The 57,671-nt window shown below is 42.9% G+C and carries 39 protein-coding genes (1 of these 39 running past the window's edge); 8 read left to right on the forward strand and 31 right to left on the reverse strand.

The window, feature by feature from the left end:
* Positions 1 to 215: 215 nt before the first annotated feature.
* The 10 genes from ligA to rfbC all read right to left on the reverse strand — a co-directional run bounded on the left by ligA (position 216) and on the right by rfbC (position 13,026).
* On the reverse strand, positions 216 to 2,231 hold the full coding sequence (gene ligA, locus MKY24_RS23935) for an NAD-dependent DNA ligase LigA (RefSeq protein ID WP_279835315.1): 2,016 nt from the start codon (positions 2,229 to 2,231) through the stop codon (positions 216 to 218).
* A gap of 89 nt (positions 2,232 to 2,320) precedes the next feature.
* Complete coding sequence (pcrA, locus tag MKY24_RS23940; protein WP_023990577.1) at positions 2,321 to 4,645, reverse strand: DNA helicase PcrA; 2,325 nt, start codon at positions 4,643 to 4,645, stop codon at positions 2,321 to 2,323.
* Positions 4,646 to 4,686: 41 nt separating this feature from the next.
* Complete coding sequence (locus MKY24_RS23945; protein ID WP_049828463.1) at positions 4,687 to 5,397, reverse strand: heptaprenylglyceryl phosphate synthase; 711 nt, start codon at positions 5,395 to 5,397, stop codon at positions 4,687 to 4,689.
* Positions 5,398 to 5,523: 126 nt separating this feature from the next.
* Positions 5,524 to 6,396: a phosphatidylinositol-specific phospholipase C/glycerophosphodiester phosphodiesterase family protein gene (locus tag MKY24_RS23950; protein ID WP_339201008.1), complete on the reverse strand. Its 873-nt coding sequence runs from the start codon at positions 6,394 to 6,396 to the stop codon at positions 5,524 to 5,526.
* 106 nt (positions 6,397 to 6,502) lie between these two features.
* Positions 6,503 to 7,903 carry an undecaprenyl-phosphate glucose phosphotransferase gene (locus tag MKY24_RS23955; protein ID WP_339201010.1) on the reverse strand — a complete coding sequence of 467 codons (1,401 nt, stop codon included), beginning with the start codon at positions 7,901 to 7,903 and terminating at the stop codon, positions 6,503 to 6,505.
* Positions 7,900 to 8,808 carry a glycosyltransferase family 2 protein gene (locus tag MKY24_RS23960; RefSeq protein WP_023990581.1) on the reverse strand — a complete coding sequence of 303 codons (909 nt, stop codon included), beginning with the start codon at positions 8,806 to 8,808 and terminating at the stop codon, positions 7,900 to 7,902. Before MKY24_RS23960 ends, MKY24_RS23955 begins: the two co-directional genes overlap by 4 nt.
* A 648-nt stretch (positions 8,809 to 9,456) precedes the next feature.
* The gene (locus MKY24_RS23965) at positions 9,457 to 10,395 is read right to left on the reverse strand and encodes a glycosyltransferase family 2 protein (RefSeq protein WP_071558176.1); all 939 of its coding nucleotides are present in this window, start codon (positions 10,393 to 10,395) and stop codon (positions 9,457 to 9,459) included.
* A 164-nt stretch (positions 10,396 to 10,559) separates the two neighbouring features.
* Positions 10,560 to 11,432 (reverse strand): dTDP-4-dehydrorhamnose reductase, encoded by an 873-nt coding sequence (gene rfbD / locus MKY24_RS23970; RefSeq protein WP_028542094.1) that lies wholly within the window; start codon positions 11,430 to 11,432, stop codon positions 10,560 to 10,562.
* Between the two features lies 1 nt (position 11,433).
* Positions 11,434 to 12,453 carry a dTDP-glucose 4,6-dehydratase gene (gene rfbB / locus MKY24_RS23975; protein WP_028542095.1) on the reverse strand — a complete coding sequence of 340 codons (1,020 nt, stop codon included), beginning with the start codon at positions 12,451 to 12,453 and terminating at the stop codon, positions 11,434 to 11,436.
* A gap of 27 nt (positions 12,454 to 12,480) precedes the next feature.
* The gene (gene rfbC / locus MKY24_RS23980; RefSeq protein WP_339201011.1) at positions 12,481 to 13,026 is read right to left on the reverse strand and encodes a dTDP-4-dehydrorhamnose 3,5-epimerase; all 546 of its coding nucleotides are present in this window, start codon (positions 13,024 to 13,026) and stop codon (positions 12,481 to 12,483) included.
* 83 nt (positions 13,027 to 13,109) lie between these two features.
* On the opposite strand from rfbC, the gene MKY24_RS23985 reads away from it, so the two are divergent.
* Positions 13,110 to 14,984: a hypothetical protein gene (locus tag MKY24_RS23985; protein WP_028542097.1), complete on the forward strand. Its 1,875-nt coding sequence runs from the start codon at positions 13,110 to 13,112 to the stop codon at positions 14,982 to 14,984.
* 177 nt (positions 14,985 to 15,161) lie between these two features.
* On the opposite strand, the gene MKY24_RS23990 is transcribed toward MKY24_RS23985, so the two are convergent.
* From MKY24_RS23990 to MKY24_RS24020, 7 genes are all read right to left on the reverse strand, one after another.
* A complete protein-coding gene (locus tag MKY24_RS23990) occupies positions 15,162 to 15,890 on the reverse strand; it encodes a sugar phosphate nucleotidyltransferase (protein ID WP_028542099.1) in 729 nt (242 codons plus the stop codon).
* 13 nt (positions 15,891 to 15,903) lie between these two features.
* Positions 15,904 to 17,040, reverse strand: coding sequence for a hypothetical protein (locus tag MKY24_RS23995; RefSeq protein ID WP_339201012.1), 1,137 nt, complete (start codon positions 17,038 to 17,040; stop codon positions 15,904 to 15,906).
* Positions 17,041 to 17,110: 70 nt separating this feature from the next.
* On the reverse strand, positions 17,111 to 20,947 hold the full coding sequence (locus MKY24_RS24000; protein WP_233903914.1) for a glycosyltransferase: 3,837 nt from the start codon (positions 20,945 to 20,947) through the stop codon (positions 17,111 to 17,113).
* A 42-nt stretch (positions 20,948 to 20,989) separates the two neighbouring features.
* A complete protein-coding gene (locus MKY24_RS24005) occupies positions 20,990 to 21,403 on the reverse strand; it encodes an adenylyltransferase/cytidyltransferase family protein (protein ID WP_013312205.1) in 414 nt (137 codons plus the stop codon).
* Positions 21,400 to 22,926: an asparagine synthase (glutamine-hydrolyzing) gene (asnB, locus tag MKY24_RS24010; RefSeq protein WP_279835335.1), complete on the reverse strand. Its 1,527-nt coding sequence runs from the start codon at positions 22,924 to 22,926 to the stop codon at positions 21,400 to 21,402. Before asnB ends, MKY24_RS24005 begins: the two co-directional genes overlap by 4 nt.
* 25 nt (positions 22,927 to 22,951) lie before the next feature.
* Positions 22,952 to 24,259 (reverse strand): ABC transporter ATP-binding protein, encoded by a 1,308-nt coding sequence (locus tag MKY24_RS24015; RefSeq protein WP_028542103.1) that lies wholly within the window; start codon positions 24,257 to 24,259, stop codon positions 22,952 to 22,954.
* Positions 24,260 to 24,269: 10 nt separating this feature from the next.
* Positions 24,270 to 25,058 (reverse strand): ABC transporter permease, encoded by a 789-nt coding sequence (locus MKY24_RS24020; protein WP_028542104.1) that lies wholly within the window; start codon positions 25,056 to 25,058, stop codon positions 24,270 to 24,272.
* Between the two features lie 150 nt (positions 25,059 to 25,208).
* Between MKY24_RS24020 and MKY24_RS24025 the strand changes: the two genes are divergently transcribed.
* Complete coding sequence (locus tag MKY24_RS24025; RefSeq protein WP_053326210.1) at positions 25,209 to 27,665, forward strand: O-antigen ligase family protein; 2,457 nt, start codon at positions 25,209 to 25,211, stop codon at positions 27,663 to 27,665.
* A gap of 83 nt (positions 27,666 to 27,748) precedes the next feature.
* Here MKY24_RS24025 and galU read toward each other — a convergent pair whose 3' ends face one another.
* Complete coding sequence (galU, locus tag MKY24_RS24030; protein WP_028542106.1) at positions 27,749 to 28,630, reverse strand: UTP--glucose-1-phosphate uridylyltransferase GalU; 882 nt, start codon at positions 28,628 to 28,630, stop codon at positions 27,749 to 27,751.
* A gap of 187 nt (positions 28,631 to 28,817) precedes the next feature.
* Between galU and MKY24_RS24035 the strand changes: the two genes are divergently transcribed.
* Both MKY24_RS24035 and MKY24_RS24040 read left to right on the forward strand, forming a co-directional pair.
* Complete coding sequence (locus MKY24_RS24035) at positions 28,818 to 29,849, forward strand: glycosyltransferase family 2 protein (RefSeq protein ID WP_076294076.1); 1,032 nt, start codon at positions 28,818 to 28,820, stop codon at positions 29,847 to 29,849.
* A gap of 14 nt (positions 29,850 to 29,863) precedes the next feature.
* Positions 29,864 to 30,301 carry a GtrA family protein gene (locus MKY24_RS24040; protein ID WP_256253398.1) on the forward strand — a complete coding sequence of 146 codons (438 nt, stop codon included), beginning with the start codon at positions 29,864 to 29,866 and terminating at the stop codon, positions 30,299 to 30,301.
* 136 nt (positions 30,302 to 30,437) lie between these two features.
* On the opposite strand, the gene MKY24_RS24045 is transcribed toward MKY24_RS24040, so the two are convergent.
* The 3 genes from MKY24_RS24045 to MKY24_RS24055 all read right to left on the reverse strand — a co-directional run bounded on the left by MKY24_RS24045 (position 30,438) and on the right by MKY24_RS24055 (position 36,917).
* A complete protein-coding gene (locus MKY24_RS24045) occupies positions 30,438 to 32,948 on the reverse strand; it encodes a DUF3656 domain-containing protein (RefSeq protein ID WP_339201013.1) in 2,511 nt (836 codons plus the stop codon).
* A gap of 762 nt (positions 32,949 to 33,710) precedes the next feature.
* Complete coding sequence (locus tag MKY24_RS24050; RefSeq protein ID WP_322155220.1) at positions 33,711 to 35,624, reverse strand: stalk domain-containing protein; 1,914 nt, start codon at positions 35,622 to 35,624, stop codon at positions 33,711 to 33,713.
* A 48-nt stretch (positions 35,625 to 35,672) separates the two neighbouring features.
* On the reverse strand, positions 35,673 to 36,917 hold the full coding sequence (locus MKY24_RS24055; protein WP_023990600.1) for a trypsin-like peptidase domain-containing protein: 1,245 nt from the start codon (positions 36,915 to 36,917) through the stop codon (positions 35,673 to 35,675).
* A gap of 359 nt (positions 36,918 to 37,276) precedes the next feature.
* Between MKY24_RS24055 and MKY24_RS24060 the strand changes: the two genes are divergently transcribed.
* Positions 37,277 to 38,902, forward strand: coding sequence for a nitrite/sulfite reductase (locus MKY24_RS24060; protein WP_339201014.1), 1,626 nt, complete (start codon positions 37,277 to 37,279; stop codon positions 38,900 to 38,902).
* A 111-nt stretch (positions 38,903 to 39,013) separates the two neighbouring features.
* On the opposite strand, the gene MKY24_RS24065 is transcribed toward MKY24_RS24060, so the two are convergent.
* From MKY24_RS24065 to uvrB, 3 genes are all read right to left on the reverse strand, one after another.
* Positions 39,014 to 40,225, reverse strand: a complete 1,212-nt coding sequence (locus MKY24_RS24065) for a hypothetical protein (protein ID WP_339201015.1) — start codon at positions 40,223 to 40,225, stop codon at positions 39,014 to 39,016.
* Positions 40,226 to 40,637: 412 nt separating this feature from the next.
* Positions 40,638 to 43,499, reverse strand: a complete 2,862-nt coding sequence (gene uvrA, locus MKY24_RS24070) for an excinuclease ABC subunit UvrA (RefSeq protein WP_023990603.1) — start codon at positions 43,497 to 43,499, stop codon at positions 40,638 to 40,640.
* A 172-nt stretch (positions 43,500 to 43,671) separates the two neighbouring features.
* A complete protein-coding gene (gene uvrB, locus MKY24_RS24075; protein WP_023990604.1) occupies positions 43,672 to 45,663 on the reverse strand; it encodes an excinuclease ABC subunit UvrB in 1,992 nt (663 codons plus the stop codon).
* A gap of 208 nt (positions 45,664 to 45,871) precedes the next feature.
* On the opposite strand from uvrB, the gene MKY24_RS24080 reads away from it, so the two are divergent.
* A complete protein-coding gene (locus tag MKY24_RS24080; RefSeq protein ID WP_023990605.1) occupies positions 45,872 to 46,699 on the forward strand; it encodes a flagellar motor protein in 828 nt (275 codons plus the stop codon).
* Positions 46,683 to 47,498, forward strand: coding sequence for a flagellar motor protein MotB (locus tag MKY24_RS24085; protein ID WP_013312222.1), 816 nt, complete (start codon positions 46,683 to 46,685; stop codon positions 47,496 to 47,498). Before MKY24_RS24080 ends, MKY24_RS24085 begins: the two co-directional genes overlap by 17 nt.
* A gap of 236 nt (positions 47,499 to 47,734) precedes the next feature.
* Here the strand turns inward: MKY24_RS24085 and MKY24_RS24090 are convergent, their stop codons facing one another.
* Together MKY24_RS24090 and MKY24_RS24095 are read right to left on the reverse strand one after the other, a co-directional pair.
* Entirely contained in the window at positions 47,735 to 47,962 is a 228-nt protein-coding gene (locus MKY24_RS24090; protein WP_023990607.1) for an aspartyl-phosphate phosphatase Spo0E family protein, read from the reverse strand.
* 204 nt (positions 47,963 to 48,166) lie between these two features.
* Positions 48,167 to 49,576: a DNA-binding protein gene (locus MKY24_RS24095; RefSeq protein ID WP_028542115.1), complete on the reverse strand. Its 1,410-nt coding sequence runs from the start codon at positions 49,574 to 49,576 to the stop codon at positions 48,167 to 48,169.
* A 254-nt stretch (positions 49,577 to 49,830) separates the two neighbouring features.
* Here MKY24_RS24095 and MKY24_RS24100 point away from each other — a divergent pair, with 254 nt between their 5' ends.
* Positions 49,831 to 50,211 (forward strand): helix-turn-helix transcriptional regulator, encoded by a 381-nt coding sequence (locus MKY24_RS24100; RefSeq protein ID WP_028542116.1) that lies wholly within the window; start codon positions 49,831 to 49,833, stop codon positions 50,209 to 50,211.
* 86 nt (positions 50,212 to 50,297) lie between these two features.
* On the opposite strand, the gene MKY24_RS24105 is transcribed toward MKY24_RS24100, so the two are convergent.
* From MKY24_RS24105 to MKY24_RS24125, 5 genes are all read right to left on the reverse strand, one after another.
* Positions 50,298 to 51,695, reverse strand: coding sequence for a hypothetical protein (locus MKY24_RS24105; protein WP_028542117.1), 1,398 nt, complete (start codon positions 51,693 to 51,695; stop codon positions 50,298 to 50,300).
* Between the two features lie 187 nt (positions 51,696 to 51,882).
* A complete protein-coding gene (locus MKY24_RS24110) occupies positions 51,883 to 55,938 on the reverse strand; it encodes a glycosyl hydrolase (RefSeq protein ID WP_339201017.1) in 4,056 nt (1,351 codons plus the stop codon).
* Positions 55,939 to 56,239: 301 nt separating this feature from the next.
* A complete protein-coding gene (locus tag MKY24_RS24115) occupies positions 56,240 to 56,623 on the reverse strand; it encodes a hypothetical protein (RefSeq protein ID WP_023990615.1) in 384 nt (127 codons plus the stop codon).
* A gap of 273 nt (positions 56,624 to 56,896) precedes the next feature.
* Positions 56,897 to 57,454, reverse strand: coding sequence for an rRNA adenine N-6-methyltransferase family protein (locus MKY24_RS24120; protein WP_023990616.1), 558 nt, complete (start codon positions 57,452 to 57,454; stop codon positions 56,897 to 56,899).
* Positions 57,455 to 57,631: 177 nt separating this feature from the next.
* Positions 57,632 to 57,671 carry the end of a PDZ domain-containing protein gene (locus MKY24_RS24125; protein WP_023990617.1) on the reverse strand. 1,277 nt of this gene lie beyond the right edge of the window, so 40 of the gene's 1,317 nt are visible here — the last part of the coding sequence; the start codon falls outside the window, past its right edge; it ends in the stop codon at positions 57,632 to 57,634.

Consider the following 57,671-nt stretch of genomic DNA (forward strand, 5'->3'; position numbering starts at 1 on the left):
ATGTGAGTTGCTTTCTTGTCAAATCTTTTTTTGATTATCTTTTCAGCAACCTCGCTTCAAGAAATGTTATTCTCAAAGCAACGTCTAATAATATATCATGCCTAAAGTTATTTAGCAAGCATTTATTTATATCTATTTTATTTCCTACGATACAACAGATAATAAGGCAGCCACCCCGCCCCAGAGCGGAATGACTGCACTCATTGCAAAACTATTTATTCTTGTTCCAGCAGTCTGATAAATTCATCCTCATCTTCTATGGTGTCAATTCCGAGCTGTTGGGCCTTAGCCAGCTTACTCCCAGCCTTTTCACCAGCTATGACTAGATCCGTCTTTTTCGATACAGACCCCGCAACTTTGGCTCCAAGCGCCTCCAGCTTGGATACAGCTTCTTCACGCGTAAGCTGATGCAAGGTACCTGTAAGCACGACCGTTTTGCTACTGAAAAAGCTGTCTGTCTTCTTCTCCTGTGGAGCTTCAGGGGCTTGAGCTTTCACCCCTAGAGACAGCATCTTTTCAATTCCCGCCTGAGTAAATGGATCGGCAAAGAAAGCCACAATGCTTTCGGCTACAATCCCGCCTACATCCGGTAGTTCTATCAGTTCTTCCACCGTAGCGGACATCGTCTTGTGCAAATCACGGTAATGTTCAGCCAACATACGTGTTGTCGCTTTACCGGTATTCGGTATACCCAGAGCATAAAGGAAAGAAGCCAAATCTCTCTCTTTACTCTTTTCTAGTGCCGCCAAGAGGTTACTGGCCTTTTTCTCACCAAACCGCTCCAGCTTCACAAGATCATCATATTGGAGTGTATACAGATCCGCAGGCTCGCGCACTTCCAGTTCGTCATGTAGCTGTATGGCCGTTTTGTCACTGAATGTCTCAATATCCATAGCATCACGTGAAGCAAAATGGGAAATACGAGCCACAATTTGTGGTTTACACCCCAGCTTATTGTCGCAAAACAAATGGGCACCTCGCTGCTGCAACGGAAACCCGCAGGCTGGACAATGATCTGGTACGACAATTTCCTCACCGTCGTTCTCAGACGTTACCTTTCCTAATATCTCCGGAATGACATCGTTTGAGCGACGGATAAACACACGTGCCCCCAAAGCAAACTTCAGGTTTTTGCGCTCAATGTCACCAGCATTGTTCAGTGTACAATTTTGTACAGTGACTCCCGCCAGCTCTACCGGCTCTACCCTTGCAAGTGGGGTGATTTTACCGGTTCGTCCTACATTCCACTCAACCGAGTTAAGCACCGTTGTCGTTTCCTCAGCTTCGAACTTATATGCCACCGCCCAGCGTGGGAATTTATCGGTATACCCGAGAGCCTCACGTGTGCGCATATCTGTAATTTTCAATACTGCCCCATCAATGAGATAATCCAATCCGGCACGAGATTCTTCAATCTCAATCAGTTGCTCCATTACATCTTCAAAATTATCAAAGTAAGTCAGGTAAGGGTTTACCTTAAAATGATTTTCACGCAGGAAAGTCATCATTTCCTGGTGGCTGTCAAATTGGATACGGTCTGCATATCCCACATTGTAGAAAAATGCATTCAATCGTCGTTCAGCTGTCACTTTGGGATTCAAGTTACGCAAAGCGCCAGCTGCGGCGTTGCGTGCATTTTTAAGAGGGTCCACGGCAGTCTCATTATATTTGGACAGTACAGAGAGATTCATTATCCCTTCTCCCTGTACTTCAATTGTTCCATTTCGAAAAGGAATTGTAAGTGGTACGGATTTAATGGTCTTCACCTGTGCCAGTATTCCCTCACCCACAACGCCATTACCGCGGGTGGAAGCCTGTACCAGCTGTCCATCTGTATACGTCAGGTTCAGCGTCAGCCCATCGAATTTAAGTTCTATCGCATAGCCTGGAGATGGCAAAGGTTGCTCCGGGTTCTTGGTATTGTAATCATTGACCAGTTTAACAACACGCGCGTTCCATGCACGCAGCTGTTCCATATTCTGAGCTTTATCAAGGCTCCATAATGGGGCAAGGTGGCGATGCGGTGTGAAACCTTTGAGTAACTCCCCACCCACACGCTGTGTCGGCGAATCCGGCAGCACAAGACCGCTAGTCTGTTCAAGCGCTACCAGCTCGTCATAAAGCACATCATATTCTTTGTCGCTGATCTTGGGTTCATCCAGTGTGTAGTAATGATAGTTATATGTGTTCAGTTCAGCAACAAGCTGCTCCATCCTGTGCATTGGGTTCATGCAGGCGTATCCCTCCGGGAACTTCATCAGGGCAGAGGCCTAAGCCAAGCTGCCACTCATGAGGTTCGAGATTTAATGATGTTTGAGATTTATTCTACTTTTGTAATTGGTGCAAAGCCAGCCAGCAGTCGTTTAACCCCTACTGGAGCCGGGAAAGCAATTTGAAGCTCCATATCATTACCCGTCCCTTTTACAGCGACAATGGTTCCAATCCCCCATTTGCCATGCTGTACCTTGTCTCCGGCAGCAAAAATGGAGGGGCCTCCTGCCGAAGCAGCCGGAGTTGCTTTCGCAGATGAAGATGTCGTTACTGTTACGCGGGGTGACGCGGAAGCGGACGAACCACTGCGGCTCATCGTATCAAACGAGCGTTCTCCACCAAAGTTGCTGCCACTACCTTTATTCAGTCCGCGCCCACCATAAGATCCGCCTACATTGCCTGAACGGCGGTAGCGGTCACGTTTAATGATCGTATCCTCTTTTAACTCGTCCGGAATCTCTTCGAGAAAGCGGGAAGGCGGGTTAGCTGTGGTGCGGCCAAACAGAGTGCGCATCTGTGCGCATGTAAGGAACAGTTGCTCCTCTGCACGGGTAATCCCGACATACGCCAATCTGCGCTCTTCCTCCAGCTCTTCGTTATCCAGAAAAGCACGACTATGAGGGAATACTCCCTCCTCCATACCGACAATAAATACGATAGGAAACTCCAGTCCTTTGGCGCTATGCATGGTCATCAATACAACCGCATCGCTTTGCTCTTCTTCATCGTCATTCATGGAATCAATATCGGCAATCAGAGCAAGGTCGGTCAGGAAGGAGACGAGTGACTTGTCTTCCGCTCCTTTTTCAAATTCCATGGTTACCGACAGGAACTCATCAATATTCTCCAAACGCGAGCGTGACTCAAGTGTATTCTCGTTTTGCAGTTCCAATCGATATTGGGTGGTTTCCAACATTTTTTCTGTTAACTCGGTAACCGACAGGTAGTCTACCATCCGACTTAAACCTTCGATCATATCGTAAAACTCTACCAACGCATTGCGCGTACGTCCTGCAAAGCCCAAATCGTCTACAACTTGAAGGACACGGAAAATCGAAACTCCACGTTCCGCTGCAGCTGCCTGCAATTTACCGACGGTCGTGTCTCCGATGCTTCGTTTTGGCACATTAATGATTCGGATCAAGCTGATGTCGTCGTCAGGATTGGAGAGTAGGCGAAGATACGCCAGCAAATCCTTAATTTCTTTACGATCATAGAACTTGATACCGCCCACGATCTGGTAAGGAATATCCGATTTAATCAAAATTTCCTCGACAACCCGAGACTGAGCATTCGTACGGTACAAAATGGCATGATGGCTATAGGTTTTGCCCGCATTAATATTCTTATGAATTTCTGAGGCGATAAAGTAGCCCTCATCATGCTCGGAGTCAGCACGGTAAACTTTAATCTTGGCTCCGCCTTCTTTGTCAGTCCATAGTTTTTTCGGCTTGCGGCCTGTATTTTGACCAATAACTTCGTTGGCAGCATTGAGAATATTTGAGGTGGACCGGTAGTTCTGCTCCAGCAAAATGGTGCGCGCTTCCGGGTAGTCCTCTTCAAAATTCAAAATGTTGCTAATATCCGCCCCCCGCCACCGATAGATGGATTGGTCACTGTCACCTACTACGCAAATCCGGTGATGCTTGTCGGCCAGCATTTTGCACAGCATGTACTGCGCACGGTTCGTATCCTGATATTCATCAACATGAATGTATTGAAATTTCTTCTGGTAGAAATCCAGTACCTCAGGTACTTCTTTAAATAGCTGAATCGTTGCCATGATCAAATCATCAAAATCAAGAGAGTTGTTGTTTTTGAGCCGTTGTTGGTACTTGGTATATACCTTCGCCACAATCCCCTCAAAATAGTCGCCAATCTTGCGCTCATACATTTCGGGAGTGACCAGTTCATTTTTAGCCGTACTCATCATAGACTGAACCGCTTTGGGTTCAAACTTTTTGGTGTCTATATTCAGATCCTTCATGCAGCTCCGAATGACAGACAATTGATCCGTAGAATCCAAAATGCTGAAATTCGAGGTGAATCCAATCCGCTCGATATCCCGACGTAAAATACGCACACACATCGAGTGGAAGGTGGATACCCACACATCTCTCCCCTGCGGGCCAATCAGCTTGGATACGCGATCCTGCATTTCACGCGCAGCCTTGTTCGTAAAGGTAATCGCCAAAATGCCCCATGGAGCCGTCTTGCGGGTCGCGATGAGGTAAGCTATTCGGTGCGTGAGCACCCGTGTTTTACCACTGCCTGCGCCAGCCATAATCAGCAGCGGACCATCTACCGCCTCCACAGCCTGACGCTGAGGCGGATTAAGGCGAGCTACCGCCTCATGTATATCTATTGATTGCATGCGTGCATGCTCCTTTCCCTGAGCTTCCATAAATTCACGTTCTATACTTCCAATTTCACAGCTATCGTCTCCAGCGCCTTCGCCAAGTCACGATAAATGATGTTACCTACTACAATGGTGTCACAAACCGCAGCCGCTTGTAACGCGGTAGATTTATCCACGATTCCTCCCCCGTATAGGACACGAGAGCGCTCCGTACTGCGATGTATTTTTTGCACCAGCTCCATATCCCCAAAAGCACCGCTATATTCCACATATACAATCGGCAGATGCATGAGCTTGTCAGCAATCTGTGCATATGAGGCGGCAGATGAAGCACCCAGCGAAGCATCTGCTCCGGTAAGCTTAGCGACCGTGGAATCACCGTTCAAAACAATATATCCTTCCGCCACAAGCAAATCCCACGGGATCACATAACCAAGCTGTTCAATCGCACGTTGGTGCTGCCCTAGAATCCAATTACTGTCAGTGGTATTCAGTACCATGGGAATCATATATAGATCAAACCCTGGCACTACAGCCTCCAGATCGGACACCTCAAGCACACACGGCACCTCATAACGCCGAACCCGTGACAGCAAATCCACCGTATTTTCATAGGTTACACCCGATGAACCTCCTACCATAATGGCGTCCGTACCAGACATACACACGGCGTCAAGTGCCTCATCATCCAGTTCCTTGTCAGGATCAAGCTTAAACACATGCTTCCATGATTGAATTGAATCTGCCAACACACATTCCTCCAGCATCCATTGCTTTTGTCATGATCCAGTCGAGCCGAATTCCAATATCCAAAAGCGTTCTATGCTAAGTCTATGACAGTGCTTAAAAGGTGTCAATGTTCGTATCAAATGGGAACACCCCGTTCAGACAGATCATGGTCGTAGCGCATACAACCAACTGCGTTTACTAAGTTCTTTTTCCGTTAAAATATCTGTATAGAAACCTCGAACACCCATCTGTTCATACTCAGCCGCATCCTTCAACTCATTAATGGTATTTACGTAGCACACTGCTCCTGCCTGGCGCAAACTTTCCACTAAAGCACCACTCACCCGATTCTCTGGTAAAGTTACTGCCGTTATATCATTTTGTTGTACAAATCGAAGGATCTGGTCATCTTTATCCTCTGTGGCGTAGAGCGTATAAATAACGGATGGATAGGGATAAATACTCCGCAACGTTTGCAGCATTTCTTCATTGTAAATTTGAGGAACAATACGGGACAAAAGCTCGGGGTTTTTCTCCTGTGCCTGACGGGTCAGTTGTGCAAACAACTGTTTGATTTGGGCAGGGTCCTGTTCTTTCGTATCGGTCACAATATAAGCATCCGGGTATGTTTCCAATAGTTCCAATACATCCTTCCAATCTACTGGAGTATAGGAACCGTGTATGGGTGTGTTTTTAAATTGATGATAGCTCCAAGGTTTTCCGCCCTGTTCTGTAGCAACTGCGTGTTCCTGTTGCATTTGCTCTGTAAAAGATTCTGTCCATTCATGGCGCGCCACTAAATGTCCGTCCGAAGTAAACATCAGGTCGACCTCGAATACGCGGCTGCCTTTTTTATAATTTTCCACAAACGCTTCACGCGCATTAGTATAGGCCAAACCATCAACGGCTCCCATGGCATGCGAAATCACACGGTGCGTGGTAAAGCCAGTATGTTCTTCTGTAGATTGCCCTTTGTAACCCAGTAAAAATGTGCCGGTTAATATTAAAAGAATGACCGCAGCAATTAGTCGTTTCATAGGGTGTCACATCCTTTTCGTACAGGTCAATACCCCACATACGCATACTCAAAACAACTGCCAGACGCAAAAACACCCTCCGGCTAAACCGAAGGGTGACTCTGGATTAATACGCGTTCTTGAAACCATTGCGAATCGTACGGAAAATAATTTTAATATCGAATAAGAGCGACCAGTTCTCAATATAGAAAATGTCATGCTTAATCCGTTCCTCAATAGATGTATCTCCACGCAACCCGTTGCTCTGTGCCCAGCCTGTGATTCCAGGACGAACATGATGCTTCACCATGTATTTTGGAATTTCCTCACGGAACTGATCCACATAATAGGGTCGTTCTGGGCGTGGACCAACGACACTCATATCACCCAGCAGAACGTTGAAAAATTGCGGCAACTCGTCGAGACTCGTTTTACGAATAAAAGTACCAAAACGTGTGCGTCTTGGGTCATTAGCAGTCGTCCAGCCCGTATCTTCAGTTCCAGGGGGCAGCACCTTCATCGAACGAAATTTGTATATTCGGAAGGTACGACGGTTCAAGCCTACCCGCTCCTGCTTAAAAATGATTGGCCCTCTGGATGTAATCATCACACCAATCGCCACCCCTAGCATGATCGGAGAGGTCAGGAGAATCGCGAATAAAGAGAATAAAATATCGAACAGACGCTTAAACAATCGATTCCCCGCCACATCCAGTGGAATATCCCGTACATTGATCATCGGCATACCTGCAAAGTTGTCAAAGTACGGGCGAGCCGGCAAATAATCGAAAAAGTCGGGGATTATAAGCGTGCGCACTCCAGCTTTTTCACACATGTTGATAATCTTGGGGTACTTATCATGAGCATCCAGCGGCAGCGCCAGAATGACCTCGTCAATCATCAGACGCGACAGCGTAGCCTCCAATTGATCTAAGCCTCCAAGAATCGGGCGAAAATGCGCCTCTTCCTCTTCACTCCAATGCCGCTTATCATCCAGAAAACCCACTACCTCGTATCCCAGATCAGGATACTGTCCAAGGTTATGATAAAATCGTTGGCCTAGAGTACCCGCCCCGAGAATAAGCATGAATTGCTTGTTGTATCCTTTTTGACGGAGAGCTTTAAGAACTTGCTTCAAAAAAAATCGGTAAAACAAAATAAGCAGAACGTTTCCAATCATATAGATTGCCAAATAGGACCGCGAAATGTCGATTTGCTTCACGAAGAACATCACACTCAACAGCACGAACAGGCCAACAATATGAATCTGGGTGACGCGGAATACGTCGTCTGCAAACCGTTTTTTGCGTTTGGGCGAATAGAGCGAGAATAACATCCCCAATACTACAGCAATCAGGCCGTAGATTAAGCTCCAGCCTCCATATACTTGAATAGGAAGCGGTTCTTTATAGGTGATCCATTCACTTTCAAATTTGAAAAACCAAGCGATCAGAAAGGACAACTGAATGACCGCGAAATCCGCCACAATATATAATTGGGTTAAAAAACGCTGATTTCTGCGTATCATGCTTTCACCTCAGTACGAGATTGTTCCCCGCCGTCTGGCTTGACCGGTGCGGACAACTTATTTTTTAGAAAGGCCATTCCAAATTTCACGGTAATTCCCGCATATACAGCCATATTGGTGATCCAACTGTATTGCTGTTTATAATGCTTACGATGAAATACCCACATTGCTCTATGAAACTCATAAATAATTTTCAAAGGACGACGGCGAGCGCTGCCCCCTTTGATATGAATAATATATGTGCGCGGGTAGTAGTAAATGCCCCACCCGGCTTGCTTAATCCGGTAACACCAGTCAATATCCTCACCATACATAAAAAAGGTTTCGTCCAACCCCCCGACCTGGTCAATCGTCTCCCTGCGCACCAGCATAAAAGCACCTACCAGTACATCTACAGGATACTCATCGTCCGGGCTTAGATGCCCAAGCTGATATTGATTGTACTTCGGGTTATCCGGGTAACGCTTCGACCAGCCGAAAGCGTAGTAAAAAGAAGCTGACGGCGTTGGAAATCCTCGCTTACAAGCCTTGTCTAATGATCCATCCGGCAAGATGACCTTGCAACCCGATGCCCCCATCTCCGGATACGTATCCATAAACTGAATCATTGTATCCAGCGTGTCCGGTTGCACCAACGTATCGGAGTTCAATAACAATACATAACGCCCGCTGGCTACTTCCATCCCCTGGTTGTTCGCCTTGGCAAAACCTGTATTATTCTTATTGGCTATCAACGTAATCTCCGGGTATGCAGCACGAATAGCCTCAACAGATCCGTCACTGGAGTGATTATCAATAACAATCACTTCATATCGGTACTGCGACTTTGACGCATACACCGATTGCAAACAATCCAGCGTCAATTGACACGTATTATAGTTGACGACCAGTATGCTTACATCCATATTTAAAACGCTCCTGACAAATTCAGTAATCTATTCTACTATCGCCTATTATAGCATACCGCGCAGACCACGGGGCGCAAAAAAGCACATAACTTGTAACCTTACATAGTTAGTAGAATTTCACAAAATTCGATTCCTATCTCTCCAAAGTGCAAATATAGACAAACGAAACCATTTCGATCTATATATTGTTCATTGGGAGTCGTTTATTAGATTTTTGTAAAATCCTCGGTTGAGGTCTAAAATTCATCGTGGTAAGATATACATGGAAAAAGGGCTGGTGCCAGCCAGCCCCTGCGCAACCAACGCTCCAAGAGCGGACGGTTTTGGAACAATCAGGCCGAAAATAGACCCTTCCTTGCGGGGGCGGTCTATTTTCGTTTGTTAAACTCTAACAGTGTGACGATTAACGCCCCGAACGTCAGCATTAAACTGAGCGCCTCAAACACTGTCACAGGCTTCACCCCCCTCCTCGGGAGAGTTAGCCGACCGCCCTTGCCAGCTCTATCGGTTGCACGTTTCAATTATACTATATTTTTCCATAAAGGAACACGCATTCGATGGTATTTTATCTAGTATTCATTTGCACCTTTGACTATTTGACGCTCATATATGGAAAAAAGTTTCAATATTTTTCTTTCCATACCTCTATAACTTCCTCATTATGAAAACCAACTTATAAATCCAGTTGTCCAACCGTGACTGCCTATAAAATGGAGACTGCCAAATATATTTCATACGAGAAAATACGCCCTTTTGGTAGCTTTCCAGGAACTGATCCATATCTTTATACATTTGAGGAGACATGTCTTGTCCATAAAGTTGAATAAATTGCTGGGCTTGTTTGCTTAAAATATAGCGATTTTTTCCTTTTATAAATCTACTTAGTCTTTTCCTCCACTTGCTAACCCAGCCATCAGTAGAACCTCCCAACACATTGTTTTGATGCTGCCGATACAAAATGGACGGCTCGGGGTCAAAAACAACCTCACCAAAAGAGGAGGTGCATAAGTAAATCCACCAGTCATGCATAATAATGTTATCCAAAGAAGTCGGAATTCTCTTTTTCACGAGCTCGAGTGTTTCTTTATTGATCACCATGGTACAACCTACACACACATTCTCAATGAGAGCATTATAGAAGGATACAGGTCGTGGGATGTCAGCTGGCCATACTTTGAGTGGTTCCAATGTTTGAGAGACCATTTGTGTAGCAGAACAGTACATCAGCGGCCGACTTCCATCCTGATCCCTGAGATGAGACACAGCCTGAGCGAGTTTGTTCGGCATCCACACATCATCCTGATCACAAAAAGCGTAATAGTCGAATGTCTCAGACGATCTTTGAATCAAATCAAAAAAGCTTTTAATAACCCCTACATTGCTCTCGAGGCATAAAATAATCTGTTGAGGATAACGTTGCTTCAGCACTCTCAACTTGGCAACCGTATCATCTGTCGAGCCATCATCACGAATTAGAATCTGAACTTCTACGTCTTTTTGATTGATGAGACTTTCTATTTGCTCATCTAAATAAGCTGCTCCATTATATGTAGACAATAAAATTTGTATGTTAGGTCTGTTCAGAGTAATGACCTCCTTCTTTTAAAATGTGTAATAGAGGGACAATAGGTTCCATCTGCTTATACATTATAATGCTCAGCGTCCTTAATCAACATAGGCTTTAATATAATAAAATCTCCCAATCATGAACTGATGGGAGATTGTTGATATTTATAATAAGGTTTTAATTACTCGGATTTACTAAGACACTCCTGCAAAAAATCACGCAATCCCTCACGCCATTCGCGCAAATCATTTAACCCGTTGGTTCGGATCGCTATATGCTCCATAACAGAGTTGCATGGCCGCGCTGCCGGTCTGGGGAATTGCTCTGTGCTGCACGGCTCCAATTTCGCTGTGATCTTGGCATCTAATATTTCCGCCGCATCCTGTAAAATAGCTTGCGTAAATTCATACCAGGTACAGGAGCCGCTATTGGATGCATGGTATACGCCATACTTCTCCGTTTGAATCAATTCCGCCAAAAAACGTGCCAAATCCACTGTATAGGTAGGTGAACCCTTCTGATCATTCACCACCTGCAGGAGCGGCTTCTCCTGACCAAGCTTCAGCATCGTTTTGACAAAATTGTTCCCGTGCAATCCATAAACCCAAGATGTACGAACAATAAAATACCTAGAGGAAAGTGTTTGGGTCAATACCTCTCCCGCCCGTTTGGACTTTCCGTAGATACTCTGCGGATTGGTATTATCGTACTCATGATATGGCTGCTTTGCCGTTCCATCGAACACATAATCTGTACTGATATAAACCAGCTTGGCTCCAACCTTTTCCGCAGCCAGCGCCATATTACGTGTACCTGCCGCGTTGACTTGATAAGCCCCGTCTACATCGGTCTCCGCTGCATCCACAGCCGTATACGCTGCACAGTGGATTACGGCGTCAGGTTGATATTGTCCTACAATCTTCACCGTCTGCTGCAAATCCGTGATATCTAATTGTTCGCGATCGTAACCCAGGACATCATGTCCTTGCTCCTGAAAAACCTTTACTACATCTTTACCAAGTTGACCGGATGCTCCAGTAACCAATACCTTCATTCTACTCATCCCCCAAGCGGGAACCGTACTGCTTTGCATAGTATTGTTGATATTCGCCAGATTGAATGCGAGTCCACCATTCTTCATTGTCCAGATACCAGCGAATCGTTTCTTTAATGCCGGTTTCAAAAGAGTGCTTCGGCTTCCAGCCCAACTCATTCATCGTCTTCGTTGGATCAATGCCATAACGGCGGTCATGACCTGGACGATCCTGCACATACGAAATCAGAGATTCTGGCTTGCCCAGCTCCTCCAATACCGTTTTGACGATATGCACATTTGTCCGCTCGTTATTTCCCCCGATATTGTATACTTCACCCAGTTTACCCTGATGAATGACCAGATCAATTGCACTGCAATGATCCTCTACATACAACCAGTCGCGAATGTTCAAGCCATCCCCGTATACAGGTAGCTGTTGATCGCTCAGTGCACGTGAGATCATTAGCGGGATCAATTTTTCAGGAAACTGGTATGGACCATAGTTGTTAGAACAACGCGTGATATTCACTGGTAAACCGAAGGTTTCATGATATGCACGAACTAGCAGATCGCCACCTGCCTTGGATGCAGAATAAGGACTATTAGGCTGCAACGGAGTTTCCTCCGTAAACAATCCTGTTTCTCCCAGAGAACCGTACACCTCATCTGTTGATACCTGTACAAACTTGGTCACGTTATATTTCTTGGCTGCGTCCAGTAGCACTTGCGTACCCAATACGTTTGTTTTCACAAACACTTCCGGTTCCAAAATACTCCGATCCACATGTGACTCCGCTGCAAAATTAACTACCACATCGATTCCCTGCTGCATCAGCTGGTCAATCGCTTGTGCGTCGGTAATATCTATTTTGATGAAGCTATGTTTGGGATTATTTTCAATGGATTTCAAATTTTCCAAGTTACCTGCATAGGTAAGAGCATCTATATTTACAATTTCGTAATCTGGATGGTGTTTTAGCATATACAATACAAAGTTACTGCCTATAAATCCGGCCCCGCCGGTGACAAGAAGTTTCATACAGACCTCCTAAATCTTATTATTCCTCTAATCAAAATTAATGTTTGCGTCAGCCAGTGCTGGATGCTTCTGATCCTTCTCCGAAAGAATAGCATGAGAAGTTGGCCAATCAATCCCTAGTGCAGGATCATTCCACAGAATTCCACGATCATTTTCAGGTGAATAATACTCGTCTACCTTATACAGCACTTGAGTGTTAGGAACAAGCGTACAGAACCCATGAGCAAAACCCTTAGGCACCAGTAGCTGACGTCTATTATGCTCGCTTAAGATGACTCCGACCCATTGACCGAACGTCGGAGAACTTTTACGAATATCCAAAATCACATCGTAGATAGCTCCAAAAAGCACACGAATGAGTTTGGTCTGTGCTTTAGGATTAAGTTGGTAATGCAATCCACGAATCACACCGGCTTCTGCAGACAAGGATTGGTTATCTTGAATAAAAGCATGGTCTATTCCGTTTTCTTTCATGATCTGTTCATTGTAACTTTCCATAAAAAAACCACGGTGATCACCATGAACCACGGGTTCAATGATTTTTGCACCTGAAAGTACTTCCTTTATTATCATTCACGAAACCTCCAACATCTTGAGTATATACTTTCATTTATGATTACTATAAGATTAATAAGCACACTATATTGGGAGGGAATATGCTTTTGAATTTATCGAGAGTTAATAAAAATTTTGTTTGGTCCTATTTGGTTCTGATGTGGCTACTTATCCCGATTCTAATACTGTTTAAAGTCGATTCTTACTATATTTCCATATTATTCGGTCTAAATATTGCGCAGTCGTTTGTCATAGGTGCTACATACATTTTACACATTAGTGGTATCTTAACATATGCCAAGAAAGAAATAATGGTGCAATACCTAGCTTTTGGCGGTTATCTAGTTGGGATAATATTCATTTACGCATTCCTTCAAAGGGAGCATTTCATTTATTATTGGGACTTTTCAGCCTATTGGAATACGTCCATACAATTTAATAACCTTTTAAGTACAGATTTTATAGCAGCATCTAAACAAATCTATGCAAGCATTTTAAGAGACGATTATTCCGTTTTCCCAACAGTCTTTCTCTCTTTACCATTAAAGTTCTTAGGTACAAGCTACATGAGCTATGTCTTGGCAATCTATACCTGCTTCTTGTATCCTTCTTGTTTGATACTTTTCTTATTATGTATCAAGATTGCTGATCAAATCCAGTTAAACACAAAGTTGAACGTTTTTATGATCTTTGTACTTACATTTACCTTTCCAATTATGATAGCTCCTATGTTAGGTGGATATCTGGATTCTATAGGACTCATTTTTATTTGCTTGTCCCTTGTTATCTTATTTAATAATGATTTTGAACGCTTAAATTTAAAAGCAGTTTTACTCTTAGCAGCTTGCTTGGTATTACTAACATTCACAAGAAGATGGTATGGGTTTTGGATCGTATCTCTTTTTGGCTCGATCAGTATCGCTTTTTTGTTCAAATGGATTCTAGAAAAAGAGTTTCGCTTCAAACAGCTCTTGCAGGTTATTTTAAATTTTTTCATTATAGGATCTTCAAGCGCGTTATTTCTTATTATATTCTTCAATGAATTTATTCAAAGAGCCCTAACCAATAACTTCAAAAACGCCTACTCAGCTTATTATTTTGGTGACGTCTTAAGTAACTTACAGAATTTATTTTATCATTATGGTGCCTTCATTTTTCTGATAGCTCTTGTTGGTTGCATAGGCTTGTTATTTATTAGTACAACTAGGTATATATCAATCTTTGTAGTTACGAACTTATTTATTACGTACTTTCTTTTTACAAGAATTCAAAGCTTAGCTTCTCAGCATTATTATCTTCTTACAGTGAACGTATTAATTCTATTTATTTGTGGCGTTATTCTTATTCTAAACTATTTGTCCAAGATAAAGTATGCAAAAAGTGTTTTCTTAGTTATTATAGTTTATTTAGTCGCTTGTAATTTCTTGGTAACGTTCACTAATGTAAATGCACGACCTGTTACCTATTTTTCTTCTTTATTCAGTGACTTTAAACAAACACCTAGAGTAAGAACGGATATACCTGTTTTAAAACAATTAACGGCTTATCTTAAGGAAATCTCATCAGAGCAGCATAAAGTATATGTTCTGTCTAGCTCTGGAATTCTTAATGATGACATACTCAGACAGATTGAAATGCCTGACAATAGCAACGCTCTTCCATTTATGAATCTGACCCATCACGTTGATTTAAGAGATGGCTTTCCAGTGTCGTTTTTTGAGTCCGATTATGTCGTGATCGCATCACCTACACAATACCATTTAGGTGAAAGTGGTCAAAAAGTTGTAGGTATTCTCGCAGAAGAGGTAATGAACGGATCTCTTAAAAATAATTATATACCTTTAAAGAGCTATACTCTTGATAATAACGTAAAAACCATAGTCTTGAAAAAAACATCATCCATCACGAAAGAAAAAATTGAACTTATACGTTCACAATTCAAAAAAATATACCCTGATAATCCAGATCTATTCTAATTCAATACAGATGTCGATGCATACACAAAAGCCCTCGAAAAAAATCGGGGGCTTTTGTGTAAAGCAGTTTGCCGATTAGCTGGGGTAAAATCAGTTAATGCGAGCAAAATAAAATTTATTAAACTGATTCTAATGTTCAGTACTTAGATATAAGATGTCGCTAGTTCTATGATAATACTAAGAAAAAAGCTCATAATTCATTTCACTTACTAATTTGTTAGCAAGCATCAATGAACTATGTGTTCCCGCATCAGTCCACCAATTCTCTAAAATATCAAATGTAAGTTGGTTTCGTTGAATATAAGCGTTATTAACATCTGTTATTTCATATTCTCCTCTTGCTGAAGGAGTCAAGGTCTTGATGATATTGAATACCGAGTGGTTGAACATATAAATGCCCGTAACTGCATAATCACTCTTAGGAATCTCCGGCTTTTCTTCAATATTTACAATGTTATCGCCTTGTAATTCTGGTACCCCATAGCGGTTAGCATCAGGCACTTTATGAAGTAGTAATTTCGCTCCTGATTCTTGAAGTTTGAATTTTTCAACAAACGATGATATATCATCTTTAAAAACATTGTCCCCCAAAATAACAACCATCTTGTCATTGCCAACAAAGTGCTCAGCTAAAAGCAAAGCCTGGGCAATCCCCCCGGCTTCATCTTGCACTTTGTAAGTCAGAGTAACTCCAAGGTCGACACCACTTCCTAAGAGATTAACTACATCTCCCATATGTTCTTTTCCGGTAACGATTAAAATATCATTTATATTCGCCTTTTTGAGCTTATCAATAGAGTAATATATCATCGGATATTTACCAATTGGCAATAAATGTTTGTTTGTAACTTTAGTAAGGGGGTATAATCTAGATCCAGTCCCTCCTGCTAGTATAATCCCTTTCATATCTAAGTTCCTCCTATTGAAGCTCTTTTATAAGCAGCTCCATAATGGTTTTTGCACGAGCTTCCCAATTATTATGAACTACGAAGTCCTCCAGTTGCTCTTGATCATAAAAAGGGCGTTGCAGGGTATCTATATCCTTTAGATATTTTCTTATTTCCTCTAAACTATTATATAGATAAATTCCTTCCTGATTTAAAAGCCTTGTTTCTTCGCTATCCACCGCTAATATCACTTTATTAAAACTCAAATACTCATAAACTTTTACTGGATTGATCGTATCAATTCTATCCGAATTCCTCAAAAAGGGGTATAAACAAATATCAAAAGCATCAATAATCGCACCAATTTCTGATTTAGGGACAGTCTCATAATATTTAATCCTATTATGCTGTTCAAAATTATAATTCAGGTTATTTCTCCCAACCAAACATACAACAAATTTCTCATCAAATTCAGTAATAGCCCTAACCGCTTCCACATCAAACCAGTGGTCAATCGCCCCTACATATCCAAAAATGTAGTAGCCTTCGTGCTTTAACCATTCTAACTCGCTAACAACCAAGCTAGCTACATTTATATTTAGTATAGCTGTATCAACAGCATTTTTCACCAAATAAGATTGTCTACACAATGTTTGAGAATGCTTATGCAAATGGTTACTTGTAGAAATAACAAGATCCGCCTTGGCAAGTAATTCAAGTTCCCACTTTTCGAGTAATTTCTTCATCAATGCATTGTTAGTTAGAAATACATAGTCGTCCATTCGATCAAACACAATCTTCTTATTATTATTTGATTTAATAAGAGGATAAAAGACTGGACTTCCTAACCAAATGATATCTGCACTGGAAACTAAATCTTCCAACTGTCTCTTTTCAAACCAATGATTCATATGAAATACGTCTAAGCTTTCAAAGCTTCGGGGTAATCTCAGGCTGCCCGAAGGCCTGAATATTTGAAGGCTATCATTTATGGTTTGATTTCTTTTTTTATAATCTGAGTTCTGCCTTACAATACTATTAAGTATACTAATGGATGGTTCTACAAAGGTGATGTGAACCCCCGGCATTTTAGCAAGCTCTTCGGCCAAATGTTGCGGACGTTGTTTTAAATCATCCCAATAGATCGGGGAGAAATATAAAATTTTCAATTTAACCGCTCCATACTAATAAAGGCGCCCCTTAATTTTTATAAAAGAGGCGCCTTTAAAGTTTTATTAATTATCTATACGATCCTGCCAACTGTTTTCGCGAATTCATATCGTTTTCCTTCATTTGTATTAACTCTTCATACGCTTCAACTGTGTATTGTTTATACAGAATATCAATTTCAACGTCTCGATTTTTAGTCGGAATCTTCTGCAAATGATCTAATTCAGCTTTAACAATTTCGAGGTGATTCTTATCTGCTTCAATATCCGATTCCATCGGCGCATACAGATCCTTTTGCAATTGGTAATTGGTTAAAATACTGTTTCGCATTGTCTTTCTAACATGCTCAACAGTATATCGGGAGGTGTCCACATCATGAATGACCTTCATCTTAGGATTAAGACCAACCTTATAGCCGATTTCTCTCATAGCAAAAGATACAACAATTTCTTCTCCTCCAGCGTAATTGTTTCCTTTACGCCCATAGGCGCTTCTAAAGCCCCCAATTCGCATTAGCGCAGCATGTCTAACCGCAAAGTTGGCTCCATAAGGGAACTCCCACTGAAAATTAGAATCGATAATTTCGTCGCCTTCCACAATAAGCTGACTCCAGTATGCTTCAGTACCTGGTTTAACCACTTCAGGCCGTTCCTCGTGTAAATTGAGTATGATATTCCCACCCATGACCCCGATATCGGGACGATCTGAGAATCCTCTGATGGTTTCCTCAAGCAAGTTGGAGTTTGCGATAGCGTCATCATCAATATAGAGTATGACCTCCCCCTCTGCCCCAAATAAACCAACATTACGTGCAAAGGAAAGACCTTTTAATGGAGCCTCCATATATCGCAGGAAGGATTGGTCAATATTATAGGTTGCTCTGAACTCACGAACCAAATGATGAATCTCCTCATTCAGATAATCATTATTTACAACAATAATTTCATAGTCCGCTTTATCCAACGACTGTTCTATGACAGATTTAATCGCATTTGAAAGTTTCTCGCTCCGCTGGTACGTGCAAATAATAACGGATAATCCCTTATTATAAACGGGTTCACTTTCAATTACCGCCTCAATACGGTACAAGTGATCGTTCTTAACCTTCGTATTTATAAGAGAGAACAGAACTTCCGTATCCTGCGCAAAAAAGTCATAGTTGCTATCTGTTTCACCATTCATTTTATCTTTTATTTTCAGATCCCAAGGATAGTCAGCTACAAATGTATCTGTTGTATGCTCTGATTTATCTATAAGCAGTGCATACGTAGACGTTGAAGCATTAAAATCAATAAATTCAAAATCATGGACTTCACCTGTTTTTATATACAAATAGCAAATAGGCGTTGCCAAATTAAGACCAACAATCGTATTCACTTCATCTCTTCCAACCACAGTATGTCCTTTAGTCAGAACATAGTTCTTAAACTCACCAGCTTCAGTAGCATCTCCCTCAATGATCCACACTAATGGGGTCAGATAAAAATCTCTTCTAAAATCATCAAGTACCATGAGTTTATATCTGTTAGAGGTGATGCCCAGTTCTTGATCTAAAGCGGTTAGTGACTTATCGTGCCAGCGATAATCATATATAGGCTCATCGAACGTCACATGTTTGAGCTCAAATAGAGAGTTCACTCTCATCCAGTAATCATAATCTTCAAGGGTATGCTTATAACTAGAATAGTCACCCAATAACTGGGTTACCTTGGCCCTATACATAAAAGCTGCACCAATTGTATTGTTAGGATATACGTTTAACTCCAATGCAGACTTAGGCAGCATAACATTGCCACTGAACTGTGGTTCTTCATACCAGCCATGGTTGGAAATCACTTGACCGGCAGAGTCGATTAACCTCATGTTCGCATACACCATACCAATATTTTCATCACGTTTAAGATCAGCTACCATCTTCTCCAGGAAATTTTCAGGGAGGATATTATCTGCACTTGTCCACGTATGATATTCACCCTTGGCTAGCTTAAAACCTCTAGATAATGTTCTTGGTATCTTACGATTTTCCTGATGAACTACTCTGATACGATGATCTGCTTTAGCATACTTATCAATAATTTCTGCCGTTGAGTCTTTTGAACCATCGTTAATAATAATGAGTTCAAAATACTTGTAAGATTGCTGCAGAATACTATCAATAGCTTTTGATACATAATCCTCACCGTTATATACAGGAAGGACAACCGATATAAGATCCTTCTCAAACTCAATCTCGAACTTATCAAGAGCCAGAGAAAATGAGTTGTCTTTAGATACTTTATAATTGTAAAATTTATACTCATACCAGGTTAATAACTGATTGTAATTCCCTTCATCTTTGCGTAGATCAATCGGCTGATCCCCCGCGTTAGTTCTTTTAAGCTTATGCGACACTTTAGATTTTATCTTTTTCAGTAAAATAGTGGTGCCATAACTTTTCCATACTCTATATCCCTTAAGAACATATATCATTTTGGACTTGTGTAAGATATGTTTAAGTTTATTCGCCATTTTCCACCTTTTAGAGTTATAAATATTATGAATCTCTGTAGACAGTCTTCCATTATATTCTTCCAACTCACTGAACTGGGTGTTCAGTTCATTATATTGACCAAATAGTTGTCTATATTGATGATTTAATATATCCAAGTTGTTTTTTTCATTATTATAATCCTGTGTAAGTTGAACATATTGCTGTTCTAATTCATCTTTCTTTTCAGACAGAGATTTAAAATCTGCTGACATGCTGCTTATTACATTTTCCTGATGATCTCGTGTTTGAATCAATGTGTTAATCTGATCCATATGCTCAACAATGTGTTGTTTTTGCTGCTCTATTTCTTGGCTTTGAGTTTGATTATGAGTTTGTAATTCATTAAATTCATTTTTCAGGCGTGTATGCCCTGCTCTATAAGCATGGTCCACGTCATCTTTTAGAAATCTGTTAATTACATCCATACACTTATCTATAGTCTCTCTTCCTTTAACCGGAAACATCTCTAGAGTAAATTTCCTTCTTTGTTGTATTAGTTGTTCATCTAAGATTGCATTAAGTAAAGTTTGTTTAATATTGCCGTTATCGCTCACAAAAGGAACAATGTTTTGCTGAACTATTTGCTCTTCCAAAGGTAAAATCCCCTCGAAAGATTCTGTTTGGGGATGTTGGAATATTACAATTGGAGTGTCCGTAAACAGCGCATCAAATATAGCTCCAGAGCCGTCAGACAATATCACATCAGCTTCCTCTATTAAATGAACAAGAGAAGCCTTGTGATCAAGCACATCAGGGATATGCGACTTAACTAGACTAACCCGTTCATGCTCCAAAAAAGAAGTGCCATGATGCAATTTCACCTTCATATTAAAGGTATCTGACATTTCTTCAATATGGTTCATAACAAGCTCAATAGACGACTCATTCCCATACGTAGGCAAATAAAGCAAATTATATTTATCCGTTTCGCGCTTCTTCCTTTGAAATTTGGCGTATTTAATCATTCCTACGATTTCTGTCTGAGTGTACGCTGCCAGAACCGAGGAATCATACAGCCCATTACAAAAGATAAAATCGAAATTCCGACTCCATGTATCTAAATTCCAGTTTGGTTTAGCCATTCCATACTGGTATCTAAACTTATAATCGGACTTAACTTCCAAATAATAAGGGAGATAAGGATAGAAAGCTATTTTATATGCCTTGTCAGGTACAGAGCTTGTTAGAGTCACTTTTATACCGTTGTTCTTCAAATAATGATAGGTATCTAAGGACATGTCGCCCCAATCTTCTTCTTCAATGTGAGGGACATAAATATCACAAACGATCTGCTTTCTTTCACACTCCTCAATTAAAGGCTTAATCGTTTCATATAAAACTAGATTGTGAATGACAAAAGCTATAGATCTGTTCATATTCACTGCAAAACCTCTTCCTTTCAGGCAAAAATCTTATACTTATTTTCTTAATTTCAGTAATGTCTCATTCAGTAAAGTCGATGATGTACTCTTCGTATAGGGAAAATATATAATTTTCACTCCAACTTCCTTAAACTGCAACTCATACTGGTCCCAACGTTCATTTTGAAACCAATCATCACCAACGAACATTACGTCATATTTTAATTTTTGCCAAACCTCAAATTTATCCATGGAGTCCTGAGGAATTACAGTATCAACAAAGCTGATGTTTCTGACAATCTCAATTCTTTCCTCAAAAGGAATTACTGCTTTTTTGTACTTATATGAAACTAACTCATCTGTTGTCACACCAACAATGAGTTTATCACAGAGTGATTTAGCATTTCTCAACAAATTCAAATGCCCAATATGAAATAAATCGAAGACTCCGGAAGTATAGCCGATAATCATAAGATTTCTCCTAACGTAGTTAAATTGAAGTTAAACCATTTGTCGAATGTCGTCTTCCCTTCAATTTTCTCAGAAGATAGGACTCTTTCAAGTTGAACAGGAAAACCCACCTTTTTTCTGTTTACAATCTCTGCAGGGACAATATCTTTAAAAATTCTCTTGAGAGGAGCCTTAACAACCCCATCCTTCATTTTGTACAGAGAGTCTACACCTGCAAGCCTTTCAATTAATCTATAGTCCAAGAAAGGAGATCTTGCTTCTACGGAATTTAACATTGAGGCACTATCCAGCCTTTTAAGTAACCCTCTCAAATGGGCTTGCTGGAAGAATGCAGCTACGATTTTTTGAGGTGACTTTAACTTCATGAAAGGTGTCAAAGCGTCTTCTACAATCTCTATATCATCTTCAGATCCGTAGGTGTAGAGTTCACTAAAGGCTCGGATATCAAAGTCTGTAGCGCTACTAGCCCATCTGAAAATACGGTCATACCCAAAAAAAAGCTCATCAGCGCCTTCTCCGCTTAATATGACTGTATTTTTAGCAGATGCTTGCTGAGTCATATGATACAGTAACACTTCGTTGGGCACAGACAGAGGCTCTTTTTTTACAGTTATAAGCTCTCGAGCTAATGATAAAAAGTGATCAGGTTCAAACAATATCGGATGATGAATGGTATTGTATCTTGTTGCTGCGATTTCAGACCACTGAAACTCATTATAATCTTCAAAACCAACAGTCCAAGTATGCTCTACTTTGGCAAGTGCAGTAATAATCGTGCTGTCCAATCCCCCGCTTAGGTAACTTCCAATTTCAACATCTGCGATCTTACGGTACTCTACTGCAGAGCGAATTAGAAACTCAAGTTCCTCATCGGAAGGAGGTTCTTTTTCAGAGTAATCAATTTCCCAATATTTAATAAATTCGCCATTCTCGTAATAATATCCTGGTGGAAACTCTTTTATTTCATTATAGATAGTACGATCATTAAAAAAGCATCTCATCTTTTTATATTGTCTTACGGCTTCTTGATCTATAGAAATGTTGTGGACTAATGGGAGCAATGGAGCAATTTCAGAACTGAAAATGAACTCTTCCCCATATCTGTTGTAATAAAGCGGTTTTACTCCCATACGATCTCGTGCTACAAAAAATGATTTCTGCTGGACGTCTAAAACAATAAAACTGAACATTCCATTAAGCCAATTCAACATTTGGGGACCATATTGAATATAAAGCTTCAATAAAAGTTCAGTATCTGAGTTTGTTCTCATTTGAATTGAATAATTGGAGGCTAATTCTTTATAATTATAAATCTCTCCGTTAAATATAATCACATATCTTCCGTCATCAGAGAAAAAAGGCTGATCACTTCTCCGATCCAAATCTAAGATACTTAATCTGTTATGCCCCAGCATAAAGTTTTCACTCTGATATACACAAAGTGGGGCCGTAGGCCCCCGGTGTTTCATTATATTTAATGAATTAAGAAATACTTCTTTATTTATGGCTACATTAGAAAACAAAATCCCACACATTTTATCACCAGCCTTAATTAATGACTTGCAAATCTATTGTGTTATCTACAAATATTAATCCTGGTACGTAATTATTCTCTGGCTTAGGAACCTCAAAAACAGCTGCTATACTTACGCTATCCAGATAAAGAGGCTCAAAAGGCTTAGGCTTCAAACCAATAGAAATGGTGTATTTACCACTTTCAGATAATAGATTACGGAAATTAAAGTTAACCTCCAGAATGCCCCCCGCTTGCATTTTCGGAACTAATTTTGCTTTATTATAGATATTCATGCCAAACACATCGACACCAGTATGGTTTCTAACCATGTAGCCAATGGTTCCCTCAGAATCTATATCTTTATAATATTGTGCCAATAAACGCAAAGTAACCATTTCTCCAAAAGGGACCTGGTTAACAACTTCTCCATTGACTAACAAGTCTGCTCTTATAAAGCGCGCATCTCCCGTTCCAGAACGAAACTCATTAGCACGTTTTGCAAAAGCAGGGTCCTCTTCTAATAGCAACAGCGAACTTTTCTTATCTGTTTCAGAATTAACAAATACATCCAAAGATTGAACACGTTTCATATCTGCAATTTCCTGGTTAACAATGTTTTCATAAATTTGTGCTACACGTTTCACTGGACCAATTTCGACCATGTGTCCTTTATCAATCAGCAGCGCTGTATCACAAAAACTTTTAATGGTATCCATGGAATGTGAGACAAATAAAACCGTACTTTTTTTGGAGAGCTCTTTCATTTTGGTAATACATTTTGCCTGAAAATAAATATCTCCAACAGACAAGGCCTCATCCACAATCAAAATATCTGGATCAACATTGATAGCTACTGCAAAGGCTAAACGGGCAAACATACCACTGGAGTACATTTTGACTGGTTGATTAATGAAGTCCCCGATATCCGCGAAGGATACAATAGATTCAAGTTTACCATCCATCTCTATTTTGCTATACCCCATAAGGGTTCCGTTCAAATATATGTTTTCCATTCCTGTTAAATCCGGATTAAAACCCGCGCCCAATTCCAAAAGAGCAGCAACTTTCCCATTCACTTTAATGCTTCCGTTGGTGGGAGTAATCACGCCTGTGATCATCTTTAAAAGAGTCGATTTTCCAGAACCATTTTTACCAATAATACCAATCGCTTGTCCTTTATTTATGGAAAAGGACAGGTCACTGATGGCCTTAAATTCAGAATGATACTTTTTTTTAAAGGGATGAACAGCCTCTTTTAATCGCTCATTGGGATTATCATATATTTTATATATTTTAGTGACGTTATTAACTTCCACAGCAACTGATTCTGTTTGATTCATCATTTTCTCCTCACAATACATCTGCAAAATGAGATTTCATTTTCTTGAAAATTTTGATTCCTATAGTACCTGCGATAATCACAATAGCCCAAAAGTAGATCGTCATTGATGGATGCTCCCAGAACCATTTGTGATCAATAAAAGTATCCCGATATCCCTCGACGATATAAAAAACAGGATTTAGTTTAAAGAAAAACTGATACTTATCTTCAACAATATTTAAATTCCAGAAGATCGGCGTAAGCCAAAAGAATAGCTGAATAAATACCGCAACAACTTGACCAACATCCTTTACAAAAACAACTAATGTCGCTGTTATGTAAGAAATGGACAAGGAAAGAAAGATCGTGGCTAATAAATAATAAAGGATTTGAATGTTATAAATCGTAAATTCTACATTGTATATTTTAAACATAATGAAAAGAACAATAATAAAAAATACATGTACAAAAAGAGCAGACAAAATTTTCACCATCGGCAGCAAACCAACTCGGAAAACAATCTTCTTTACCAAATAATTGTTTTCTATAATACTATTGGTTGCAGTTGCTAAGCTTTCAGAAAAGAATAACCAAGGCACCATTCCTGTTAATAACCAAAGTATAAAGGGAGTATCTCCAATAGGTACATTTTTAAAACCAACCTGAAATACGACCCAATAAACAAGTATAGATACCATAGGATGTATAAAAGCCCAGAGTACCCCCATGAATGAACCAAGGTATCTAGATTTAATATCTTTTTTAGACAATTCCCAGAGTAACTTTAAATTTTTCGAAAAGTTTTGAGTTAAATTCATACGAGTGTGTCACGACCTTAAACATGGTTTGGTAAGTCTCTTACAATACAATAATGTTAAAATTTGACAGGATTATTCTTGCGATATGGCTCTAACAGCTACGATATGCTAAAATGTTGACGTATCTACAAGAAAAGGAGATTGTAAACCTTGTCGAATCCAGTATACGGGAAACAGGCCAAAACGTCGACCCGTGACGATAAAAGGCCGGCTATGTTTTGGGTGTTAATTGTTGGCATGATTCTGTTTTTAGCTTGGGCTCCCTTCCAGGCTGCACTTTTTAATGGGCAAATGCTCGATTTTGAAAAGCCTCTCTATTGGGCTGTTATCATCGCCTCGATTCTGTTGATCCTGGCAATCGTATCTTATTATAAGAAATTCAAGCTGGAAGAGCAAAGGGATTGGCTGGCTGTATTAGTACTGCTGCTTCCCCTGTCTTATGTGCTTTCACTGACTTCAGCAGCTTCGCATTACCTGGCCATGAATATGGTGGTGGTACAGTGCATATATGCCGCTCTGTTTATCATCTCAATCTATCTACTACAAGATCGCTTAGGCAATAAGATTATTCACAACCTGATTATGACTGTTGCTTATGTCATTGTAGGCTTTGGCTTTATTAACTGGTTTGGACAGTGGGTACTTGCCGGCAAGATGGTAGGCTGGTTTACCCAATATGTGTATCAATATCGTTATACCAATGCAGTTATGACAGATACAAATGGTCTCCGGCTGACATCAGTGTTTCAATATGCGAATACATATGCCGCCTTTCTAATGGCTTTCCTATTCGCTGCCGTTTTTTGTTTAATGAAATCAAAATCATGGTATGGCAAGGCTACTCATGGTTTCATGTTGGTGCCCATCCTGGTCTCGCTGTTCCTGACCTTGTCACGGGGCGGTCTGGTTATGTTGCCAGTCGTTTTCGTGCTGCTTTTGCTTTTCTTTAAACCAGCACGCCAAATTATATGGATTTTACATTGCGCCATTGCTGGTGTAGCGTCAATATCTATCTTGGCGCCAATTACAAATATGGGTTTACAACTCAACAAGACCTACAACGGCGGAGAGGCTGCGAAGGCTTGGGGGTTACTTATTGGTGTCTCCCTGGCTGTAGCTGTCGTACTGTGGCTTGTTGAACGTTATCTGGCACCGAAGTTGGAAAATGCCCTCAAAGGATGGGCCTCCCGCAAGTTATCCAACCTGTGGCTACCTGTTGGATCAGTTGTGGTGATTGGCTTGCTGGCTTTTCTGTTTATTGGAACTGGCCTGCGCAGCGTACTACCAGAAAACGTCCAGGTCCGGTTTGAAAATATCAATTTCCGGCAGCATAGTGTACTGGAACGTCTTGTATTCTATCAGGATGCTGCCAAATTGATTAAAGATCATCCTGTTATTGGCACCGGCGGCGGCGGTTGGGCTACTTTATACGAGAAATACCAAGATTATCCTTACACAAGCCGTCAGGCCCATAACTTCTTCATGCAGTATCTGGTTGAAGTTGGTATTCTCGGTTTTGTAATTTTCATGTCATTTATCTTATATATTTTCTATAAATATATCCGTAGCTATATGAGACAAGATGATGAAGAACGGGATTCTCACTTCCTGTATCTCATTTTGGCACTCTCAATCTTACTTCATAGCTTGCTAGACTTTAATCTGAGTTACGTGTTCATGGGCATACTGGTATTTGTGAGTCTCGGTGGTATGGCCGCTGCTATGGACAGCAAGCCGCTTAAACGCCTGTCCATGAGTGCTTCCGGATTCCGAATCATGTATAGTGCAGTCATCGGCATTCTAAGCATTGTGGTGCTTTTTGCAGGTCTCCGCTTTGTGCAATCGGCCAATGCTGCCACATCTGCCAAACAGATCATGGCGGTCAGCACATCTTTTGAGGAAATCCAAAGTGCCATTAATAAGGATCTTGAACTTCGTCCTACGCACCCAGATTCGGTTATAAGATTGGCTGCACTCTACAAGAATGTGTATGATCAAACGAAAAAAGAGGAATTTTATAACGCTGCAATAGAGGTACTTAATACGGGCCTGAAGGCAGAACCGTATAATAAAATCATGTATAACTCCAAAGTTAACCTTTTAAAAGCAAAAGGTGAGCATGAGCAAGCCTTCAGTATTTTGGAAAATAACATTTCCAACTTTGTCTGGGACAATGACTGGTACAATATGTTGATTACCCAAGCTTACACTATTGGTAATAAGGCACATGAGCAGAAAGACACAGCCAAGGAACAGAAATATTTCCAAGCAGGTCTCGCTGCTTATCAGAAGGTTCTGGATGGGGTAGCTCATATTAAGACGGTTCCACCTGAAATTGAGTTGACACGTACTTTTGAAGTAACTCCGGGTATTGCGCTCAGTACTGGAAAAATTGAGTTCATGTCAGGTAAGCCTGCTGAGGCTGCAAGCATCCTCAAAAACGGCTTGAAAGACGACCTGAGCGACGCTACAAATCGTGAGATTGCTCGATATTATATCGTCGCTCTGCAAAAGCAAGGGCAGGATGACAAAGCATTGTACGATAAACTAATAAAAGCTGATCCGAAGGAAAAAGAGCAAATTGCTCAGTTAAAATCGGAGAAATAGCAGAAAAAAAGAGACTATCAGATGATGTTATATCATCCGGTAGTCTCTTTTTTATTTTGATAAGGTGAGGTTAGGTGAGCTGTCTATTTTTGTTGGTCAATCTTTTCAATAACCTGTCTCATATAAGCCAGTACTTCATCCTTGATTTCGTTATGCTGCAGAGCATAATGAATAGTAGTTTCAATGAATCCCAATTTCTCGCCAACATCATGGCGATTCCCGTCAAACTCGTAGGCCAGGATCGGATTCTTTTCTCCCAGCTTGGACAATGCGTCCGTCAATTGAATCTCCCCGCCTACTCCCGCAGATTGCTGGCCCAGGATATCAAAAATATCAGGCGTCAAGATATAACGTCCCATAATCGCCAAGTTGGAGGTTGCTTCTTCCTTCTTTGGCTTTTCTACCAATCGTTCCGCCTCAGAGATTTTGGAAGTAAGTGCATGACCTTCAACTATGCCGTAACGATGTACCTCGTTCCAATCCACTTGTTTTACACCTACAACAGAACGCTGATACTCATCGAACACGTCTATCATCTGTTTGAGGCACGGATTCTCAGACTCAACGATGTCATCCCCTAAAAGGACGGCAAAAGGTTCGTCACCGATAAACTTACGTGCACACCAGATAGCGTGCCCCAACCCTTTGGGTTCCTTTTGACGAATATAGTGGATATCTGCCATCTCCGATGGTTTACGCACTTCATTGAGCAGATCCCATTTTTCCTTCGCAGTCAAATTATGCTCCAGCTCAAAGGAGTAGTCAAAATGATCCTCAATCGCCCTTTTGCCTTTACCAGTAACGATAATGATATCCTCTATACCAGATGCAACAGCCTCTTCAATAATATATTGAATTGTTGGTTTGTCTACAATGGGAAGCATCTCTTTAGGCATCGCTTTCGTAGCAGGAAGGAACCGGGTCCCTAATCCCGCAGCAGGAATAATCGCTTTACGGATTTTCATAGGTTAAAACTCCTTTTCAACAAAACTTACTAAATTATCAATAATTCGAGTAACGTTTGTAAATTGCTAATAGTTTATTATAGCACTTAGTCATTGCAATGTTATATACTTTAAGTAAACCATATTATAAACTAAAAAAGATAGAAAATTGAGTACCAGATATGCCAAAATTTGAGGAGAGAGTTCTTTGGATTCAATAATCAGTAACCCTGTTTTAACGTTAGTTATTCCCTGTTATAACGAAGAAGAGGTACTGCCTGAAACTATAAGCAGACTTACGGTCATTCTTGAGGAGTTGGCAGAGAGTCAGCTCATTTCTAAACATAGTAAAATGTTGTTTGTTGATGATGGTAGCCGTGATAAAACATGGGACATCATAGCATCATATAATCTAAAAAATCCTTTTGTCAGTGGTCTCAAATTGGCGAAAAATGCTGGCCATCAAAACGCTCTATTATCTGGGTTAATGGAAGCTAAAGAGACATCTGATTGTGTAATATCCGTTGACGCCGACCTGCAGGATGATCTCAATGCCATCCGAGAATTTATAATAAAATTCAAAGAAGGTTATGACATCGTATATGGGGTTCGAAAAAGTAGAACCACCGACACATTCTTCAAGCGTTCAACAGCCCAAGGCTTTTATCGTGTTATGAGTAAAATGGGAGTCAATATTGTATACAATCATGCGGATTACCGTTTAATGAGCAAAAGAGTTCTCCAGGAATTAAGCAACTTTAAAGAGGTCAATCTTTTTTTACGTGGTCTAGTTCCGTTAATAGGTTATAAGTCTACTGAAGTTTATTACGATCGACATGAACGCTTTGCAGGAGAATCCAAATATCCTTTAAAGAAAATGCTCGCTTTTGCTTTCGATGGAATCACTTCATTTAGTATAACCCCAATCCGGCTTATCTCAGCTGTAGGTTTTGCAATGTTTGGCATAAGCTTATTAATAGCTGTGTATACCATTATTAGTAAGCTCCTTGGAACCACTGTCTGGGGCTGGTCTTCTTTAATGTTGTCCATCTGGTTTATAGGTGGTCTGCAACTTGTAGCACTGGGGCTCATTGGCGAATATATCGGTAAAATATATAAAGAGGTAAAACAAAGACCCAAATATATTATTGAGACCCTATTAGATTCCCAAAGTACCCTAGATACTGAAAACACAAAAAAAGTGAAAAATAGTGAAAGGGAAGCTGTGGCTGTCCAATAAACAGATGCGAACAGGTGACTAATTTGACTTTATTTCAGAATAGCTTTTTCCGTTTTCTTGTCGTAGGTGTCCTAAATACAATATGCGGCATGTCCGTCATGTTCTTGCTCTTTAATACTTTAGGGACTAACTACTGGTTATCGACCTTTATTGGTAATTCTGTAGGTGCTACTGTAAGCTATTTCTTAAACAAAAGATTTACTTTCAAAAACAATGCAAGCCATGGACAAACCATTTGGAAGTTTATCTTTATCATATTGATATGCTATTTGCTATCGTATTGTCTCAGCTATCTAATCAGCCACTTCCTGATCTCAAGTCTGAGTATTAAAAACAATGCAATTTTAGGCAATCTGTCCATCCTAATCGGGAATATTTTTTATACTTTAATTAATTATGTCGGGCAAAAGTTCATTGTTTTTTCCAAAAAAACAAAAGCCCAAAAAGTATAACGATACGAGATTCATGGTAGTTCAGATGAACTTATTGATAAAAATAGGGTATGTGCTCTCAACGCACATACCCTATTTTTTCTTTTTCTACGTTCAAATATCAAAATAAATAACTGTGATAACCTATAGCATCCTTTTACTTCACCAGCTGCCCACGTGTAACACCCAACTGATTCGTTGCTTTAAGCGTCTTCCATACTTGTGTTCCGCTGATTTCTCCGCGCAGGGCACGGTTATAGAGATCAATAACCTCATGCACTTGCTCCGGTGTCTCCTCCAAAAATTCCACGCGGTAACGGGACACGCCCAGCTCCAGGAAGTTGGACAGGTATTCTGCGCCGGATTGCTCAATCGCGTTGTATACCGTGTTGCGGCAGCCTTCGTCCACACGGACCGGATGAGACATACCAATTCGATCACGCAGGGATGCGCGATGGTCCTCACACGGACGTCCACAGTTAGTGTAGTCGGTGCCTTCACTCATAAAGGTACAGTATACGCAATGTTCAGTATGGAACATTGGCATATGCTGCTGGATCACGATCTCCAGCTTATCGGTACGCGTACGTCTGAGCATATCAACCATTTGCTGAATGTTCAGATCGTACGAAGGCGTAACCAAGTCGCAACCGGAATCCAGGAACAGATCAGCCGCTTTATGATTGGCTACATTCAGCGAGAAGTCACCAATCAATTGCGGGTGATGTGCGTCCGGGTTCTCCAACCGGTGTCGCAAGTAGAAATACAGTGCCCCTGGATTGCGTACCAACACAGCATCCGGCTTCAGGCGTAGGATGTTGTTGTGGTAGCCATTTTCACCCGGCATGTGAATACGCGGGGTCGCCAGCGCAATTCGGCGGCCTGCAGCATGCACAGCCTCTACGGCTGCCGGGAATTGCTTGATGAATTCGAAATCGGCGTAAATGAATTCCACGCCGGCCTCAAGCGCAGCCTCCACCTGAGGGAGGCTACGGCACAGCGCGGTCAGCTCTGCCTGACCGCGTGCCACAGACGATGCCGGAGTCGATGCATCGTCATACACCTCGACCGTCCGCTTCGTGTACACGGGCGGTTTGGGGCGCTCGCCCGCGAGCAGTTCCACCGCCTGACGGCGGATACCGTTCAGCTCGCGCATCGGCACGATGACGTCCCCATGCAGATGGACGTCCAGCTCTTCCAGCTGGAACACCGTTCCGCCCAGTCGGCCGAACTGCTCTTCGAGCAGTTCGTGCGTCATCGGACGCTTCTGGGCAATCTCCAGTTCCAGCTCAGAGTCCACGCGGACCGTTGTGCCCTTCTGCACGTCGGTCCACCACGTCGACAGCGGTTGCCCCGGGGAGCCGCTGACCCGCACATGTACCGGGAAGACACGGTACGGCTTGTCCGTGTCATACGACTGGCGCAATCGCTTGTCCAGCGCCGGGTCGTTGGTCTTCCAAATGCGGTCGCCCACGTGTACACGGCGCAGATCCACATCATTGCGTCCCGCTACGATGTCAATGATCCAGCCTTCTCCGGCTTCGCCTTCAATCTTCACGCCCTTGCGACGGATATCGTATACGCGTCCGCCTTCTTCTTTTTGCGTGGGATCTCCCGCATCGAATACAATACCATCGCCACGCTTGAGCGGTGCATCAATACGGCAAACTACGCCATCACGAAGGATTTGTTCCACTCGCCCAAGATACACACCCCGGCTTTTCGGGAACGTACCGTCAACCAGCTTCTTGTTATTGGTTCCTTCGAGAAAACCGTGCGTAAAGCCGCGTGAAAAGCTCTGCTGCAGCTCGCGAATATCTTCTTTGCTGGTCTTGGACGTATCGCCATCAAAATACTTATCAATGGCCTTGCGGTACTTGCTGACCACATTCGCCACATATTCAGGTGTTTTCAGTCGCCCTTCAATTTTAAAAGAAACAACACCCGCGTCGATCAGTTCAGGCATCAAATCGATCGCTGCTAGATCCTTAGGTGAAAGCAGATACGTCACATCTGCCATTGGTTTCTGCTCTCCATCCACCATCAGATCGTAAGGCAAACGACATGCCTGTGCACATTCACCGCGGTTAGCAGAGCGGCCGCCCCACATTTCTGAAGTCAGGCATTGGCCAGAATAAGATACGCATAACGCTCCATGTACGAATACCTCCATTGGAAGTCTCGCCTGATCGCCTATTTTTTGGATCTGTTTCAGGTTGTTTTCGCGTCCAAGCACGACCCGTTCCATATTGTACGGCTTTGTAAACTCTACCGCTTCCGGCGAGGTAATCGTCATTTGGGTAGAACCATGGATCGGAAAATCCGGTGAAATGTCGCGGATCATTTTCACCAAGCCCATATCCTGGACAATTAAGGCATCGACTCCAGCATCAATACAGGCATCGACCAGCTCCTTAGCGTCCTCCAACTCGTTTTCAAATACCAATATATTGAATGTTAAAAAACCTTTAACCCCATAGCTATGCAAAAACGCCATAATTTCAGGCAGTTCCTCCATGCGGAAATTATTCGCCCGTGCCCGTGCGTTGAACTTTTCCACCCCGAAAAAGATCGCATCAGCCCCGTTTGCCACCGCCGCACGCATACAATCCCAGTCACCGGCTGGTGCCAGAAGCTCAACATCTTCTCTTCGTACTACTGATTTCATCTTTGTCCTCCCTATATGGAGAAATAACTGATTAACCTTGAGCTAAACGTTATTTTCCAGAGCAGCGATGCTGCTTATTTTATAGCCCTATGAATTATCATCCTATCCGATCATCCCCACTCTGAACCACTGGCTCGAGGGATAAATGGCATCCAACTCAAAAAATCCGCATCACGAACATTTGCGGCATAATCATTCTTATCTTGTAACTAATCTAGTGTACCAGACTGCGCCCCAAGCTTCTACACTTTCCAAGCGATTCCTCGTAAAAATCTCTTACTAAAACATAAAAAACACCCCCATTCCCGTCAAACGGTACTTTGGAGGTGAGGAATCATATAAAACAAGAGGAACAACGAAGTAAACAGTGCTATCCAGCAAGAAGCCAAATGGAGATGGAGACTAGGCAACTTAGACGCGCTAGTAGGCCTAAGCCTTTTAGAAAAAGGCATCCTTGTGGTGATACCAGCGTACTAGCCATGAATCCGAGAAAAGGCGTTCGCAGGTCTAAGTACCGTAAATAGCTGCCTTCGCTCTTCCCTGCTTACCTCACTCTTTAAAAGAATTGGAAATCTTATGGCGGGCGCCAGCGAAGCGGGCCATTTGAATCCGAAGAAGCGTCAGCGTTCGCCTTTGACCTGGGATTCTTACATATTAAATCACTTATACAATCCAAGAATCCCGGGTCAACAGCGATCGTAGGATCAAATGGCACGCGTAGCCTCTTCCCACCATACCTCGCCAATCTTTTACTTACACCTTCTACTTCACAAAATTAAACGAATTTAACGTCGAATCCAGTGCGTTAGACTGTACAGCCGTGTTGTTCGCATCATTCAATGTCGTTGTCACAGTATACGTTTTTCCATCACGTTCCAAAACCAATTGGTGGCCTGTGTAGCCAATGCCTTCCTCTGTACGATGGAATGTAAAGGACACTGCCGGAACACCAGCAAACGTTACGTCCTTAACTTCCTCAACTTTGAGGTTTTTATAGTTCTTTGCTTGCTTATCGTAGAAGTCCTTGAGCTGGGATACCGTTAGTTCAAATGATTGGTCGTTGTCGATTTTGACGGAAAAACGTCCTCCAGTAAACTGGTACTCTACATCGCCCAATTCAAATTGATCGCTAATCGCGGTCCAATATCGTGGGATATTCACCGTATATTCATAGGCTTTTGAAGTCTTTTTGACCGTTTTCGTTTTATCCGTCAAATAGTCGTCTTCTTCCAACTGTCCAAAGTTACTCGCTACGGTTTGAAAATCGATTTGAAGCGAGGAAATGAGCGCGTTGAACTGATCATTTCCTTTGCTTACTTTTTCAGGAACTGCGTATTCAGCCAAATAGCGGTATCCATTTTGCTGAATCAGCACGTTGTACTCCTTGACCCATCCATCGCCAAAATTATAACGGTACTCCTGTACTAACCCTTGAACGCCTGCAACCTCCAGCGGATACGTCTTCTGTGCCTCATAAGCCGTGGACACAAAGGAATCGCTCAGCCATTTTTGCAGCTGTTGGCCCCAGTTCTCCAACTTTCCATCCGCTGGAGCTGAGGTTATTTTCACGCGGAAGCTCGATCCATCATTACTTTCATATTGCATCCGTTGATCGTCCATTTTCCAGCCTGCGGGTATGCTGAGTGACACACCGTAGTCTGGATTCCCGGCCTCGCGTGTGCCTCCTACAACAGTAGACAAGTCTTTAATACTTTTATCCTGCGCATTAAAGGAGGTCTTGAAGGAATTTAAAAGTCCTGCATACTGGGCCAGATCTTTATAATTCGTTGCTTTAGCATCGGAAAAATAAACTACATACAATCGTCCGTTGTCATAGTACTGACGATTTTCCCACAATACGCCGTCCCCATCCTTCGTAATGACACGAGCATAAGGTACCTTCGCTTTCGGGAAGGATTTTCGATCGATCACAGTTTCTCCCGTTTCCTTGGCTGCCTGCACTAATTGTTGCAACAGATCGTCCGCATTCAGTGGAACCGGCTGTGACGCTGTGTGCACCTCCATATAGTACGCACTGTTCTCATCCATAAAAGTGGAGATACTCTCATCTCCACCTCCCTGACCGATGACGAGCCCTGTTGGATAGTTCATAGACCAGTCATAGTAACTGTTCCCGATCTGCGTCTTGCCCTCATCATTATCAATGTTCGGTGTCTCTTCAGCTACCGTGCCCGCCTCTTCTTGTGCTTCCATCCGAATAATGATTCCGGCACCATTCTTCTCCAACTTACCGCCAAGCCCTTCTGCTACTTGACGCAGAGGCACCATGAGGATACCTGATGACATTTCCGGTGGAGCTGGAAGTGTTACCTTGTGACCTCTCACCCATGCTGTACGGCTACCAATGGTCAGCGATACAACATGAGTTCCGCTGGTGATTTTAACCACATTATCTTCAGCCAATCGGATTTTGCTGTTAAATGCCTTTTTAAACACACCAGCCGGAACCATCAGTGCACCACTTTTGGAATAGGGCTTCGTGATATTTGCATTTTGGCCGTTTACGACGGCTGTATTGCTGCCGCTTTGCAGACGCAATTCCAGCATGTTTTTATCTTGATCTGCTGCAACTGCTGGCAAAGCAGAAAGCAGAAGGGACAATGCGACAGCGCCGACCCCCAGCTTACGCATCATTTTTCTTTGAATATGCTTCACAGTAAATCTCCCTTTAGCTTTATTTTATAGATTCAAGAGCCGTTATTGTCACTTTCCAGTAGTTGCCCCTTGAGCTGGCTCCGATGTTTCCTTAGAAAGCGCTATGCCACCATCTTCAGCGGCTTCCGAACCGTTCGAATCTTCACCATCTTCTCCAGACTGAATGGACTCATAGATTTCACCATTATCCTGTGTCAGTACCAGCTTGCGCTTCACAATATCACCGTCCGACTGCATAAGCACATTCACCGTTTGACCCGGTTGATAGTTTTTAAGTAGCTCATTGACGTCAATGGCCGAAGCTACACGCTTACCGTTAATACTATACAGCTCATCGCCTTCCTTGATTTTGGCCTGAACGGCATTGGCTGAAGTAATTTTCGTAACTTTCAAAGGATCCTCGGTAGGTAATCCGACGATAGCTGACCAGCTCTCTTCCAGCCCTAGACCAAGACTGGCGCGCCGAACCTCTCCGTATTTGAAAAATTGGCCGATGACATATTTCACTGTATCCGACGGAATCGAAAAGCCCATATTTTCAATACCGACCGCCGAGAATTTCATCGTATTGATCCCGATAACCTCACCCTTGAGATTGACCAGTGGACCGCCGCTGTTACCAGGATTGATCGCGGTATCGCTTTGGATCAAACGATAAGCAGCGTTGACACCACGATTCAGCCCGCTAACGACACCCGAGGTTGCCGAATTGCGAAGTGAAAAGGATATAGGCGTACCAATAGCCACTACCTGCTCACCTACCTGTAGACTGTTCGTTGAAGCTGCCAAGGTAGCGGGTTTGAGGCCGCTTGCCTTGATTTTGACTAATGCCAAATCACTGATCGGATCGCTGTAGCTGTCGGTGATTCCGTAAGATTTTCCGTCCGAGGTTACAACCACGGCATCACCTAATCCTTCGATAACATGCGCATTCGTCACAATCCATCCATCTGTACGAATGATGACACCCGTGCCATGAGCCAGATTGTAGCGATCTCCTCCCGCTACGGTCTCTCCCGTGGCTGAACGGCCAATGATACCGACCACAGAAGGAGATACATTTTTAACAACCTGCGGCACACGATCGGCCGATAACGTATATGTACCATTTGCGCTGTTATATGCGCCGCTGGTTCCTAATGCTTTATTCATATCGCTTACGTTAACATAGACCCCACCATTAATGACTTTGGCCTTTAACGCAGTTCCACTGCTAGCTGCACCTGCCGTTCCAGAAACACATAGAGCGCTGCCCAAAGCCAGAACAACTGCCCTTTTCCCCATCTTACGCATATACTCACCATTTCCTCTCTTACATGACCCTGTTCTATCAGTTAGTCCAAATCTACCATAGAGGGGACACGTATACAATCGCTTTAAGCCCTATCTTTTTCTAAAAGGCTCCGTTTGCTACATCCCTGTCCTCTCATGCTATTTATATTATAAATTTTCCAAATCCTTATATCAAAAAAATAAGCAAAAACGATAAATAATCGTTATACCAATTAGGTCATTCCTTCGTTTACGGGCATAACCAACTATGATACCATCACATTATATCTTAGTTTTATTGTCGGAAATAAAGAATAAAATCATGAGTCCTCTATCCAAAACACTAAAGTATAAATAAACACTTGAAGGAGGTTAAAAGAATGGCCTACGAACCAATCTGGAACGCTCATCCCGATAAGCTTAACAAATTCGAGTTGGTCAAACTGGAAAAGGACGGTCTCGACGTTATCCGTACCATTATCGAAAACTATGCCAACGATGGCTATGACTCGATCTCTGCGGACGATATGGACCGTTTCAAATGGGCTGGGGTATATCAGCAAAAGCCCAAGGATGGTCATTTCATGATGCGGGTCCGCATCAACACAGGGATCATGACTTCAGCACAGGCACATGCATTGGCGGACATATCCGCGCTATACGGACGCGGTCTTGTGGATGTCACCACTCGCCAGGCGATTCAATTTCACTGGCTGACGGTCGAAAGCTTGCCCGATATTTTCGAAAGACTGGAAAAAGTCAATTTGTATTCCTTTGAAGCCTGTGGAGACTGCCCGCGTACCATTGTCGGTAATCCGCTGGCTGGCATCGATCCCAATGAATTGGTGGATACCCAGGAGATTGTAGATGAAGTAAATCGTTTTTTCTTATTAAATCGAGACTTCTCCAATCTGCCTCGTAAGTACAAAATGTCTATCTCCGGTAATACGTACAACAATGCACAGGCTGAAATTAACGACCTGTCCTTCACTCCGGCCATCAAGATCCTCGACGGAAAAGAAGTGATCGGCTTCCATGTGATGGTTGGTGGAGGTTTGTCCGCCAAGCCGCATATGGCACAGTCTCTGGATTTGTTTGTTCGTCCTGAGGAAGTACTGAAGGTTGCTATTGCTGTCACCACCATTTTCCGTGATTACGGCTATCGGGAAAAGCGGCACCATGCCCGCTTGAAATTCCTCGTTGCCGATTGGGGCCCGGACAAATTTCTGGCTAAGCTCACCGAGTACATCGGTGAAATGCCCGGACGAGGCGAGGACAAAACAATTGGCTGGCAAGCCGCCTATTTTGACGGTGTGCATCCTCAAGCCCAAAAAGGCCTGAACTATGTCGGTCTGAACGTGCCTGTCGGTCGCCTTAGTGCTGACGAGTTGCATGAACTGGCCGAACTGGCTGACCGCTATGGCGATGGGCAGATTCGTACCACGATGTCGCAAAATATTTTGCTGAGCGGCGTGCCGAATGAGCAAGTGGATGAACTACTGGAAGCCCCCGTGCTGCAACGCCTGACACCACAGCCCAAGCATTTTATGAGCCGTACGGTATCGTGCACAGGAAATGAGTTTTGCAATCTGGCGATTGTGGAAACCAAAAAACGGGCGGTTGACGTCGCCGAGTATTTGGATCAGCACGTGCAATTGGATGAAAAGGTGCGCATTCATTTTATCGGTTGCCCGAATTCCTGCGGTCAAAAGCATATTGCGGACATTGGTCTGCAAGGCTCGCTCATAAAGACACCGGAAGGCTTGGTCGACGCGTTCGACATCGCTGTCGGCGGAGCGCTTGGAGCAGGCGCCCAGTTTAACAAAGCGCTCAAAGGTCGCGTACGCGGGGATCAGGTTGGACCTGTACTGGCAGAGCTCATTCTGTTCTACAAAGAAAACAGGAGCGCTGGCGAAAGCTTTTACGCATATGTACAGCGTGTAGGGATTCCGACTTTTCAGGAAAAGCTGTCTGCTATTTTACAGTCCAGCCACGTTGCATCCTAAATATAGAGTCTATTAACAGCCTGCTTGTATGACATTACAAGCAGGCTGTTTCTTATCCTCATGGAGCCCCGCAATATTGTTTCCCTCACTTTCATAAAAAAAGACACCGGATTACTCCGGTATCAATATTTTCGCAAAATCGAGTACTGTTGGCTTATGAGCGCCTGTTGTAGATGTCACCACCGCGTAGCCTGAAGGTATCTTATATATCAATCCCGTATCATACCGGATGCCGAAGGAATTATCCTCCTTATAATGAGTCCTCGTTTCCCACACCTTCGTACCGTTTCCTTTCAAGCCTGTAATGGTGATGCCATGCATCTTCGTGGTTTTACCCAGTGGATCATATTGATCACTGAACTGGACATACAACTGCTCCTCAGGCAGATACACCCGATCAGCCGCATAGTCCTCTGTATTACTAAATAATTGCAGACCATTACTTAGCACCTGTGTACGCTTGCTGTTTCCTTTAAGCCCTGTTACAGCAATATGACCGCTCGGCAACTCACGTACTGCGGCAATTTCTTTACCTGATCCTAAGTCCAGATGGATGTCACGAATATCGCGACCATATACATCTGCATGTACCCCAACGGGACCATCTGAACTGTTCAAAAGCGCATAATATCCATTGTGACTGCCAACCAGCCAACCCGAGGTCACTCCGGCCGTCGTTCGATTCCATTGTATATCGCCAGCTTCAGTGTATTTGAGTACAGTGAAGGACTGCTCCGCAAGGTTTAGATAGGAGACCAGGAAACTGCCATCCTCCAGTGGCTCCAAACCAACCTGCGAATCCTGCCCATGAGATATCAAGCCATCTGTGGGTAATGTTTTGGACCACAAGGTGTTTCCATCCTCGTCCAATCGTGAAGCCTGCACATCTCGTATTCCGTTCGGTTTTGTATAATCAATCAGAAACAGCAAGCCCCCATCCGACGTCTCCCGCTGGACTCCACTGCTGCTTGTTCCGGGTTGTACGTTCAGATCCTGTTGATGTTTCCATACAGCCTCCACAGAACTGTCCAGCTTGCCATATGTGACGTGTACTACACTTGCTTCTGTATCGTCCTCGACGTTCAGCATAAAGAACCCACCATTCGCTGCGGGTTGAATGTAATTGTGAGCGTTTCCTAAATCCTTAATACTACCAATTGCCGCACTTGTTTCGATTTCGGCTTGTTTGGGCGCAAACGCCTCGGACACCTCGGAGGCATAGGACGGTGCAGCACTATATCCCATCAAACATGCCGCCAAAGCAGCTCCTGCTGCCCATGTATACACACGTGTACGTAAAACTCTACTTTGCTTAACCTTCAAGCGTTCCAGCTCCCTTCATGACTTCCTCAGAGATGTTGTATGAACCTCTTAGATGTGATAAAACTACAGACGGTTTCGCTTCAACTTGTAATGGTTGTCACGCGGGCACGGAACTTCGTATGATGCTATATAATCATGAGTTATATATTTACCTCTTCAAGCCCGAGCCTAAACATCCAAAACTCCAAAATTTAGAGACCACTCAGAGACTTTCTGTCGATGAATATACGTATATACTTATTATTCCAGCGCTTGGTAAACTATGTGTCACATGCTTTAACGCAGGAATTTGATAAAAGTTTTCTTTTTTTACAAAAAAAATAAAACCCTGCCAAGACGAAGGCATCAATACACTAGTTCGTATTCTGCCTTCCTGCCTGTGCAGGGCTTTTAAAACTATGCTAAACGGTATCTATAGATCGACTGTCTGAAGCGCTTGACTACGCTCTGTATCCCGTTCAAGGATCGGCTTTAAGTATCGACCCGTATAGGATTCTTCGACTTTCACGAGCTGCTCCGGTGTCCCGGTAGCCAAGATCGTTCCACCGCCACTTCCGCCTTCCGGTCCCAAATCAATCAGATAATCGGCTGTTTTAATCACATCCAGATTATGCTCAATGACCAGCACCGTCTCTCCTGAATCAACCAAACGATGCAGCACCGTCAATAATCGGTCAATATCGTGAACATGCAGGCCGGTTGTCGGCTCGTCTAAAATATAAATGGTTTTGCCCGTACTGCGACGATACAATTCGGAGGCTAGCTTCACACGCTGTGCTTCACCGCCAGACAAGGTAGTCGCAGGCTGACCCAGCTTGATATACCCCAAACCTACATCCATCAGTGTCTGGATCTTGCGATGAATCTTCGGAATATTTACAAAAAACTCCGTTGCATCCTCTACCGTCATCTCCAGCACATCGGCAATACTTTTCCCTTTGTATTTAACCTCTAGGGTCTCCCGGTTATAACGCTTGCCTTTACACACTTCGCATGGAACATACACATCCGGCAGAAAATGCATCTCAATCTTGATGATGCCATCGCCTCTACAAGCTTCACAACGACCTCCCTTAACGTTAAAGCTAAAGCGGCCTTTCTTGTAGCCTCGTACTTTGGCCTCGTTCGTCTGCGAGAATAAGTCACGGATATCATCAAATACACCAGTATACGTTGCAGGATTGGAACGCGGTGTACGACCAATTGGCGATTGATCGATCTCAACAACCTTTTCGATATGTTCTAGTCCGCGAATTTCTTTATGCTGCCCTGGACGTACTCTCGCACGGTTCAGATCACGCGCCAACGTTTTGTACAAAATTTCATTGACCAGCGTCGATTTTCCAGAACCAGATACACCAGTAACAGCTGAGAAAACACCCAATGGAATTTTGACATTCACATTTTTGAGATTGTTCTCCTTGGCTCCGCGAATCTCCAACCATTTATCAGCAGGCTTGCGCCGCTCGGTATTGACCGGAATGAACTTGCGTCCACTCAAATACTGCCCGGTTAAGGAATTCGGGTCTTCCATGACTTCCTGCGGAGTCCCCTGCGACATGATCATCCCACCATGGATTCCAGCTCCTGGCCCGATATCAATGATATAGTCCGCCGCCATCATCGTATCTTCGTCATGTTCCACCACAATCAACGTATTACCGAGATTCCGCATATGCTCCAAAGCACTAATCAGACGGTCATTATCTCGCTGATGCAGTCCGATACTAGGCTCGTCCAAAATATAAAGCACACCCATCAGACTGGACCCGATCTGTGTCGCCAGTCGGATACGCTGTGCCTCACCGCCTGACAACGTGCCTGCCGCACGGCTTAAAGTCAGGTATTCCAGACCAACGTTAACGAGGAATCCCAGGCGGCTGTTAATTTCTTTTAAAATGAGATTGGCAATCGACTTCTCCTTCTCACTCAGCTCCAGTGTATGGAAAAAGTTTGAGGCTTCACCGATAGACAAAGCTGTCACAAAAGCTATATTACGCTCTTGAATGGTTACCGACAGGCTTTCTTTTTTCAGTCGGTGTCCCTTACAAGTGTTACATGGCTTTGCACTCATAAAGCCTTCAATAAATTCACGTATACCCTCAGAAGCCGTATCACGATAACGACGCTCCAGATTGGGGATAATCCCCTCAAAGGTCACATAGGCTTCCTTACGTTGACCAAAATCATTCTCATAGCGGAAACGGATCTTCTGCTCACCCGTTCCATGTAAAATGAGGTTCATTTGTTCTGTCGTCAATTGACTAACAGGAATGTCCTGTGGAATACCGTAGTGCTCGCATACTGACTGTAAAAATTGAGGATAATAAGTGGAAGTTCCACCACTCCAAGCCTGAAAAGCCCCATCCTCGACACTTTTTTCAGGATCGGGAATGAGCAAATCAGGGTCAACCACCATTTTAACTCCTAACCCATCACAATCCGGACAAGCGCCGAACGGACTATTAAAGGAAAACATTCTTGGAGACAGTTCATCTATGCTGAATCCACAAATAGGGCATGCAAAGTTGGAGCTGAACCGCAACTCCTCTTGCCCCATAATGTCTACAAGCAACTGCCCACCTGAAAGATTTAGTGCCGTCTCAATAGAGTCGGATAGACGCGCACGCACATCTTCCTTGACTACGATGCGGTCTACGACCACTTCAATCGAGTGCTTCTTATTCTTTTCCAGCTCAATCTTCTCAGACAATTCACGTAGTTCTCCATTCACACGTACCCGTACAAAGCCCTGCTTGGCTATATCAGTGAACAGTGTTTTATGCTCACCTTTGCGGCCGGATACCAATGGAGCCAGAATCTGCAGTCTTGTCTTTTCAGGATACTGCAAAATGCGGTCCACCATCTGTTCAACGGTCTGTGAAGTGATTTCAATGCCATGTTCAGGACAATGAGGATGACCCACCCGGGCAAACAACAACCGCAGGTAGTCATAGATTTCGGTAACCGTTCCGACGGTAGAACGCGGATTCCGACTTGTCGTTTTTTGGTCAATGGAAATGGCAGGAGACAGACCGTCAATCGAATCAACGTCTGGTTTCTCCATTTGCCCGAGGAATTGACGGGCATACGCAGATAAAGATTCCACATACCGCCGTTGCCCTTCCGCATATATCGTATCGAAAGCCAGTGACGATTTACCTGAGCCGCTAAGCCCTGTCAGGACGACGAACTTGTCCCGTGGAATCGTCACGTCAATATTTTTGAGATTATGCGCGCGTGCGCCTTTGATGATGATGCTTTCATTCGCCAAATGTTTCATCTCCTTAGCCGTAGTTCACGTCATGCTATATCGCATTGGATTATCCCATGGAAGTGATATATCGCAAAGAGAACGACCACATAGGCCGCTCTCACTATTTTTAAAAGCAAAGCAATCAAACATTTTATTTTCATATGTTTTGCTTCTAGCTTATTCTCAATGTTTAATCAGCTCGCAACTCCAGCAAAGCATCACGCAGCTCGGCTGCCCGCTCGAACTGTAGGTTCTTGGCGGCGTCTTTCATCTCTGCTTCCAGACGCTGAATGAGTGATTGACGCTCCTTCTTGGAAAGTTTACCCGTCTCATTAGGAAGGTAATCATTCTTTGACTCTGCCACCTTAGTTGCTTCAATAACATCACGAATCTTTTTACGAATGGTTTGCGGGGTAATCCCATGTTCTTCATTATACTGAATTTGAATCGCACGACGACGTTCCGTTTCCTTTAGCGCTTTATCCATAGAATCGGTAATCTTATCGCCGTACATGATAACACGACCGTCACTGTTCCGTGCTGCCCGTCCGATCGTCTGAATCAGAGAGCGCTCAGAACGCAGAAAGCCTTCTTTGTCCGCATCCAAAATTGCAACCAGCGATACTTCCGGCAAATCAAGACCTTCCCGCAACAGGTTGATCCCAATTAGCACGTCGAAGGTCCCTAGACGAAGATCCCGCAAAATAGCCATCCGCTCCAACGTCTTAATCTCGGAGTGCATATACCGAACCTTGATGCCCACTTCTTTTAAATAGTCAGTCAAATCTTCAGACATCTTCTTCGTAAGTGTGGTCACCAGTACCCGTTCCTCACGTTCCATGCGGAGCCGTATCTCATTAATGAGATCGTCAATCTGCCCCTTGCTCGGACGCACCTCAATAATCGGATCAAGAAGCCCGGTAGGACGAATAATCTGCTGTACCATCGTTTCGCATTTCTCCATCTCATAGGGTCCTGGAGTAGCCGATACATAGACGATTTGACTTACCTTGTCCTCGAACTCTTCAAACTTCAACGGACGATTATCCAATGCAGATGGCAAACGAAAACCATGTTCTACCAGTACATTCTTACGTGCTTGGTCACCGTTATACATGGCACGAATCTGCGGCAACGTAACATGGGACTCGTCAATGACGATCAGCATATCATCCGGGAAATAATCCATCAGCGTATATGGTGTCGCTCCTCGCTCGCGGAATGTCAGTGGACCTGAATAATTCTCGACACCGGAACAAAAGCCAACCTCTTTCATCATCTCGATATCATAGCGGGTACGTTGTTCCAAACGTTGCGCCTCTAACAGCTTCCCTTGCTCCTTCAACTCCGCTAACCGCTCTTCAAGCTCACGTTCAATGTTGACCAATGCTACCTTCATCGTATCCTCATGAGTAACGAAGTGAGATGCCGGGAAAATGGCAATATGATCACGTTCACCGATCAATTCACCCGTAAGCACATTAATCTCGGTAATTCGTTCAATTTCATCCCCGAACAGTTCTACACGTATAGCGTGTTCCCCTTGGGAAGCCGGGAATATCTCGACAACATCCCCCCGTACACGGAAAGTACCCCGCACGAAGTTGATATCGTTCCGCTGATATTGAATATCGACCAAGCGGGACAAAATCTGATTGCGGGGTTTCTCCATGCCGACTCTAAGCGAAAGCAGCAAGCTTGAATATTCTTTCGGGGAACCCAAACCATAAATGCAGGAGACACTCGCTACAATAATAACGTCACGACGCTCAAACAGAGAGCTTGTCGCTGAGTGGCGAAGTTTATCAATCTCCTCATTGATGCTGGAATCCTTCTCAATATACGTATCGGAAGACGGAATGTATGCTTCCGGTTGATAGTAATCATAGTAGCTGACAAAATAATCGACTGAGTTATTCGGAAAGAACTCTTTAAACTCACTCGCCAGTTGAGCAGCCAAAGTCTTATTATGTGCAATAACCAGCGTAGGCCGATTCAACTTGGCAATGGTCTGTGCGATGGTAAACGTCTTACCTGTTCCCGTAGCACCCAATAGCGTTTGATGCTTCTTTCCTTCTGCAATTCCCTCTACCAATTCAAAAATGGCCTGAGGTTGATCGCCTTGAGGTTGGAATTCCGACTGAATTTCAAAAGTCTTATCGCTAACAACGATATCACTCATTGCCCTGCATCACCCTTATCGTCTAAAATGGAAACATCATGATTTTACACCAGTCGAGCTTTAACGTCTTTACCTGTAACTCTATGTCGATATTTCCCGAGCAATGATACTTGGGAAATATGGTTGGATAAGAATGTTTGTTCCCGTATTATACCTCTTTCTTACCGTGGATGCAAACGATAAGTCTTGAATAGGAGTGAATTAAATTTTGGATATCACCATCGTATTGGGCATCATCGCCGGAATCATAGCATTAATCGGTGGCTTCTTATGGGAAGGCGGCGAATTTACAGGGCTGCTTCAAGGTACATCGGCTCTAATTGTATTTGGGGGAACTTTCGCCGCAGTTGTGATCAGCTACCCAGCTTCCAAGCTGAAGACGATCCCCACCGCTCTACGGATGGCATTTAGCCGTGAGGACAATCCTACGAAGCAATATATAGAAGATTTGGTTTCCATGGCGGCCACCTCACGCCGATCCGGTGTGCTTGCGCTAGAGCGTACTTCATCAGAGCATCCGAATGCATTTTTGCGTGAAGGTCTTCAGTTGGTCATCGACGGCACCGAGCAGGAGCAGATCAAACAGATTTTAGAGCTTGAGTTAGATGCCATTGAACACAAACATGAAGGGTACGCCAAAATATTTGAATCCGCAGGCGGTTATGCCCCTACGATGGGGATTATCGGTACTGTCATGGGCCTGATCCATGTACTGGGCAGCCTGACCGAGCCTACTGCGCTTGGTCCGTCTATTGCTGTTGCTTTTATCGCAACACTATACGGCGTTGCTAGCGCCAACCTGATCTTCCTGCCCATCGCATCCAAAATAAGAGCAGCCAGTGAGAGTGAAATTATCACTATGGATTTGCTGCTGCAAGGTATTCTGGCTATTCAAAACGGAGAGAATCCAAAGCTTGTACGCAAAAAGTTGGAGTTCTTTATCCGCTCAGAGCAAAATATAGATCGCAAACCGCCTCGTCGCTCGCTCACAGAGGACGCTTCTCCAAAGGAGGACTTCCATGAGAGCGCGCGGTAAGCGCCGTGGGGGTCAAGGAGGCGGCGGAGACCATCGTGACCGCTGGATGATTACCTATGCCGATCTGATCACCCTGCTGCTCATATTTTTCGTTGTGATGTATGCCATGAGTAGTCTGGATGCTAAAAAATACGATGTCGTTGTTCAATCCCTCCAGGATACGTTCCACAAAGGAGATTCTATTTTGGAGCAAGGCTCGGGCATTACAGGTACTGCCGATCGTTACACCAGCAAGAATCCACCCACGACCAAGCAACCGGCAGCCGATAAAAAGGAGGCTGGATCGACTAAGCTCACCGAACGTGAACAAGCATTTCGCACGCAGGAAAAAGAGCTGCAAAATTTAATGGGTGTCATTCAAGAATATATTACTGATAACAAACTGGAAAACCAGATTTTTGTGTCAGATCAGCCGCGTGGTATTGTCATTACGCTGAATGACCGCTTTTTATTCGATCAAGGTAGAGCTGCACTCAAACAAGGCTCTGCCAACACGCTATCCAAGTTGGCCAGTCTGTTTCGAGATTTGAAAACACCAATTAGCATTGAGGGCCATACGGACAACATTCCGTTTACGCGCTCCTCGAACTCATCGACGTATAAGGATAACTGGGAGCTTTCCGGCGCACGGGCACTATCTGTACTCCGATTCTTTCTCGACAGAGAGCAACTTTCACCCTCAGGATTTCAGTATGCGGGTTATGCAGATACCCGGCCGGTTGGTGACAATAGCACCGAAGCTGGACGACAAAAAAACCGCCGTGTCGAAATCACCGTACTACGCCAGCTTCAACAGTAAAACCCAAAAACCTCCTGAGTCACGCAATAACGTGAATCGGGAGGTTTTTTTGATACATATTCATCATTAATACATGGCTTCCGCTCTGATGTAGACGCAGAACAATAAACCGTACGAACAACATGTATAAGAGCGGCGTACGAGATGCAATAGAGATTATTTTGTTTATTCTATATCCCACTATGTATTAGAAGCCCTGGTGAAGTTAGGTTTTATCTTGTCATGATACTTGAAGATTAATAAGATAGGACAAGCTCGTGTTGCTTCTCTTGTATTTGTGAACTTTGGGGTATGCTCTGTTGTCTGCGATAGCTATATTTCCAGTCACTGTATTTATTAAGGAGTCGATCCAACTCCATGGACTTGATTAACACCCGCCGATCCTTCAATCCCACCTCATTCGCCAAATCATTTAGTTCCTTCCGCTTTTCTTCGATGCATTCCTCCAATTGTTTCCATTTCACATCAATAAACCTCCTGTTCGGTGTGGTATTTACATTAGTTTACAAGCTGATACCTTCCCTACAGGTTAAAAATATAATAAAACCCAATTCATCCCTTTAACGGGATGAATCAAAAAAACAGCCTTACCGAGGCTGTTTTTTGATAACTATTAACCGCCCATCCCATGGCCAAACAAAACAATGTTATGAGAGTATTCTAAAAAGCTAAAGAGCCCTATAATTAGAATGAACCTCAGGTTTTTTATTCGCACTTATCAAGACCTCCTCCATGATACTTTCATATTCTGATATTTGGTCTTTTGTTGCCTGCGCTCTAAATTTCCCAAATATTGCTGTGCAGATCATAAACTTTTCTTTGTTATTGATTTGAAGACATTTTCTCAAGCATTTTAAAACATAATAAATACCATTTTCATAGGAATGGCTATTAAACATATATATTGTTAGTTGATAACAAAAATCAGCATACGTATGATAACTAAATGATGGTTCATAATAACTGGTTTCCATAGATAATTCATCATTAAATGAGTTTAATTCGCGGGAAAACTGTTGGAGGATATTTTCAATTAAAAAACCATGCTTGTTAGCCGACTCTACTATCGTTAATAACCCTAATAAAATTTCTGGTGGGTTATTTTTTAAAAATTGAATATATATTGGCAAACTACCTGTATCGCCCATAAGAATTTTCAAGTTAAGTTGATTAGCATTTGCCCAAAGGGTGAACTTTTGTACTTCTTTTTGTCCAATCTCTCCTAAATTCTCAAACCAACTCAAATCGGCATAGCCAGAAATATACTTCATTGCTTCCTCATACTTCTCTTGTTTTTCCAGAGCATTACCCTTTATTAAGTAACCTTGACCATAGTAGACCACTAAATGTCTCTCAGTTTTCAATGTAACATTCTTTTTATTAGTTTCTCTGCTCTTACAAACAATAGTTGCAAGCGCTCTTAATTCATCTGCATAACGCTCTGTTTCTTTCCATTGATGCAAGTTGAAATAAAGATTTGACAGTTTAAGCAGACCATCTAAATGATATTCTAAGGGTACCCGATTTCTAAAGGGTACAAATCTTAGTGCGGCCTCCAAATTTCTTTCCATACTTTCACTAACAGAGATTGAAAAAATTCTATAATGACTGATTGCCAATCTCTCAGAATGTTGGTACTTTTCATTTTCAATAACACATTCATAGAAAGGAATAGCTTCCTTTAGCTTTCCTTCCTCATACAACTCTTCTGCTAAAGTGAAAATTGTAGGAATATGATTAAGATCCTCCATTAATCGAGATAGTACTTTCTCCACACACCTCAGATTCCCTACTTCAACACAACGAATCAGGAACGGCTTGACCCTTTTCCAATGAGGTCTTCCATCATAAAAACATTCATCCACATACAGGTCATACAACCAGCCTTCTGGATAATTAAATGCTTTGGTAATCAAGTCCATTTGTCTTACCGAGATAGGTTTAGGCGGATTGCCATTAAGCATAGCACTAAATATGCCCCGGTTAAGCCCCGTAGCTTGTCCAAAACTATTAAAAGTGTAGCCACCAAGTTTTAGTTCTTTCTCAATTTCCGAACGGATCGTGGTTGCATTTTCCAATAAAAACACCCCCGGCGTATTCAGATGATTTTAAAAATCACCCTCCTCGACAATCAATTACAATATACTAGAAATTATATGAATAAATTGGATGGTGGTCAACCCCTTTTCTACACTGTTTTATTATATTATGGAATTTGATGTTTATTAAATAGTTCTCACAAGAACTAAATATATAACAATTTAGGCAATTTAATTACCTCCACGCCTGATCTGGCTTTGTCTACACTCATACTATAGGAGTGTGGAGGTCTATGGAAACGACGAAACTTATAGGAACGAAAATTCGCCAATTTCGAAAATTGCGTGGTATTACACAAGAACAGTTAGCAGAAGCATCCGATTCAACAGGTTCCTATATCGGCAAGTTGGAGCGCGGTGAGGTCAATGTGCAGATCAAAACACTGGAGAAAATAGCAGAGGCGCTGAACACGAACGTATTTGCATTTTTTGACTATAATCCATATGAAGAACTCAAAAGCCAGCCCTGGATTTGGGAATGCATTCATATACTTTCCCAGCAGAATGAAGCAGGGCAAAATAAAGCTTATCGCATATTGAAGGAACTGTTCTCTTCTTCACAAAGCGAGCTTTTGGAGAGTAGCTCCGACACCCCTGATACACATGAGGAATAGTAAATTTCACTCAATTAACATGCACGAAAAATTAAAAGAGCTGTGTGATCTTCTACACTAGGTAGAGAAACATAGCTCTTTTTGCTCTAAGAGGTCATTTGCCTCATATTATTTTCCACTGCTTGTATCACTTTTTCATATTCTGTCCGTTGTTTTTCGGTCGAATGATCCTTATATTTCTCAAATAATAGCGTGATGGACTTGATATAGTAATTCTTATCGTTTAACTCTGAGGAGGCTTTTAAACTAATCAGCATACTGTCTATTGCCTCGGTATAGCTTCCTTTACTGAAATAGTATCGACTAAGCTCAAGAAAAAAACGAGAATATGTCAGCAGATCATTATTTGTATGATAATACGAAATATTTGTACGTAGCTCCCTAAATTCATTAATATTCTCAGCAAAAAGAGCCAGAGTATCGTCTACTGAGTAACTGTAATGATTGGCCGATTCTATAATGGTCAATAGCCCAAGTAATATTTCCTGAGGATTATTTCTAATAAGTTCAACATAGGCAGGCAAACTAGCCGTATCCCCCATCAGAATTTCTAAATTCAAACGGTTTGCTATTCCCCATATTTCGAATTTCTGTGCCTCTATCATTCCAATCTCATCCAGACCTTCAAATCCAGTTAGATTTTCATAGTAAGGTATGAACTTCATAGCTGCTTCATATAGCCCTTGTTTTTCGAAGGAGTTTCCCTGCATTAAATAGGCTTGACCATAATAAACGATTAGATGTCTTTCTGTATTTAAACGTATAACTTCGCGATTCTTCGCCCTCGCTTGAGCTTGATGCCAATAAATGCTTGTGACTAGTACCTCAAGTTCCTTCGCATAGTGTATAGCCGCCTCATAATCATAAAATTGGAAATATGCATTAGTCAATTTTAACAACGCGTCTAATTGGTAATTCTCGGGAAGATTCCTCCGAAACGGTGCAAACTTTATAGTTGCTTGACGATTATTATCCAAGTCAGTATTCAGAGAATAACAAAACAAACGATACTGGCAGATTGCCAACCGCTCCGAGTGGTAATATTTTTCATTTTCAATTACACACTCATAAAAGGGAGTAGACTCCTTTTTCTTTCCTGCTTCGTGTAGTTCTTCTGCAAGCTCAAATATCGTCGGTACATAGGACAAGTCCTCGGTTAGTCTTGACAGTACCTTTTGAATACAGTCTTCCCTCCCTAACTCTACACAACGTAATAAAAAAGGCTTAATCCGTTTCCAGTGTCCTTTTCCCTCATAAAAGCATTCATCTATGTATAACTCATACAGCCAGCCTTCGGGATATCCCAATGCCTTGGTAATCAAGTCCATCTGCCGAACCGAGATCGGCTTAGGTGGGTTGCTGTTAAGCATGGTGCTAAATATACCACGGTTAATTCCAGATACTTTACTGAAGCTGCTAAATGTATGCCCCCTTTGCTTTAGTTCTGTCTCTATCTTCGAGCGGATCGTAGGTGTATGTTCCATGCTAATCCCCCTCTTTAGCTTGAAGAATTATATTTTTCGTCTCTACTAACATTATAAGGTAATTTTAGTTCGTGATTTCTTAAACCTGAATATAATAATCAAACATATCTCTTGGAGTATTTTTGTACAAAAAAATGAGCAGGTGGGATACTAAATCCCCTGCTCATTTCAACGATGGACGCCTGTCTTAATTAGCTGTCGGTTCGGTTCCCCAAACAAGTACACCATTATGATACAACGTAGCCTTCGTATGATCGGCATATGAAGTTTGCGTGCCTTTATACGAGTAATCGTCACTTTCGTTATAGTTCGACCAGTCTGTTTTATGAATTCGAGTTTGGATTTCGCCCGTGCTTTCTCCAGGTGCTAACACGCCTGCACCCGATTGGAAGCTGACTTCCAAATAATAATCAGCGCCAGTTACGGCTTTATCCATTTTAACCAGTTTACCATTCAGCTTCGAGCAGCTCAGCACCGCATAGTCGCAGTTAAATGTCTGGTCACGGTCACCGTCGATCGTGTAGTAGTAGCGAAGTTTCAACTCGTTGATCGGTACGGAGGTTGTACCTTTATTTAAAATTTGGAAATGCGGCTTCAAGTTATTGTCGTTCACATTTGTATCCGCTACGCGATACTGGAGCACAAATCCCGTTGTCGGCTGCTGAGTATCCGCTTTCGGTGCTGCGCTAGCCGTGTTCGAAACCGTTTGACCTGCATCGTTCTTCGCTACGACTTGGTAATAGTACATCGTGTCTGCCGTTACGGCTATGTCGGTGTAGCTGCTTCCGTATACATCGCTCGCCACTGTGGCGAAAGCGCCGTTTTCAGCTGTCGAACGCTTCACTTCATAGCTTGCTGCATTCGCTGATGCTGTCCAGTTCAGCTTTACTTTCGCCGTTTCGCCCGCTGCGTTCAGCGTGAAGCTGCCTGGTACTGATGGTTGCTCGGTAATGCCATACGTTTTTAAGTTAGTCGGGAGCTTGTCAAGCGTAATGACGTTCGGATGATTATACACTTTTTTCAGATGCTCAAGACTGTTTTGTTTGCCGTCTCTCAAGAAATCTCCATACCATGTAGCGAACCAGCTCCAATGGGCTTGATACGCCTTCATCAGATCAGGGTCCGGGATAGGTCCGTTTTCGCTCATGGCAACTAGCTTTTTGTCCTTGCCCAATGTAACAAGGTCTTCATATTTTGCAATTTGCGGGCTGTAGTCGCCTGCTTGCGGATAAGAGTCGAAGCTCAAAATATCCACATACTCATCTCCCGGATACCAGTCGGGAGCAACAGAGTTCCAGACCCAGATCAGATTGTTCAATTTGTGCACATTAGTCAAACGGTCGTGCATCAAAATATACAATTTTTTAACAGGCTCAGGACCTTTAGCGCCCCACCAGAACCATTTGCCTTCCGCTTCGTGCAAAGGACGGAACAGGACAGGAACTTTCGCATCCTGCAACTTCTTCAATTGCCCTGCAATCACATCGATGTCGCGAATAAGCAATTTATAATCTTCGGACTCTGGATGATTCATCGCATATTCTATATCGAATGTAGTCGAATCGGCATAGAAGCCTCTCCACCATTCTTTTCCCTGCGTATCGATCAGACCTTTCGGCGCGTTCCAGTGCCATGCAAAGGTAACGATGCCCCCTTGCTTATCCCATTCAATCGCCTTTTCCGTCTCTGTGGAACTAAGACCGTGTTCCGCTCTGCTTGGGGAATAGTCAATCAGGTCAAGTGCCGCAATAGCCGGCTTTTTACCTACATTCGCTTGAAGCCAATCAATTTCGGGCATATCCTCTTGACCGGAAAGCATATTCTTCCCGTATTGATCAACCAGATAGTTCATCAATGCTCTTGCTTCTACCGTCGCATTCGGATTGGTGAGCGTTTTGGTTACTGCATGTGGTGGACGGTCAGCAGCTGGCTCCAGCTTGACGTAGTCGATATCATACCAGCCCCAGCCTGTTTCAAAACCGATCGTATTCGCCCCTGCATTCAACAGAACCTTACCACCGGAGGTTTCTTTAAAATCAGCCGATTTCCAAAGTACCAGCTCGCCAGACGCTTTGCCGTTTAAAGAGAAGTTGGTGCGTTTGTCATCATGAGGCGAACGGTAGCCGATTGTAAGATTGTACAAGCCTGCCGCCTCTGCCTGGATCGTCATCGTCAGGGAATCCCCTGCATTGTGGAAATTAGTTACATAACCAGTACCGGAGAAGCCGGTCCCGCTGGATTCCACAATGGTTCCCTTCAGCGTGCCATCTTCGGCTTCATAGCGATCCTGTTCGTCTACAGGCGTTCGCGGAACCGCTTTCAAAACATTGGATTCGCTCGTTCCCGTCTTTGTTTTTGCGGTTATTTTATAATAATAAGAAGTGCCGTTCGTTACGTTCGTATCCGTATAAGACGTTTCGACCAAGTTGGATGCTACAGCAGCAAAAGGACCGTTTTCATACGTTGCCCGCTGTACGCTGTAACCTACAACTCCGCTGGAAGCGTCCCAGGATAAATCGACTTTCCCATCGCCAGCCTCAGCCCTCAGCGCAAAGCTTTCAGGATTTTCTACAGGCGTATCATTGCCAGCAGTCAACACGATGTGATAAGCCGTCAAAGGCGGTACTGTATAGGTAAAGCGGTTGCCTGAAATTTGCGTGATTGGCGCTGCTTCCTTAATTTGCGAGTTATTTTTGTCGAAGCCCCATACTTTAGCGGAACCGTAAGTCGTCTCGCCGGAAAGATCAAATTGGGCGTCGAATGCACTGTCCATGCTTTTATTCATGACAACGAGGTGCAGTTCTTTGTAGGATGCATCCATTACGGAAGCATGCACCGAGCTATTAACAATATCCGACGTTTGTGCATGAACGCTGATATCACCGAAAGTAGAGCTTTTTCCGTCATAATTGCGGTAAAGTTTGTAAGCGGCACTAACGTAGTTGTTGGCACCATCCTTTAACTTCCAGTAGTTTGCCATATAGACGTCGTTTTTGCCCAAGATGCCCAGCACATCAGTCATAGCGATACCGCCGGAAATATCATTTTCGCCACCATAGCTATACTCAGTCAAAGCCAGCTTGGTTCCTGGGTAATACTTATCCACCGACTGCTTTAATCGAGGCAGTATAGGCAAGAATTCACTGTTCCATTGAGCAATCCAGCTATCTTCCTTGTAGGTCGGGTCCCACAAAGTACGAGGCGCTTGCATTCTGGCTTTCTTCGTTTCGTCGTTGCCTACCTCATTTGTAATTCGTATGCCCCCGCCCATCGCTTCAGGATACCAGTGTACATCAAAGACATCCAGCAATCTCTTGCCTTCGGCTTGCGAGCTGAGACGCATTTGATCCAGGTAATAGTCCACGAACCAGCTGTAGTTGCCTTTTACAGAGTTCCAATCAGGTGCAGTTTGAAGATCTTTATAGGCGCCAAAACCGTAAAGAACGGGCCCAAAAATTTCCGCACCCGCGTCAACCGCTTTAACAGCTTTGGATAAACTTACCGACCGGTCCACCAACTCTTTGGCTCCAACCTTTTCACCATGAATACGCGGATGCGTATGCGACCAGAGAGCGGGTTCATTGTCGAGCGAGTATCCCTTCACGCCCGTTTTTGTTGAAGCAACGCCGTACTTTTTCACTAAAAAGTTGACGAATTCATCCGCATAAACCTGATTGTCTTTCAGATCAGGCTGCAATTGAAACGGCGCATTTTTAGCGTTTACGACCTCATTCCACCGAGCGGAAGGAGCCTTTTCGCTTTCCTGCACACTTCCGTTTCCATCCTTGGCCACATAACCGGCCATCGGCAGTGTGACTAAAGAATATGTGCCCTGCTTCAGCGATTGATCGTGAAACGAGGTTGCTACCGCACCTGGCTTTTCACATTCGGCTTTTGTCAATCCGGCGTTGTCGCATAAATAGCTATCGCTGGACTGCATCCAGTCGCTTCCTGCATTGGACATATTGTTTTCCCAGTTGTATCCGGTCATTCGATTGCCACCAAGTCGTCTGGCAGTCAGATTCTCATCGCCTGCCAACTCCTGATTCGTACCGTAAATATAAGGGCTAATAGGCTTACGATCCTTGGATGTATCGACTTTAATGGTAACAGTCTTTGCCGTTTGACCGTGAACTACAGTTGGAGTCGGTAGAGCACCCCCTACTATAATCGTGCATGCCATGACGACAGGCAGCCATTTGGAACGTTTGGACCAAATACTACTACTATTTTTCGCCTTCATGCCGCTTCCTCCCTTCAATTTAAAAAGAGCGGCACCCATACGAATGCCCCTCCTTGAGGCTTTAAGGCCCCTTCCCTGTCCCCAAACGAGCTTATCGTTCCGTTGCAGCGTCATATCCATGCTTGAAAGTTCCAGCCGAAAACAACACCCTCTTTCTTTGAAACTGGATTTATAATATTACCTTAACACAAAGGTATATTGACATTTTTAACTATTGTTTTAATTAGCTAGTATTAATTTCTTAAATAACCATATAGCTTGAGGTATCCCAATAGCTCTTGCTCATCCACACTCGTCTTCCCTAGCGCACTTTATCCTTTTGAATAAGCTTATAATAGATGCGTGCAGGCTCTGATTCTCCAGTGGATAAAATGTATTCTGCTAAAGGTGCGCACAGTTTTTGGAGATAAAAGGAGTATAGCAGCTCGGCCGTGTCAAAATGAATTTTCAACACTTGCTTCATCAAGCCTTCAAATTTGGAGTAATCCAGTTCTTCCGGGGTAATATCAAACGGGTATTCAGGAAAGGTTTTTTTCTGAATTTCAACAAACTGCTCCCTAAGCTTCGGTTGATTGCCTGAACGGGCAGCCGAGAAATTCATCATAAAAAAAGATACAAAATCCGTCTCACGGTCACTTAACTCATAGTACTCACACCAACGCATGAATATCAGCGGTTTTACCATATATAAATCTCCTTTAACAAAAGTTCAGATTTATCATGAATCTTACAAAAATCTAGCGGGTTCCATCTTATGTAATATATAGGTTAAGCCCCATTTTAAAATATGATTCCTTAAATGAATTTTGCTTTTTAACATATCCCCTTCTTATATATCCATAAAAGTGCACAACAAAAAAAGACTGTTTCAGCATCTCAATGACGCTGACCAAGTCTTCTCATAATCATCCGTATATTCACAATCGTATTTATTCTAATCCTCTACATAGCTGCAAGGTTACAAGCTGCAAGTGAACACATAAGCAGGCGGGACATTGCAGTTTACCTTTTTAATCTGAATGTCAGCAAAAAAGGTGCGGAAAAAATTGTGTTTGACCTTGCTGTACTGGAACGTAATAAATTTGCCTTCCTGGCCCAAAACCTCAGCCGTTTGTCCCAAAATGAGGCTGGATAATGCAGCGGGCAAGCTGGTGAAAGGCAGCCCTGACACGACATAATCCACTTTTGGGACCTCATACTGTCGTATATACTGCGCTACATGCTCAGCCGATCCATGAATAATGTGTACCCTCTCCAAGTGTCCGTACTTGCTTTGTAGCGTTTTGTAAAACGATTCATTAGCTTCAATCACTAAAAGTAGCGTTTCTGGACGCTTGTTCAAAATAAGCTCTTGCGTAAACACACCGGTCCCTGCACCATATTCAATAATGCACGATGCTTTGTCAAAGTAAATCGGTGTGGCAATTTGTTTGGCCAACTGCCTTGAGCTGGGTATAACAGCGCCTACGCTGCGTGGATGCCTGATGTACTCTCGAATAAAGTGGATCGCGTTCATCTTTTCCTCTCCCTGCTTGTCACACATGATAGGCATTCGGTTCATCAACGCTTCTTATTACATATTCATTGTATACCGATCAGAATATTGATTTCAAGCAGGCTACTGTCGGCATATAAAAAGAGCGTAGCCTTATTCGACTCTAATCAAATAATGACTACCCTCTTGTTGTAACATCTATTTGTCCATGGTATCCAAATGTGCACCCTCTGCCTGC

The organism is Paenibacillus sp. FSL P2-0322, from assembly GCF_037975315.1.
Classification (GTDB): Bacteria; Bacillota; Bacilli; order Paenibacillales; family Paenibacillaceae; genus Paenibacillus; species Paenibacillus polymyxa_B.

Excerpts from the sequence above, each read along its gene's own strand:
- ligA (WP_279835315.1), bottom strand. The coding sequence starts at position 2,231 with ATGAACCCAATGCACAGGATGGAGCAGCTTGTTGCTGAACTGAACACA.
- pcrA (WP_023990577.1), bottom strand. The coding sequence starts at position 4,645 with ATGCAATCAATAGATATACATGAGGCGGTAGCTCGCCTTAATCCGCCT.
- MKY24_RS23945 (WP_049828463.1), bottom strand. The coding sequence starts at position 5,397 with ATGCTGGAGGAATGTGTGTTGGCAGATTCAATTCAATCATGGAAGCAT.
- MKY24_RS23950 (WP_339201008.1), bottom strand. The coding sequence starts at position 6,396 with ATGAAACGACTAATTGCTGCGGTCATTCTTTTAATATTAACCGGCACA.
- MKY24_RS23955 (WP_339201010.1), bottom strand. The coding sequence starts at position 7,903 with ATGATACGCAGAAATCAGCGTTTTTTAACCCAATTATATATTGTGGCG.
- MKY24_RS23960 (WP_023990581.1), bottom strand. The coding sequence starts at position 8,808 with ATGGATGTAAGCATACTGGTCGTCAACTATAATACGTGTCAATTGACG.
- rfbD (WP_028542094.1), bottom strand. The coding sequence starts at position 11,432 with ATGAAGGTATTGGTTACTGGAGCATCCGGTCAACTTGGTAAAGATGTA.
- rfbB (WP_028542095.1), bottom strand. The coding sequence starts at position 12,453 with ATGAAACTTCTTGTCACCGGCGGGGCCGGATTTATAGGCAGTAACTTT.
- rfbC (WP_339201011.1), bottom strand. The coding sequence starts at position 13,026 with ATGATAATAAAGGAAGTACTTTCAGGTGCAAAAATCATTGAACCCGTG.
- MKY24_RS23985 (WP_028542097.1), top strand. The coding sequence starts at position 13,110 with ATGCTTTTGAATTTATCGAGAGTTAATAAAAATTTTGTTTGGTCCTAT.
- MKY24_RS23990 (WP_028542099.1), bottom strand. The coding sequence starts at position 15,890 with ATGAAAGGGATTATACTAGCAGGAGGGACTGGATCTAGATTATACCCC.
- MKY24_RS24000 (WP_233903914.1), bottom strand. The coding sequence starts at position 20,947 with ATGAACAGATCTATAGCTTTTGTCATTCACAATCTAGTTTTATATGAA.
- MKY24_RS24005 (WP_013312205.1), bottom strand. The coding sequence starts at position 21,403 with ATGATTATCGGCTATACTTCCGGAGTCTTCGATTTATTTCATATTGGG.
- MKY24_RS24015 (WP_028542103.1), bottom strand. The coding sequence starts at position 24,259 with ATGAATCAAACAGAATCAGTTGCTGTGGAAGTTAATAACGTCACTAAA.
- MKY24_RS24020 (WP_028542104.1), bottom strand. The coding sequence starts at position 25,058 with ATGAATTTAACTCAAAACTTTTCGAAAAATTTAAAGTTACTCTGGGAA.
- galU (WP_028542106.1), bottom strand. The coding sequence starts at position 28,630 with ATGAAAATCCGTAAAGCGATTATTCCTGCTGCGGGATTAGGGACCCGG.
- MKY24_RS24045 (WP_339201013.1), bottom strand. The coding sequence starts at position 32,948 with ATGAAATCAGTAGTACGAAGAGAAGATGTTGAGCTTCTGGCACCAGCC.
- MKY24_RS24055 (WP_023990600.1), bottom strand. The coding sequence starts at position 36,917 with ATGCGTAAGATGGGGAAAAGGGCAGTTGTTCTGGCTTTGGGCAGCGCT.
- MKY24_RS24060 (WP_339201014.1), top strand. The coding sequence starts at position 37,277 with ATGGCCTACGAACCAATCTGGAACGCTCATCCCGATAAGCTTAACAAA.
- uvrB (WP_023990604.1), bottom strand. The coding sequence starts at position 45,663 with ATGAGTGATATCGTTGTTAGCGATAAGACTTTTGAAATTCAGTCGGAA.
- MKY24_RS24085 (WP_013312222.1), top strand. The coding sequence starts at position 46,683 with ATGAGAGCGCGCGGTAAGCGCCGTGGGGGTCAAGGAGGCGGCGGAGAC.
- MKY24_RS24100 (WP_028542116.1), top strand. The coding sequence starts at position 49,831 with ATGGAAACGACGAAACTTATAGGAACGAAAATTCGCCAATTTCGAAAA.
- MKY24_RS24105 (WP_028542117.1), bottom strand. The coding sequence starts at position 51,695 with ATGGAACATACACCTACGATCCGCTCGAAGATAGAGACAGAACTAAAG.
- MKY24_RS24110 (WP_339201017.1), bottom strand. The coding sequence starts at position 55,938 with ATGAAGGCGAAAAATAGTAGTAGTATTTGGTCCAAACGTTCCAAATGG.
- MKY24_RS24115 (WP_023990615.1), bottom strand. The coding sequence starts at position 56,623 with ATGGTAAAACCGCTGATATTCATGCGTTGGTGTGAGTACTATGAGTTA.
- MKY24_RS24120 (WP_023990616.1), bottom strand. The coding sequence starts at position 57,454 with ATGAACGCGATCCACTTTATTCGAGAGTACATCAGGCATCCACGCAGC.